Here is a 54796-nt window from a genome sequence, read left to right as displayed (position 1 = left end):
GGTCTACCCGCGGACTCGGGCGGGCAGCCCTCGATCGTCCGCGCAGGGACGCCTCTCTCGCGAGAGGCGGCCCCTCTTGACCTTGCTCCGGGTGGGGTTTACCTAGCTGCCCAGGTCGCCCTGGGCACTGGTGGTCTCTTACACCACCGTTTCACCCTTACCCAGCGCCTGAGCGCTGGGCGGTCTGCTTTCTGTGGCACTGTCCCGCGGGTCACCCCGGGTGGCCGTTAGCCATCACCCTGCCCTGTGGAGCCCGGACGTTCCTCGGGAAGCCCCCTAGGGGGACTCCACGCGGCCGTCCGCCCGGCTCGTCTGCCGTGTCGACCATGGTACCGGTCGGCTGCCGCGCCGTGGACCGGCGGCCGTCGCCAGGACCGAGCCGGCCAGGATGAGCGTGAACGCGGCCAGCACCGTGAGGCTCAGCGGCTCGGACAGGAGCAGGGCGCCCGCGGCGACCGCCACCGCCGGGTTGACGTAGGTGATCACGGTGGCCCGGGTGGGGCCGGCCTCCTTGATCAGTTCCAGGAACGCGACGAAGGCCACCGCGGTGCAGATCACGCCGAGGCCGGCCAGTGCGGCCAGGACCGGGGCGGAGGGGACGGCGGACGGGCGGGTGAGGGCGGCGGCGGGGGCGTAGACCAGGGCGGCCAGGGTCAGGCAGGCGGCCGTGAGGTGGAGGGAGGGGACGTCCTTGAGGCGGCGGGCCGCGATGAGGGGGGCGGTGGCGTAGCCCAGGACCGTGAGCAGGACCTCCCCGAGCGAGCGGGCGTCCCCGCCGGTGAGGTGCGGGAGGGTGAGGACGGTCACGCCGGCGAGGCCCAGGGCCAGGCCGGCCACCCGGCGCACCCCGAGGTGCTCCGTGTCGCCCAGGAGCCGGGCCAGGAGCACGCCGACGATCGGCACCCCCGCGATCAGCAGGCCCGCCGTCGAGCTGGACAGGTGCCGTTCGGCGTCGGTGAGGGTGTACCAGGGTCCCATGATCTCCAGGCACGCGAAGGCCAGCATGGGGCGCCAGTGGGCCCGTATCGCGGCGCCGAAGCCGCCCTGGCGCAGGGCGAACGGGAGCAGCAGGACCGCGCCGAGCGCGCAGCGCGTGAACACCACCACCGGCGGGGACACCGCGTCCACCGCCACCTTGATCATCAGATAGGGGATGCCCCAGACCACTCCCATCAGGGAGAACAGGAACCAGCCGCGTGCAGTCATACGGCGAGTTTCGGCCGCCTCAGATCCGGATGTCTTGAACGCTGTTGCGGTAGGCCGCCGGGGTCACCCCGAGCACCCGGCGGAACCAGCGGGTCAGATGCGCCTGGTCGGCGAAGCCGACGAGGGGGGCCACCTCGGCCGGGCGGAGGCCGGTCTCCAGCAGGGTCCGCGCCTTGGTCACCCGGTGCTGGGCGAGCCAGGCGTACGGCGGTATGCCCATCGTCGTACGGAAGGCGCGCAGGAGCTGGTAGCGGGACAGGCCGAGGTCGGTGGCGAGCAGGGCGAGGGACGGCGGGTCGGTGAGTTCGTCGGCGAGGCGGTCGCGGACCGTGCGGGCGACGGCGGCGGCGCCGGGGATGCGGTCGGCGGCCGGCCGGGCCGCGGAGTGGCGCCGGGCGAGCGCGGTCAGCAGCCAGGGCAGGACCGACTCGGTCTCCAGCGGGTCGGGGCAGGCGCTGAGTTCCGTGTGGGCGGTGCGCAGGGCCGTGGCGAGCGCGGGGTCGTCGATGACGGGTTCGCGGAAGTGCGGCAGGCCGCCGAGGGTGCCGTCGGCGAGCAGGGCCGGGTCGGCGTACAGGGCGCGGTAGGCGTAGCCGTCGGTGGGGTTGCCGGGGCCGCCGGTGTGCATCTCGCCGGGTTCGAGGACGACGATGGTGCCGGGCCCTGTGCTGATGTGGCCGCCCCGGTAGTCGATGATCTCGCTGCCGCCGACGCAGACGCCGATCGTGTACTCGTCGTGGGCGTGGGGGGCGTAGACGTGCCGGCGGAAGCTCGCGGTGAGCAGGTCGAGCGGGGGCCCGCACCGGCCCAGCCGGGCCCGTGTCCAGCGTGCCTGTTCCCCCATCGGACTCCCCTTCGCCGTACCTGCAAGGGTGCAACGCCGCGAGGCCCCCCTTCCATGCCGCGTCCAGGTGGCCTCCACGGCGTACAGCCGACAGCGTCAGCCGTCCAGGCCCGCCCGTTCCAGCGCCCCGAACGCCGTCTCCAGCCGGGTCCGGTGGTCCCGCGCCACCTCGTCCACCGGGTCACCCGCCGCCAGCCGGCGCACGGACGCGAGGAAGACCGTGCGGTACGCGGCCATGGTCAGCGCCGCCGCGAGGGCCGGGTCCGCCGCGCCTGCCGCGCCGAGTGCGGCGGCCAGTGCCCGCTCGACCTCCTCCACGCCCTCGCGGGCCCGGGCGCGCAGGGCCGGGGAGTCGGCGACGATCCGCCAGAAGGCGTCGAAACCCTCGCCCACACCGCCGAGCGGATGCCGCTCTTCGAGGAGCCGCAGCGCGAGGCCGCGCAGGGCGGCGAGCGGGGACTGCCCGGGAGCGCGGTCGCGCACGGCCGCGGCGAAGAGGTCGGCGGCCTGCGGGACGCGGTCGAGGAACAGGTCCTCCTTGCGCGGGAAGTAGTTGAAGACCGTCATCGAGGAGACGCCCGCGGCACGGGCGATCTCGGCGACCGTCACCGCGTCGAAGCCGTGCTCCCGGATCAGGACCGTCGCGATGTCCGAGATGCGCTGCCGGGTCTCGCGCTTCTTGCGCTCCCGCAGGGAGAGTCCCTCGTCTCCGGGGCCTTCCATGGAGTCCATAAGAAAACTATAGCCACCAAAAACTTTTAGTGACTACAGTGAAGCCCATGACGACGACGGACTACGACGTGGTGGTGGCCGGCGCCGGCCCCGTGGGGCTCTTCCTCGCCTGCGAGCTGCGGCTCGGCGGGGCACGGGTGCTGGTCGTGGAGCGACTGACCGAGGTGGACGAGACGATCAAGGCGGGCTCGGTCAACATCCCGAGCGCGGTCGCCTTCTACCGGCGCGGGCTGCTGCCCGAGCTGACGGCGGTGTGGGAGGCGGCGCGGGAACGGATCCGTGCCTTCATGGGCGGCGGCAGGCCCCAGGGCGACTTCAGGACCCCGCCCAAGTTCGCCGGGCACTTCGCCGGGATCATGATGGACCCCGAGCTGTTCGACGACTCCGACCCGGCCTGGGCCGACGTCGGCCCCGCCGCCGAGAGCGGACTCGGCGTGCCCCAGGCCGAGCTGGAGCGGATCCTCGCCCGACGGGCCGACCGGCTGGGGGTGGAGGTGCGGCGGGGCGTGGAGCTGACCGGCTTCGACGCGGACGCCGAAGGGGTCGCCGTACACACCGGCGAGGGCACGGTCCGGGCCGGCTGGCTCGTCGGCTGCGACGGTGGCCGCAGCACCGTCCGCAAGCTCGCCGGGTTCGACTTCCCGGGCACGGATCCGGAGATCACCGGCTATCAGGCGATCGTGGAGCTGACCGGTGGCGAGCGGCTGGGCACGGGCTGGAACACCACCGACGTCGGGACGTACGTCAACGGGCCGTTCCCCGGCCGGATCCTCACCGTGGAGTTCGACGGACCCCCGGCCGACCGGTCGGCACCCGTCACCGCCGGGGAACTGCAGGCCAGTCTGCGCCGGGTGACGGGGGTGCCCGAGGTCACCGTGGACAAGGTGATCAGCGCGACCCGGTTCACCGACAACGCCCGCCAGGCCACCGACTACCGCAGGGGCCGGGTGCTGCTCGCGGGCGACGCGGCCCATGTGCACTCGCCGTTCGGCGGGCAGGGGCTCAACCTCGGCATCGGGGACGCGATGAACCTGGGCTGGAAGCTGGCCGCCGTCGTCCGCGGCACGGCCCCCGAGTCCCTGCTGGACAGCTACACCGCCGAGCGGCACCCGATAGGCGCCTGGGTGCTCGACTGGACCCGCGCCCAGATCGCCGTGATGCGCCCGGACCGGCACGCCCGCGCCCTGCGCCGGGTGGTGACCGACCTGGCGCTGACCACCACGGGCACGACCTACCTCGTCACGCGGATCTCCGGCGTCTGGCAGCGCTACGAGCTGCCCGGCGACCACCCGCTGACCGGCGCCAGCGCCCCCGACCTGGAACTCTCCGACGGCACCCGGCTCGGCGACCGCCTGCACACCGGCCGCGCCCTGCTGCTCGACCTCGCCGACGACGCCGGGCTGCGGGCCCGCGCCGAGGGGTACGGCGACCGGCTGGACGTCGTCACGGCCGCCTGCCCGCACCGGCCAGGCCTCCGGGCGCTGTTCGTACGGCCGGACGGGTTCGTGGCCTGGGCCGCCGACACGGAGGACGCCGAGGGACTGCCTCAGGCCCTGGAACGCTGGCTCGGCCCCGCCGCCCTCGTCCGGGCGGTCACGCCGTGGTGAACAGGATCTTCGTGGTGCCCGGGTCGGCCCGGGCGAGCCGTACCCGCAGGCGCTCGCCGAGCGGCAGGTGATCCCTCGGCGTCCAGGTCGACGGTCGACAGCACGGCCGGCCGGGTCTGGCCGGGCAGCAGGCTCGCGGCGCCCTCGCTGAGCACGGTGGGGTGCAGCGGGACCCGCTCGTCCGGGAAGTCCAGGTCGGTGGAGGTGAGAGCGGCGAGCGCGGCCCGGAGCGGGGCCTCGGGGGCACCGGTGACGCGGATCGTGCGGCGGGGCGTACAGCGAGCGGAGGTCGGGGCGGCACCGGGGGCACGCCGTACCCTGGCGCGGAGGTCTACGTAAGGAGTACGTGTTGCTGGTCCTGCTGCCGCCCTCCGAAGGCAAGGCGAACTCGGGCGAGGGTGCCCCGCTGGGGCTGGAGTCGCTGTCCCTGCCGGGGCTGACCGCCGCGCGGGAGGCCGTGCTGACCGAGCTGGTCGAGCTGTGCGCGGGGGACCCCGAGCAGAACGGGAAGGCGCGCGAGGTGCTCGGGCTGAGCGAGGGGCTGCGCGGGGAGGTCGCCAAGAACGCCGGGCTGCGCACGGCCGGCGCCCGCCCCGCCGGGGAGATCTACACCGGTGTCCTCTACGACTCCCTCGGCCTGGCCACGCTGGACGCGGCGGCCCGGCGGCGCGCGGCGGACTCGCTGCTGGTCTTCTCGGGGCTGTGGGGCGCCGTACGGGTGACGGACCGGATCCCCTCCTACCGCTGCTCGATGGGCGTGAAGCTGCCGGGACTCGGCGCGCTGGCCGGGCACTGGCGGACGCCGATGGCCGAGGTGCTGCCGGCCGTGGCCGCCGGCGGCCTGGTCCTCGACCTGCGCTCCTCGGCCTACGCGGCGGCCTGGCGGCCGAAGGGCGAGGTGGCCGGGCGCACGGCGACGGTACGGGTGCTGCACGCGCCGACCCGGAAGGTCGTCAGCCACTTCAACAAGGCGACGAAGGGCCGGATCGTCCGCAGCCTGCTGACCGCCGGGGCGGCGCCGCAGGACCCCGCCGAGCTGGTGACGGTGCTGCGGGAGCTGGGGTACGTCGTGGAGGCGGAGGCGCCCGGGAAGGCGGGCAAGGCGTGGTCGCTGGACGTGCTGGTGGACGAGATCCACTGAGACCCAAGGGCGTTGCACCATACGCAACGCTCATTGCGTGAGGTGCAGTCGCTGGGCACGATGAGGTCATGACCTCGCCGCTGCCCTCCTCCCCGGCTGCCTCCGTACTGGATCTCGCCCCCGTCGTGCCCGTCGTCGTGCTCGCCGACGCCGCCGACGCCGTACCGCTGGCTCGGGCCCTGGTGGCGGGCGGGCTGCCCGCGATCGAGGTGACCCTGCGGACCCCGGCCGCGCCGGCGGCGATCCGGGCGATCGCAGGCGAGGTGCCGGAGGCCGTGGTCGGCGCGGGCACGGTGATCACTCCGGAGCAGGTGGACGCGGCCACGGCGGCCGGGGCGCGGTTCCTGGTCAGTCCCGGGTGGACGGAGGCACTGCTGGCGGCGATGCGGGGGGCCGGGGTGCCGTTCCTGCCCGGGGTGTCGACCACCTCGGAGGTCGTCGCGCTGCTGGAGCGCGGGGTGCGGGAGATGAAGTTCTTCCCGGCGCAGGCGGCGGGCGGTACGGCCTATCTGAGGTCGCTGGCCGGGCCGTTGCCGCAGGCCCGCTTCTGCCCGACCGGCGGGATCGGCCCGGCGAACGCGCCGGCATATCTGGCCCTGCCCAACGTCGGCTGCGTCGGCGGCAGTTGGATGATCCCGGCGGACGCGGTGGCCGCCGGGGACTGGGGCCGGATCGAGGAACTGGCGCGGGCCGCGGCGGGGCTCAGGGACGCGGGTGGGTTCAGGGACGCAGGTGGGACGTGTCGTTGAAGAGCCGCACGCTCGCGTTGCCGTCCGCGTAGTACGCCACCGCCGACAGGGAGGCCGCCGAGAGCTCCATCCGGAACAGCGACTCGGGCGGGGCGCCGAGGGCGAGCCGGACGAGGGTCTTGATCGGGGTGACGTGCGTGACCAGCAGGACCGTGCGGCCGGCGTGGGCCGCGACCAGCTTCTGGAGGGTGGCCTCCATCCGCGTGGCCGTCTCCGCGAAGCTCTCGCCGCCGCCGGTGGGGTGGGCCTCCGGGTCGGCCAGCCAGGCGTTCAGGTCCTCCGGGTGCCGTTCACGGACCTCGCCGAAGGTCAGGCCCTCCCAGGCGCCGAAGTCCGTCTCCCGCAGGCCCTCTTCGATCGTGACGTCCAGGTTCAGGCGGGCGGCGACGATTCCCGCGGTCTCGCGGGTACGGGCGAGGGGGGAGGCGATGACCGCCTGGATCGTGCCGCGCCTCGCCAGCGCCTCGGCGACGCGGTGCGCCTGCTCGCGGCCGGTCACGGAGAGGGAGGGGTCCGTGCCTCCGCTGCCGGAGAAGCGCTTCTGGGGGGTCAGGGGGGTTTCGCCGTGGCGGAGGAGGACGAGGGTGGCGGGAGCGCCGAGGTCCGGGGCGGCGCTCCAGCCGGGAGTGGAAACCTTCCGCTCCCCGGCAGGATGCGTCTCGCGTACCGCTTCCGCTTCGACGTCGTCCTCGGCCGCGGCGGCCACCGGCTTCACCTGACCGGCGGCCCGGCCCTCCGCCAGCGCCGCGCGGGCCTTCGCCGCGCCCGCCGCCGCGTCCCCGGGCGGGCCCGACGGCTCGGGGAGGGCGGGCAGGGTGTCCAGGGCCGCCCTGGACTCGGACGGGGACCACTGGCGGCCCTTCGCGCCCGCGTCCATCGCCTCGTTGGCCAGGCGGTCGGCGTGTTTGTTCTGCTCCCGCGGGATCCACTCGTAGGTGACCTGGTCCGGCGGGAACACGGAGCGGGCCTCGGTGGCCAGGGGCTTCATCGCGGGGTGTTTGATCTTCCAGCGGCCCGACATCTGCTCGACGACGAGCTTGGAGTCCATGCGGACGTACACCGTCGCGGTGGCGTCGAGGGCGTGGGCGGCGCGCAGGCCGGCCAGGAGACCGCGGTACTCGGCGACGTTGTTCGTGGCGACGCCGATGTACTCGGCCGCCTCCGCCAGCGTCTCCCCCGTCGCCGCGTCACTGACCACGGCCCCGTAGCCCGCGGGCCCGGGGTTGCCCCGTGACCCGCCGTCGGCCTCGACGATGAACTCCCTCACCCCTGAAGCCCCTTACAGACCGGACTCCGCCGTACGCACCAGGATGCGCCGGCAGTTCTCGCAGCGGACCACGGTGTCCGGCGCGGCCTGGCGGATCTCGTTCAGCTCGGTGATGGCCAGCTCCTGCCGGCAGCCCTGGCAGGTGCGGGCGTACAGCTTGGCCGCGCCGATGCCGCCCTGCTGCCCGCGCAGCTTGTCGTAGAGCGCCAGCAGGTCCGCGGGGACGGAGGCGGCGACGACCTCGCGCTCCTTCGTGACCGAGGCGGCCTCGGTGTCGATCTCCTGGAAGGACGCGTCCCGGCGGCCGGTGGCGTCGTCGATCTTCGACTGCACCGAGGCGACCCGCTCGGTCAGCTCGTTCACCCGCTCCTGTGCGGCCTCACGGCGCTCCATGACCTCCAGGACCACGTCCTCCAGGTCGCCCTGCCGCTTGGCGAGGGAGGCGATCTCGTGCTGGAGGTTGGACAGGTCCTTCGGCGAGGTGACCGCGCCGGAGTTCAGGCGCTGCTGGTCGCGGGCGGCGCGCTGGCGCACCTGGTCGACGTCCTGCTCCGCCTTGGTCTGCTCGCGGGCGGTGTCGCTCTCCTCGGTCTGGGCGGCCACGAGCAGGTCGCGGACCTGCGTCAGGTCCTTCGTCAGCGACTCGATCTCGGCGTGCTCGGGCAGGGACTTCCGCTTGTGCGCGAGCTGCTGCAGGCGGACGTCGAGGGCCTGGACGTCGAGGAGTCGGATCTGGTCGGCGGGCGCGGCGTTCAGTTGGGGGCTCCCGTTAGTTAGAGGTGGTGGTGGACGCCGCGTGGGCGGTCCAGGGGTCGGTGACCGTCTTGGAGACGTGGACGCGCAGGTCCCAGCCGTGGCGGTCGGAGATCTCGTCGAGCTGGCTCGCGGCCAGCTCGCACCAGGGCCACTCGGTGGCCCAGTGCGCCGCGTCGAGCAGCGCGAGGGGGCTGTGGGCGACCGCATCGGACGCCGGGTGGTGGCGCAGGTCGGCGGTGAGGAAGGCGTCGACGCCGGCCGCGCGGACCTGGTCGAAGAGGCTGTCGCCGGAGCCGCCGCTGACCGCGACCGTACGGACGACGGCCTCGGGGTCGCCGGCCACCCGGATGCCCTGCGCGGTGGCGGGCAGCCGCTGGGCCGCGCGGGCGGCCAGTTCGCGGACGGTGAGGGGGTGGTCGAGTTCGCAGACGCGGCCGAGGCCCCGGCGGCCCGCCGGGTCGGTGGCGTCCGGCACGAGGGGACGTACGACACGGAGGTCGAGGGCGCCGGCGAGGGCGTCGGAGACTCCCGGGTCGGCGGTGTCGGCGTTGGTGTGGGCGACGTGCAGCGCGATGTCGTTCTTGATCAGCGTGTGCACGACCCGGCCCTTGAAGTGGGTGGCCGCGACCGTGGTCGTCCCGCGCAGGTAGAGCGGGTGGTGGGTGACCACCAGGTCGGCGCCCAGCTTCACGGCCTCGTCGACGATCTCCTGCACGGGGTCGACGGCGAACAGGACCCGGGTGACCTCCTGGTCGGGGTCGCCCACGACCGTGCCGACCGCGTCCCAGGACTCGGCCCGCTCGGCGGGCCACAGGGTCTCCAGCGCGGCGATGACTTCAGACAGACGGGGCACGGGCCAAGGCTACCTGGCTGCTCGGCGGGGCTGTACCGCATGCGTCCGGTCTGACCCCGCTCAGCACAGACGCCCCGGTTTCCTCAGCTGAATCGCTTCTGCGCCACCCGTACGTGTGAAGTGGACATCGGCCGGTCCCACGCCCGCGCGTACGAAAACTAGCTTCGTCGCCGGAGGTGACCGAACGATGACGGCCTGTGCGATCGAACCCCCGGCCACGGACGGGGCCGCCGGCGCGCCGGGAGCGGGGTGCGCGATCACGGCGGACGGCGCGTACGCGGCCCGGCTCGCCCCGGCCGGTGACTCCTGGTTCCCGGAGCGCTGGACCCTGGACGGCCCGGAGCCGTACGCGGTGCCGCTGCCCGGCAACCAGCCGGAGGAGCCCGGCACGGAGGTGCAGCCGATGAGCGACGGGCGGGTGCTGATCCACCGGCTGGTGGCCGAGCGGCACGCCTTCTCGCTGCTCTACCCGACCGGGCCCGGCACCGGCGAGCTGCCGCTGGGCGCGGTGGAGTGCCCCGAGCCCGCCGCCCGGCTCACGCTGCTGCCGCCGGCGCCGGGGGGCGTGCGGGCGTACGCGCTCGCCGTGGGGGCGCGCTCCAGCGTGGTGTGGCTGGTGGCGGGCGGGGCGTTCGGCCCGGAGCGGCTCGCCGAGGTGCCGGGGCGCTGCTCGGGCGGGGTCTGGCTGGACGGTGCCGGGCGGCTGCTGGCGCTCGACCGGGAGCTGGGCGGGCGCACCAAGACGGTCGTGGTGGACCTGGAGCGCGCCGGCGAGGTCTCGCCGCTGCTGCAGATCGCGGACGGCAGCGACGACCGGCTGCTGCTCGCCGACCCGGACAGCGGACTGCTGCTGATCTCCTCCGACGCGCCCTGCCCCGGGCAGGAACGATTGGGCTGGGGGGTGCTCGGCAGCACCCTGCCGGTGCGGTTCCCGGAGTGCCTGCGGGTGCCGGAGTGCGCGGTGACGCCGTTCGCGATCCAGCCGGGGCAGGTGCTGATGCCGGAGAGCTGTGCGGTGGCGCTGCGCTTCGACGGGGCGTTCGGCAGCTGGGTGGGTACCTGGCGTCCGGCCGAACGGCGGGTCCGGCACCTTCCGGCGCCCGAGGGCTGGCTGGCGGGGGCCGGGCTGTGGACGCGGGACGGCGTGCTCCGGCTGCCGTACGCCACCGACGCGACTCCGTGCGGGGTGGCGGCCCTGACGGCGCCGCGGGGTGAGGCCGGGGAGCGGGGGGCCGCGGATACGGCCCTGCGGGACGGCACTGGCGACGGACCACCCGAGGCGGCGCGGAGGGAGCCCGAGGCGTCGCGGAGGGAGCCCGAGGCGTCGCGGAGGGGGGCGGAACCGGACCCTCCGGCACCGGTCGTGGCGCGTCCGGTGCCCTTGCAGCAGGCACCTCTGGGACGTCTTGTAACGAACTAGTGGCGGTTGGCGTGTGCGCCTGGATTCGGCCCGTGGTGCGCCGGTTACACTCGCCCGGCTGTACGAAAGATCATGTTGACGGGGTGAATACGTCCGATGAGCGACACCAGCACTACTGAGCAGCTGTCTGCCGACTCTTACGAGACCGCCGGCCACGGCCGGCACCGGGGCCCGATCGCGGCCCAGGAGAGCGAGACGGCTCCGCACGGCCGGCACCGCAAGCCGGTCCAGGAGACCGCGGAGGCGGCTGCCTGACGGCAGTGAACACAGGGGGCGCTCGTCCGGCGAGCGCCCCCTTTGCCTTGTCTCACCCGCGCTTGAGGCCCAGCACCTCCGCCGCCGCGAAGGTCTCCCCCGGAGGCCGGTCCGCGTAGTGCGGGGTGAGCAGCGCGTCGAGTTCGTCGTAGGTGAAGGCGTCCTGCTTGCTGTCGAACTTCGCCCCCACGCGCGGCCGTTCGATCACGGCCACCATGCCGCCGTGCACGACGAGCAGCTGGCCGTTGACCCGGGCGGCGGCCGGTGCGGCCAGATAGCCGACGAGGGGGGCGACGTGCGCGGGGGCGAGCGGGTCCAGCCCCTCGTCAGGTTGCCCGAATCCCGCGAAGACGTCCTCGGTCATCCGGGTCCGGGCGCGCGGGCAGATGGCGTTGGCCGTGACGCCGTACTTGGCGAGGGCGAGGGCGGTGGAGGTGGTCAGGCCGACGATTCCGCCCTTGGCCGCCGCGTAGTTGGGCTGGCCCGCGGATCCGGCCAGGAACGCCTCCGAGGAGGTGTTCACGATCCGCCCGTACACCGCTCCCCCGGCCGCCTTGGACCGCTCCCGCCAGTGCGCGGCGGCGAAACGGGTGGTGTTGAAGTGGCCTTTGAGGTGGACGCGGATCACCGCGTCCCACTCGTCCTCGGTCATGGAGAAGACCATGCGGTCGCGCAGGATGCCGGCGTTGTTGACGAGGACGTCCAGCTTGCCGAACTCGGCGACGGCCAGGCCGACGAGTTCGCGTGCCTGCCGGAAGTCGGCGACGTCCCCGGTGTGCGCGACCGCCCGGCCGCCTCGCTCGCGTATGTCGGCGGCGACCTCTTCGGCGGGTCCCGCCGACGCCTCGCCCGACCCGTCCCGGCCCGGCTGTCCGTAGTCGTTGACGACGACGGCCGCGCCGAGCCGGGCGAGTTCGAGGGCCTCGGCCCGGCCGAGGCCGCGCCCGGCGCCCGTGACGACGGCGGACAGTCCCTCAAGTGGCAGTGACATCGGTGCCGTCCTCAGATCTCGATGCACGTACGCAGGGCCGTCCCGGTACGCATCTGGTCCAGCGCCTCGTTGATCTCCGCGAGCGGCACCCGGTGGGTGATCAGGCCCGCCAGGTCGACGCGGCCGGCCCGCCACAGGTCGATGGTGCGCTCGTAGGAGCGCAGGACGTCGCCGCCGCCGTACATGGACGGCAGGATGCGCTTCTCGTCGAAGAACAGCTCGAACATGTTGAGCTGGAGGAAGTCGTCCATGGCGCCGGCGCCGACCACGACGAGGGTGCCGCCGCGCCGGGTGCTCTCGTAGGCGGTGCGGGCGGTGGCGGACCGGCCGACGACCTCGAAGACGTAGTCGAAGCCCTCGCCGCCGGTGACCCGCTGCTTGGCGTCGGCCAGCCCGTCCGGGGAGACCGCCTCGGTGGCGCCGAACCTGAGGGCGGACTCGCGGCGGGAGGCGACCGGGTCGACGGCGACGATCTCGGCGGCGCCCTTCAGCCGGGCGCCCTGCACCGCCGAGATGCCGACGCCCCCGCACCCGATGACGGCGACCGACGAACCGGCCGTCACATCGGCGGTGTTGAGGGCGGCGCCGAGACCGGTCGTCACCCCGCAGCCGATCAGGGCGGCGATGTCGAAGGGCACGTCCTCCGGGATGGGCACGGCGCAGCCGGCGTCGACCACCACCTCCTCGGCGAAGGTGCCGGTGCCCGCGAAGCCGAAGAGGTCGCCGCCGGAGCGGCGGAAGTTGGGGGTTCCGGCGTTCATGAACCCGGCCAGGCACAGCTGGGTCTGGCCGCGCTTGCAGGCGGGGCACGCTCCGCAGGCGGGCAGCCAGCACAGGACGACCCGGTCGCCGGGCTTCAAGTGGCGGACGTTCTCGCCGACTTCGAGGATCTCGCCGGCCCCCTCGTGGCCGGGCACGAACGGGGCGGGCTGGGGCAGCACCCCGTTCATCGCGGACAGGTCCGAGTGGCACAGCCCGGTGGCGCGCACCCGGACCCTGACCCTGCCGGGGCCGAAGCCCACCGCCTCGACGTCGTCGAGGACCTCCAGCTTCTCCTGGCCGATCTCGTGCAGTACGGCTGCGCGCATGGTGCGGCTCCCCTCGGGTGCTGGTTTCAGGAGTGCTCTACGACGGTGTCCACGAGGACCGGCGCGTCCTGCCGTTCGAGGGCGCCCACCGCGACCCGCACCCGCCCCTCCTCGCGCCACATGCGGATGCGCAGGGTCTCCCCCGGGTACACGACCCCGGCGAACCGCGTGCGGTAGCCGCGCACCCGGGTCACGTCACCGCCGAGCAGCGTGTCGACGACCGCCTTGAGCGTGCTGCCGTAGGTGCACAGCCCGTGCAGGATGGGCCGGTCGAATCCGGCGCGCTTGGCGAACTCGGGATCGGCGTGCAGCGGGTTCCAGTCGCCGCAGAGGCGGTAGAGCAGGGCCTGGTCCTCGCGGACCGGGCGCAGGACGGTCCGGTCGGGGTCGCCGGTGGGCGGATCCGGGCGGGTGGAGGGGCCGCGGTCGCCGCCGAAGCCGCCCTCCCCGCGTACGTAGATCTGGGCGTCGTTGGTCCACAGCGGGCCCTCGGCGTCGGCGACCTCGGTGCGCATGACCAGGACGGCCGCCTTGCCCTTGTCGTACACGGCGGCGATCCGGCCGGTGGCGGTGGCGGTGCCCCGCACCGGGATCGGGCGGTGGATCCCGAGGCTCTGCCCGCCGTGCAGGACGCGCGCCAGGTCGACGTCGACACCCGGCATGGACAGCCCGCTGATCACTCCGGGCGAGCCGCTGCCCGCGACGGTGGCGAAGCTCGGCAGGACGTGCAGCCGGGACTCCAGTGTGTAGCGCAGCTCGTCGGGGTCGGTGGCGGGCAGGCCGGCCCCGATGCCGAGGTGGTAGAGCTGTACGTCCTTGTGGTCCCAGCTGATCTCGCCGGTCCGGGGTTCGGCCGCGAGGGCCAGCGCTGCGTCGATGGGCATGAGGCTCCTGGGACAGTGGCGGCGGAAGACCCCGGCGCGGACGTCCGCACCGTCGGCCGCACCGGGGTCGCTGCGGGCCGATCCGGAACCGATCCAGGACGGATCTAGAACGCGTTCCAGTCCGGCGCCCCTTGTATAGCCCAGCGCCCCGCACTTGTGAAGGCTCCTGACACTGCGTCAGCCGAGCTGGGTCGTGACATTTGTACTGCCCGAATCCGTACGTGCGTGCCTGCCGGGACCCGGGTCCGGTTTCGTACCGTTCCCTTCGTACGCTGTGCTGCCCCGCCGTGACCGGGCGGGGCCGTTCGAATCGGGGGATCTCAGAGATGACGTGGTGGCAAAGACTTCGGTGCCGGCAGGCGGCCGTGTGGCAGGAGCGGCGGACATGGCGGGCGGAGCTGGACCGCTTCAAGGCCGCGCGGCGATCCGGCACGGATCCCTCCGCCGTGGAGCACCCCGGCCCGCAGCCCACCGGCTTCAGCCTGCTGCCCTGGCTGCTGCTGGGCATGGGCTCCTTCTCCAATCTGATCCAGGGCGAGACCCCGAACCCGTGGATCGGCGGCCTGGGCCTGCTGGCCTTCAACTCCCTGTACGTCCATGTCACCTTCCGCGCCTTCGACCGGCGCAGGCGCGAGGCGACGTCCACGCGGGTGGCGCTGGGCCTGCTCGGCCTGGTGACGACGGGGCTCGCCCTCGGGTACGGCGGCAACTGGCTGATGTTCTTCCCGCTGCTGGGCCTCGCCACCGGCGCCGTCCTGCGCGGGCCGTGGCTGGGCCGGGTCGGGCTGGCCCTCACGCTGTACGCGGGAGGCGTCTCCTGGCTGCGGGGCGGCTGGGACGAGGCGTCGAACATCGCCTACGCCACCTTCATCTCCAGCATGGTGACCGCCGCGATCCTCGGCCTCTCCGAGGCCGTGCGGGAACTGCGGGCCGCCCGTGAGGAGCTGGCCCGGCGCGCGGTGGAGAAGGAGCGGCTGCGGTTCTCCCGCGATCTGCACGATCTGCTCGGGCACACCCTGTCGGTGATCGTGGTGAAGTCGGAGGCGGCCCGCCGGCTGGCCGCGCGGGATCTGGACGCGGCGCTGGGGCAGATCACGGACATCGAGTCGGTGGGCCGGCAGGCGCTCACCGAGATCCGCGAGGCGGTGACCGGCTACCGCGAGGGCAGCCTGGCCACCGAGCTGACCCGGGCCCGGTCGGCGCTGTCCGCGGCGAGCGTGCAGCCGGTGGTCCGGCAGTCCGGGGCGCCGCTCGATCCGCAGTCCGAGGCGCTGCTCGGCTGGGTGGTGCGCGAGGCGGTCACCAACGTGGTCCGGCACAGCCGCGCGAGCCGCTGCGAGATCACCGTGGAGGGGGCCGCCGAGCGGGTGCGGCTGACGGTCACGGACAACGGCACGGGCACCGACGCCGCGGCGGGCGCCCGCGAGGGCGTCGGCGGTACGGGGCTGAAGGGGCTGACCGAGCGCCTCGCGGCGGCGGGCGGCTGTCTCACGGCCGGCCCGGCGCCACGCGGCGGTTTCACGGTCACCGCCGACCTCCCGGCCGGCGGTGACGAGCCGGCGTCCGCGGCTACGGCGCCCAGGGCGATCCGACAGCCCAGCTGACGTCGGCCGTCCAGGACGTGCCGCTGTCGAAGTCGTGGGATCCGCCGTTGCTCGCTATGTACAGGTTGTGGTTGTAGTGGCGCAGGTACCTCGTCGGGTAGTTGTACGAGGCGAACGAGGTGCCGGTGCCGCTCCTGCCGGTCTGCGGGCAGAAGGTGGCGTCGGCCCGGAACTGGCTGGTGCCGTCCATGGGCTGCCGGTAGAGCCGGTAGTCGTAGTGGCGCAGGAAGTCACCCGGGTAGTTCCGCGACTCGAAGGAGACGCAGGAGGCGCTCGCGAGGCCGCGGCGCACGATCCAGGTCGCGTCGCCCTTGTCGAGGGACGGGCTGCCGGACGTCACAGCGGAGATGACGCCCGCGTCGTTCTGGTGGCGGACGTACTCGCCGGTGCAGCAGGAGGTCGTGGCGCGCAGGGAGATCTCCGAGCCGGGGTTCAGCGTGCCGGTGCTGCCGGTCGGGCCGCCGTAGCCGACGGAGACGATGTTCGCCTGGACGGCGTCGTCGGCGGCGTCGGTCGGGATGCCGGAGGTCATCACGCCCTCGAAGAAGGACCCGATGGAGCCGTTGCTGTTGTCGCCGCCGGTGCCGAGGACGATGGCGCCCTCCTGATGCATCGGCGCGTATCCGCCGGCGGTCGGCTCACCCCCGGAATAGGTGGTGGTCAGTCCGCCCGATTGGGCATTTCCGTACTTCAGCGCGAAATGGTTCTGGCCGTTGTTCTTCAGCAGCGCGGTCACGAACGGCAGTGGTCCGGTGCCGGTGTTGGAGGTGTTCTTGCTGTAGCCGGCGTCGGACTGGAACAGCCCGTTCTCCAGGTCGGCCTGCACCCAGGGGCCCTGGCCGTAGCAGGGTGAGAACCAGCACTCGGTGCCGAAGTTGATGGCGTCCATGTGGCCGTTGCCGGTGTCCATGTTGTTCGTCTCGGCGTTGCCGTAGTCGAAGCAGCAGCGGTTGTTGACGTGCGTGCCCGAGGTGACCATGTACATCCCCTCGGCCTGCCCGTTCACGGCCACGCCCGAGGTGGTGTTGTCCCGGTAGCCCATGCCTGCGGAGATCTCCAGGCCGTAGACCTGATGGCCGCCGACGGTCACCGGCAGCGCGTCCGCGGGCGCCCCGACATCGGCGGCCCCGGCCCCGCCCGCCCCCTCGACGGTGAGGTCGTTGTGCCGCGGGGACTGGTCGTAGATCTCGGTGATGATGCAGGTCGTGCCGGAGCAGAAGGAGTCCTGCGCGGCGGCGTCGGCATACCCGCCGGCGGACAGCGGGCGGATGTTCGCGGTGGCCGAGTCCGAGGCCCGCCGCACCTGGTAGAGCGGCCCGTTGTACGACGCGTAGAGCGCGCGGGCCAGGCTGTGCGCGGCGACGCAGGGGGTGCCGGCGGCGCCGTAGATGTCGCAGGGCAGCGAACTCGCGGCGGCGGCCGGGGGCGCGCCGGCGCCGAGCAGCAGCGCGGCGAGGGTGGCGCAGACGGCGAGGACGGAGAGAAGAGTGCGGGGGGTTCTCAGGAGCACGGTGCACCTCGGGTTCGTCGGGGGTGTCCGATATTCCGAACGACGTTCGATCGATATACCGAACCTTTTCACCTGCTGAATTGCCGGGGATTCCGGGAAATGCACGGGCGATTGTTTGGGCGCCATCGGGAACCGTCAACCCCCACGGCACCCGAAAAGAGGGAGTCTTTAATCGACGCCGATCCGGGCACTGAGCGACGGCCGGCGGAAACCCGTCTCTTCCGGCACCAGCCGGACGGAACCGGCGAGCCGTGACCGGCGCTCGCCCGGCGCCCCGCTCCCGTCCCCGCCGTAATCTGGCCCCATGAACGAGATGCCCCGGGATCATCGGCCCGCACCGTGCATCCGGGTGTTGCTCGCCGAGGATCAGGGCATGCTGCGGGGCGCTCTCGCCCTGCTGCTCGGCATGGAGGACGACATCGAGGTCGTGGCCCAGCTGGGCTCGGGGGACGAAATCGTGGACGCCGTGCTCCTCCACCGGCCGGACGTGGCCCTGCTGGACATCGAGCTGCCCGGCATGAGCGGGCTGGACGCGGCGGCCGAGCTGCGGGAGCAGGCGCCCGACTGCCGGGTGCTGATCCTCACCACCTTCGGCCGGCCGGGCTATCTGCGCCGGGCCATGGAAGCCGGTGCGGCCGGCTTCCTCGTCAAGGACGGGCCGGTGGAGGAGCTGGCCGCGGCGATCCGGCGCGTGCTCACCGGGGAGACCGTGGTCGATCCGGTGCTGGCCGCCGCCGCGCTCAGCGCCGGACCGAACCCGCTGACCGCCCGCGAGTGCGAGGTGCTGAAGGCGTCGGTGGACGGGGCCACCGTCGCCGACATCGCCGGCCGGCTGCGGCTGTCCGAGTCCACCGTCCGCAACTACCTCTCCTCCGCGATCGGCAAGACCGGCACCCGCAACCGGGCCGAGGCGGTGCGGGAGGCCCGGCAGCAGGGGTGGCTGTGAGCGGGGCCTCCCGCGCGGCGGGTCACTTCGTCACGGCCACGTCCCTGTAGCCCGTCCCCTCCGGGGCGACGCACACGAACCAGTTCCCTCCCGGGTAGCCGGCCACCGGGCGGATCACGGAGGTGCCGTCGGCGGAGCCCGGCACGGGATCGACCAGCCGGGCCACGGCCGAACTGCCGTCCTTCCAGCGGCAGGTGACCTCCCGGGCGGTCTTCGCCACGTGGCCGACCACCAGCCGGTAGGGGCCCTTGGCGTCGCTCCCCTGAAGGTTGACGGCGGCCGACTGGAGGTCGGTGCCGGCCTGGCGGTCGATCTTCTTGACGGTGTCGAACATGACCTGCTCGCCAGGGTCGTCGTCGCCGTAGGCCCGGACGGAGTAGAACGACGTCTTGCCGATCAGTCCGGCGGCCTTGTCCACCGCCGGACTGAGGCCCTTGCGCAGCATGGCGTGGAACTGCCGGTCCGCCTCCCGCGCGTCACGCGGCGCGCCCCACACCTGGACCCACACGAACCACTCCTTCCCGTGTTCGGTGCCCCGCGCGAGCTCCGTCTGCTGCGGCTCGTACACATGCCGCTCCTCGGGCGACGCCGGCCCGGGCGCCATCGGCGCGGTCCGGTCCGCGTGGCCGCCGGACAGCCCGGCGAACGCCAGTGTCGCTCCCGTCGACCCCGCCAGCACCAGGGCCGTGGCCGCCGCCACCGCCCAGCGCCGGGCCCGGCGCCGCCGGCCGCCGCGCAGCACCGCCTGCACGGGGGCTATACCGATCTCGACCTCGTCCGCCGCGTCCGCGAGGAGGAGGGCGATGTCCGTCTGCGTCATGTCGTGGTTCTCCCGGTCCGCGCTCATCACTTCCGCCCTCCGTGCGTCACCGTCTCGGCAAGTCCCGGTATGGCGCGGAGTTTCGCGAGCCCCTTGGCCGCGTTGCTCTTCACCGTGCCGACCGAGCAGCCCATGGCCTCCGCCGCCTGTGTCTCCGTCAGGTCCTCCCAGTAGCGCAGGACGACCGCCTCCCGCTGCCGCGCGGGCAGCTGCGCGAGCGCCTTCAGCAGGGCGCTGCGGTCGTCGGCCTGGGCGATCCGGTCCCCCGTGTCGGGCACCTCGCGCACCAGGCCGGAGTCGTCCTTCGGCGCCAGGAACTCCCTGAGCCTTCTGCGGTGTTTCCGCGCATGCGCGTTGATCATCACCCGCCGTACGTACGCCTCCGGGTCGTCTGCCGTGCCGACCCGGCGCCAGGCCACATAGACCTGTTCGAGCGTCGACTGGACCAGGTCCTCGGCGGCGTGCTGCTCCCCCGTGAGGAGAAATGCCGTACGCATCAGCCGCGGCCAGCGGCCGACCACGAAGCTCTGGAACTCCTCGTTCCGACTCTGCTTCCCGTCCCCCATGGGCACCTCCTAGATGGTTGAAGGAGTCCATGGGCGGGCCGGATCGTTGCCTCCGCGACGAAAGACGCGGAAATTCCTGCCGCGCCTCTCGTGCCTCGCGCGCCTCGCGTGCCTCTCGCGCTCGGGCGCCCTCCCGCCGTACGCCCTACACCGCCCGCAGCAGCGTCACCACCGCCGCCCCGCCCAGGCCGATGTTGTGCGCGAGGCCCACCCGCGCCCCCGGCACCTGCCGCTCGCCCGCCGCGCCGCGCAGCTGCCACACCAGCTCGGCCGTCTGGGCGAGACCGGTCGCGCCCAGCGGGTGGCCCTTGGAGATCAGCCCGCCGGACGGGTTCACCACCCACCGGCCGCCGTACGTCGTCGCGCCCGACTCGGCCAGCCCGCCCGACTCCCCCGGCGCGCACATGCCGAGCGCCTCGTACGTCAGGAGTTCGTTGACGGAGAAGCAGTCGTGCAGCTCGATCACGTCGACGTCCTCGATGCCGAGCCCGGCCCGCTCGTACGCCTGCCGGGCCGCCGCCCGGGACATCGGCTGCCCGACGACGTCGATGCACGAGCCGGACGCGAAGGACTCCTCGGTGTCGGTGGTCATGGCCTGGGCGGCGATCTCGACCAGGCCGGTCGGGGAGCGCCGCTCGGCGAACCGCTCCGACACCACCACGGCCGCCGCCGCGCCGTCCGAGGTCGGCGAGCACTGGAGCTTGGTGAGGGGGCGGTGCACCATGCGCGCGGCGAGGATGTCGTCCACCTCGTACACGTCCCGGAACTGCGCGTAGGGGTTGTGCGCCGAGTGCCGGTGGTTCTTGGCGGCGACCGCGGCGAGCTGTGCCTCGGTCGTGCCGTACTTCTCCATGTGCTCACGGGCGGCGTCCCCGAAGATCTGCGCGGTCGGCGGGCTCGTCTCGAAGCCGTGCCGGGCGGCCATGACGCCGTAGTGCCGGGCGACCGGGGATGTCGCGAAGTCCCCTCCGTCGGCGCCTCCCCCGAGCGCGCCCTTCTTCATCTTCTCGAAGCCGAGCGCCAGCACGCAGTCGGCCGCGCCGCCCTCGACGAGCTGGCGGGCCAGCATGAGAGCGGTCGCACCGGTCGCGCAGTTGTTGTTGACGTTGTAGACGGGGACTCCGGTCAGGCCGAGTTCGTAGGCGGCGCGCTGGCCGGCGGTGGAGGGCTGGAAGCAGTAGCCGACGGGAACCTGTTCCACATCGGTGTACGCGATCCCGGCGTCCGCGAGTGCGACGCTCCCCGCCTCCCGCGCCATGTCCCAGTACTGCCAGGCACGGGTCTCGGGCTTCTCGAATCGGGTCATCCCGACCCCGGCGACATAGGCCTTCATGGCGCGCAAGACTAGAACGTGTTCCACAAGCACACCAGACGCTGACGGCAGATCAGAAACCCATGGATCGGTCAAGGATTCGTTAGAGGCCCGAAGCAACGGAATAGTTGCCTGCGCATACGAGGTTTACCGGGCACTCATGTCACGCGGGAGGCCTTACTCAATGACCCACACGTCGACCGACCAGCCCGACCGGAGGGCCGGCGCGGCCGTGGTCCCGGTGCTCGCCTTCGCGGGCATCGTGGTCGCGGTGATGCAGACGCTGCTCGTGCCGGTCATCAAGGACCTGCCGCAGCTGCTGGACACCGCCCCGAGCAACGCCACCTGGGTGCTCACCTCGACGCTGCTGTCCGGCGCCGTCGCCACCCCGATCATGGGCCGGCTCGGCGACCTCTACGGCAAGCGCCGCATGCTGATCCTCAGCCTCGCCGTGATGGTGGCCGGCGCCCTGGTCAGCGCGCTCACCAGCCAGCTGCTCGTCATGATCGTCGGCCGTACCCTCCAGGGCTTCGCGATGGGCGCCATCCCGCTCGGTATCGGCCTGATGCGGGACATGCTGCCGCGCGAGAAGCTCGGCTCGGCCATGGCCCTGATGAGTTCCTCGATCGGCGTCGGCGGCGGCCTCGCGCTGCCCGCCGCGGCCCTGGTTGCCCAGCACACCGACTGGCACGCCCTGTTCTACGGCGCCGCCGGCCTCGGCGCGCTCGCCATCCTCCTCACCCTCCTCGCCGTACCGGAGTCCCCGATGCGCGCCGAGGGCACCTTCGACCTGCTCGGCGCGCTCGGCCTGTCCGCCGGGCTGGTCCTCTTCCTGCTGCCGATCACCAAGGGCAGCGACTGGGGCTGGACCTCGGGCACCACGCTCGGCCTGTTCGCCGCGTCGGCGGTCGTGCTCGTCCTGTGGGGCGTGATGGAGCTGCGGGTGAAGGCCCCGCTGGTGGACCTGCGCACCACGGCCCGCCCCGCCGTGCTCTTCACCAACCTCGCCTCGATCATGGTCGGCGTCAGCTTCTACGTCGTCTCGCTCGTCCTGCCGCAGCTGCTCCAGCTGCCGAAGGCCACCGGCTACGGCCTCGGCCAGTCCATGGTCGTCGCGGGCCTGTGCGTGGCCCCGCTGGGCCTGACGATGATGTTCACCGCACCGGTCTACGCCCGCCTGTCCGCCCGCTACGGCCCCAAGGTCACCCTGATCATCGGCCTGCTGATCATCGCGATCGGCTACGGCGGCGGGCTCGGCCTGATGGACGCGGCCTGGCAGACGATCGTCACGTCCGTGATCCTCGGCGCCGGCATCGGCCTCGCCTACTCCTCGCTGCCCGCGCTGATCGTCGGCGCGGTCCCGGCCTCGGAGACCGGCGCGGCCAACGGTCTGAACACCCTGATGCGATCCATCGGTACGTCGGTGTCGAGCGCCGTCATCGGCATGGTGCTGGCCAACACCGCGAACGACGTGGGCGGCGTCGCGATCCCGACCATGCACGGCTTCCGGGTCTCCTTCCTGATCGCCACCGCCGCGGTCGCCGTCGGCCTGCTGCTGGCGATCTTCCTGCCGAAGACCGCCCGCCCGGCTCAGCAGCACACGCAGCTGCGGGCCAGCAGCGAGGAGGACGCGGGCATCGAGCGCGCCGAGGAGGTCCTGCGGGGCTTCCGGGGCCGGGTCCTGGACGCCGAGGGCGCGCCGGTGGCCCGGGCCAAGGTGACGCTGATCGACCGGCGGGGGCGGCAGGCGGGAGCGACGCTCTCCGAGGCGGACGGCAGCTACGCGCTGGCGGTGCCGGGCGAGGGGGCGTACGTCCTGGCCGCGAAGGCCTCCGGGCATGGGCCGCTTGCCTCTTCTGCCACGCATTCCGGTGAGGAGCGGGCTGTCGATCTGGATCTTTCACTGCCGGGGGAGACTGTGAGCGCGTAGAACTCGGCTGGTACTGCCGTCCGGCGGCTGCGGCTTCGTCGTGGCTGGTCGCGCCCACGCGGCGGAGCCGCACATCAACACAGCCCCGCGCCCCTTCGGAACGCACCCCCTGTCGATCAGCGACCGGGGGTGCGGCAGCATGGGCGGCCTGACAGCCGTACGACCGGAAGGCCGCCCATGCCCGCCCCCGCCCCCAAGCCCGAGATCCTGGCCGCGTTCGAGGCCGCCAAGGGGTTCATGCCCGTGGACGAGGGGCTGGCGCTGTACGCGGCCGCGGTGGAGGCCGGGCGGCTGGGGCTCCCTCTCCTGGAGGTCGGCACGTACTGCGGGCGGTCCACGATCCTGCTCGCCGACGCCGCCCGCGCGGCCGGGGTCACCGCGCTCACCGTCGACCACCACCGCGGCAGCGAGGAGCAGCAGCCCGGCTGGGACTACCACGACCCCGACACGGTCGACCCCGAGATCGGCCTGATGGACACACTGCCGACGTTCCGGCGGACGCTGTTCCGGGCGGGTCTGGAGGAGCACGTGGTGGCACTGGTCGGCCGCTCGCCGCAGATCGCCGCGATCTGGAACTCCCCGCTCGGGTTCGTGTTCGTCGACGGCGGCCACACCGACGAGCACGCCGGCGCCGACTACGAGGGCTGGGCTCCGCATGTCGCCGAGGACGGGTTCCTCGTCATCCACGACGTCTTTCCGCACCCCGAGGACGAGTTCACCGGCCAGGCGCCGTACCGGGTCTATCTGCGGGCCCTGGAGTCGGGCGCGTTCACGGAGGTCTCCGTGAGCGGATCGCTGCGGGTACTGCGGCGGACCGGGCCGGGAGTCTGACCCGGGCTCACCGGGCGGTGCTTCCGGGCCCGCCACCCATTGGGCCCTCTCGGCCATGTGTGCGTCGGGTGTGGCCGCTAGGGTGGCAGGCGTGTCGTACGTAGGCCCGGACTTCGAATCCCCGCAGCCGCGCCGGCCCCGGCGCGGCCCGCTGACCGTCGCGCTCGCCGCGCTGGTTCCCGGTGCGCTGCTCGGCTGGCTCGTGTACGAGGCGGTGGGCGGGTCGGGCGGGTCCTCCGGCAGCGCGCGCACCGCTTCGGCCTCCGCCACTTCGCCGAGCACGGCCGCACCCCGGTCGGCTCCCGCCGGCGACGACGGCAAACAGGCCGGCGCCTCCCCGTCGTCCACGCCGACGCCGTCCGCCGCCGACGGTCCCCTGAAGGGCAAGGTCGTCCTGGTCGACCCGGGGCACAACCCCGGCAACTTCCGGCACACGGCCGAGATCAACCGCCAGGTGGACATCGGGACGAACAAGAAGGAGTGCGACACCACCGGCACGTCCACCAACGCGGGCTACACCGAGGCCCAGTTCACGCTGGACGTGGCCCACCGGCTGCGCGCGCTCCTCGAACAGCAGGGCGCCACCGTGAAGCTGACGCACGACGGCGACTCCCCGCCGTGGGGTCCGTGCGTCGACGAGCGGGCGCGGATCGGCAACGAGGCGCACGCGGACGCCGCCATCTCCATTCACGCCGACGGCTCCGCGGAGGGCGACCGCGGCTTCCACGTCATCCTCCCGGCGTCCGTGCACGCCGGCGCCGCAGACACCCGGCCCATCGTCGGCCCCTCCCGCGACCTCGGCGAACGCGTCGCGGGCAAGTTCCTCCGCGTCACGGGCGAACCGCCCTCCAACTACGTGGGGAACGGTACCGGTCTCGTCACACGCACGGATCTGGGCGGTCTCAATCTGTCAACAGTTCCCAAGGTCTTCATCGAGTGCGGCAACATGCGCGATAGCAAGGACGCGGCACTGCTGACCAGCGGCGCCTGGCGGCAGCAGGCGGCGCAAGGGATCTCTGAGGGAATCGTGAGTTTCCTGCGCGAGTCGTGACCGGCGGGCGGAACCGGGCGGACAGCCCGATCTTGCGGACGATAGTGTCTACCGACGACGAGACGACCTACGAAGGACCTGAAGTGAATATCCGCTCCCTCACTAGAGGCGACGGCGTGGTGATCGGAGCAGCGGTGGTGCTGTTCATCGCGTCGTTCCTCGATTTCTACACCTACTCCGGCTTCGGCGCCGAAGTCAGCCGGAACGCGTGGGACAACCTGGGCATGGGCCTGGGTACTTACATGGGCGCGGTGATCGGTGCCGTCCTCATCGTCGTCAACCGCTGCCTGCCGCAGCCCCGCAAGGTGGCCGGGCTCGACCTCGGTGCGACCGGCACCGCGTTCGCGATCCTGGCGACCTGGACGCTGCTGTGGACGCTGATCGACCTGGACGAGGTGGACGCCGGCGCCGGTCTGGTCCTCGGGTTCATCGCCCTCCTCGTCCTGTCCGCCGCTGCCATCGCCACTCCGCTGCTGCCCGCCCTCCAGGCCCCCCTGGTCCCGGCGCCCAAGCCGGTCGCCCCGCAGCCCTACGGTGCCCAGCCGCCCGGTGGTTACGGCTACCCGGGCGCCCAGCCGCAGCCGGGGCAGCCGTACGGCGCCCAGCCGCAGCCGGGGCAGCCGTTCGGGCAGCAGCCGCCGGCCCCTCAGGGTGCCGCCGCCCCGGCGCCGCAGCCGGCCGCAGCCGGGGACTTCTCCCCGTTCTGGTTCGCCGTGCCGGTGGCCCGTCCGCTGTTCGCGGAGGACGGCTCGCAGGCGCCGATCGCCGAACTGGCGCCGGGTACCTGGTACCTGGCCGTCGAGCAGCGCGGTGCCGCGCTGGTCGCGCAGACCCAGGACGGCCGCCGTGGCGTGCTGCAGGACACCTCCGGCATCCAGCGCGGCTGAACGCCGTAGCGCCGTAGCGCACCGGCCCCTCGCCCTTCCGGGCGGGGGGCCGTTGTCGTACAGTCGCCTCCCGGCTGATATCTGACAGAACGTCAGGAGGCAGGCGTATGCGGCTCGGTCTCGCACTCGGCTACTGGGGACGCGGTCCGGACGCCGGTCATGTGCCGCTCGCGCAGGAGGCGGAACGGCTCGGCTACGACTCCGTGTGGACGGCGGAGTCCTGGGGCTCGGACGCCTTCACCACGCTGACCTGGATCGCGGCGCGGACGTCAAGGATCAAACTGGGTACGGCGGTCGCCCAGATGGCGGCCCGCTCGCCGACGGCCACCGCGATGCACGCGCTCACCCTGGACCACCTCTCCGGCGGGCGGGTGCTGCTCGGACTCGGGCTGTCCGGGCCGCAGGTGGTGGAGGGCTGGTACGGCCGCCCGTTCCCGAAGTCACCGCTGACCGCGACCCGGGAGTACGTGGACGCCGTACGGCAGGTGCTGCGCCGCCAGGCGCCGGTGGAGGTCGACGGCCGCTTCCACCCCCTCCCCTACCGCGGACCGGACGGCACGGGCCTCGGCAAGCCGCTGAAGCCGATCACCCACCCCCTGCGCCGGGACCTGCCCGTCCTGCTGGGTGCGGAGGGCCCCAGGAACGTCGCCCAGACGGCCCGGATCGCCGACGGCTGGCTGCCGCTGTACTGGGCGCCGAGCCGGCCCGAGGTGTACGGGGACGTGGTGCGGGAGTTGCCCAAGGGGTTCCTGGTGGCTCCGCTGGCCCGGGTGAAGGTGTGCGACGACGTGGCCGAGGGGCTGCTGCCGGTCAAGGCCATGCTCGGCTTCTACATCGGCGGGATGGGGCACGCGGCCCGCAACTTCCACGCCGACCTGATGGCCCGCATGGGGTACGAGACGGAGGCCCGGCGGATCCAGGAACTGTTCCTCGCCGGGCGGCGGGAGGAGGCCGTGATGGCCGTCCCGGACGCCTTCGCCGACGAGATCTCCCTGGTCGGCCCGCGTGAACGCATCGCCGAGCGGCTGGAGTTGTGGCGTGCGGGCCCGGTGACGGACCTGCTGGCCCTGTCCCCGGACCCGCACACGCTGCGGGTGCTGGCGGAGCTGAACGGCTAGCCCTTGGTCAGCTGGGAGCCCGAGGGCACCTGGTCCTTGACCGGGGCGCCGGCGCTCTGCCCCGCGTCCTTGACGTCGTTGATGACGTCGTCGAAGGAGTTCGCCGCGTTCTCGTCGCCCTTGCGGAGCTTGGACGGCAGGTTCTTCAGGGCGTCGATGCCGGCGCCGAGCGGGGCGAGGGCCTTGGAGAGCGTCGGATCGCCCTGGGCGTTCTTCTGGGCCGCCTTGAGCCGGTTGTAGGCGAAGGCGCCGGCGAGGCCGGCCTTGATCAGAGCCGTTCTGCGGCCCTTGGCGCCCTTCTTGAACTTGCCCGCCTTCCAGGGCTTCACGATCCACTGGTAGGTCGCGCCGGCGGCGAGGCCCGCGTTGGCCACGAACCGGGTCTTGGCGAACTTCTGGCGTTCGGCGGACGTGCTGGGGCTGGGGCTGGGGCTGTCGGCGGCCGGCACGGCTTGCGCCGCCGAGGTGTCCTTCGTACTGCTCTTCTCGCTGCCGCAGGCGGTGGCACCGGCCACCAGAGCGCAGCACAGGGTGAGCGCCACGAAGAGGCGCCGTATCGGCACGGGCACGAGGTCCTCCGGACGTGTCCTCCCCGAGCGGTCTGACTTCCTCCGGAAGCCTCCCCCGGGGCGACGGAACGCACCACTCGGCGGACGCCGTCCGGGTGACGCCCGGGGCTCCTTCCGGGCCCCTTCCGGGTCTTGTCCGGGTTTCGCCGGCCGCCGTGCGGCAATCCGGAAAGTATGTCCCCTCGATATCGCAACGGTGCGAACCAAGCCGGGACGGTCATCGCGATCGTCGCCGACGTCATGGCGCTGATCCTCGGCCTGTGGATCCTGATGTACCTGCTGGACGCGAACCGGGCCAACAGCCTGGTCCAGTTCGTGCACGACACGGCCTCCTGGCTGGCAGGCTGGTCGCACGACCTGTTCACCTTCGACGAGGCATGGGCCCGAGTGGTCGCCGGCTACGGCCTCGCCGCCGTGGTCTACCTGTTCGTCGGCCACGCCATAGCCAACCGGATACACCGGCACTGACCACCCGGATCCGACGCCGACAGGGGCCGGTTACCGGCGAGTTCACAGAGCTTTGTAAGATCCCTCCGACCAACTCAAGCCCAATCATGGGGGATACAGCTCATGACCAAGCGCTTTTCCGCTCTGGCCGTCTCCGCGGCCATCGCCGGAGGCCTCTTCGTCACGTCGGTGCCCGCTCACGCCGCCACCCCGGCCGGCCACGGCGTGGTCTCCAAGGCCGCCGTCACGTGCAACAAGAACCAGATGCGCCAGCAGATAGCCAACCTCAAGGCCAAGGCCGCGCAGCTGAAGCACCTGGGAGAGAACGAGGCGGCCAGGAAGGCGCTCGCCGAGGCGGCCGCCATCCAGCGGAAGCTCGACGCGTGCATCAAGGCCGAGGACGAGGCGGCCAAGCCGTTCCCCGGCTAAGTTCCCGGTTCGCTGTGGCGCCGCCCGTCCCGTCTCACGGGGTGGGCGGCGCCACGCGCTTGTCAGGCGCAGCAGTCCGGGGTCAGGCCCGTCGGCAGGCGCTCGCCGCCGAACACCGCGCACGTGGCCTCGTGGCCGCCCAGTGCGGCCACGGCCAGGAGCAGGGAGCCCGCCGTCCAGGTGGTCAGTTCCCGGGGCCAGATCGCGTCGTCCTCGAAGACGTAGCCCGTCCAGTACAGGCCGCTCTCGGGGTCGCGCAGGTGCTGGATGGACTGGAGGATCTCCAGGGCCCGGTCGGACTCGCCCATCGCCCACAGCGCCAGGGCGAGTTCGCTGGACTCGCCGCCGGTCACCCAGGGGTTGGGGACCACACAGCGCACACCGAGGCCCGGGACGACGAACCGGTCCCAGTCCGCCTCGATGCGGGCCGTGGCCTCCCGCCCGGTCAGGGCGCCGCCGAGGACCGGGTAGTACCAGTCCATCGAGTAGCGGTCCTTGTCGAGGAAGCGCTCGGGATGCCGGCGGATCGCGTGGCGCAGCGACCCGGCCGCCAACTCCCAGTCGGGCTGCGGCTCTTCACGCTGCTCGGCGATCGCGAGCGCGCAGCGCAGGGCGTGGTGGATCGAGGAGCTGCCCGTGAGCAGGGCGTCCGCCGTCCCCGTGCCGTCGTCCTCCCGGCGCCAGCCGATCTGGCCGCCCGGCTGCTGCAGCCGCAGCACCCATTCGACGGCCGCGTAGACGGTCGGCCACATGCGGTCCAGGAACGTGTCGTCACCGGTGGAGAGGTAGTGGTGCCAGACGCCCACGGCTATGTAGGCGACGAAGTTGGACTCGCGGGCGCGGTCGGTGACGTCGTCGTGGGCGCCGTCGGCGTAGGCCGCGTACCAGGAGCCGTCCTCGTTCTGGTGCCGGGCGAGCCAGCTGTACGCCCGCTCGGCGGCCTCGTGTTCGCCGGCCGCGTCCAGGGCCATCGCGGCCTCGGTGTGGTCCCAGGGGTCCAGGTGGTGCCCGCGGAACCACGGGATCGCACCGTCCTCCCGCTGCACGGCGAGGATGCCGGCGACGGTCGCGGCAGCCTGCTCGGCGGTGAGGACCCCGGGCAGGACGAGGTGTTCTGTCCGGGGGGTGGTCACTCGGCGGCCGACCCTTCGGACACGGCGGTCTCCTCGGACAGCCGCGGCAGGTGCGGCTTGGTCGCGTAGACCACGAAGCTCTTGCCGATCAGCGGGTTGAGCGCCTGCTCGGCGAGCCGGGTGGCCAGCGGCTTCTTCATGATGTCCCAGACCAGCAGCTTGTGGTACGCCCGCACCGGCAGCGCCTTGTCGTTGTCGACGCCGAACGCGCACTTCAGCCACCAGTACGGCGAGTGCAGGGCGTGCGCGTGGTGGCTGCCGTACGGCCTCAGGCCCGCCTCGCGGACCTTCCCGACCAGCTCGTCGGCCTTGTAGATGCGGATGTGGCCGCCCTCGACCTCGTGGTAGGCGTCGGACAGCGCCCAGCAGACCTTCTCGGGGCCGTAGCGCGGCACGGTGATCGCGATGCGCCCGCCCGGCTTGAGCACGCGCACCATCTCGGCGAGCACGCCCTTGTCGTCGGGGATGTGCTCCATCACCTCGGAGATGATGACCACGTCGAACGACTCGTCGGGGAAGGGGAGCGCCAGCGCGTCACCCTCCATGGCCGTGGCGGTGGCGCCCTCGGGTGCCTCCCCGGCCTCCTTCATCGCCGCGAACCACTTGGCGACCTCGCGGATCTCCTCGCCGTTCTGGTCCAGGGCCACGACCTGGGCGCCGCGCCGGTAGCACTCGAAGGCGTGCCGGCCGGCCCCGCAGCCGAGGTCCAGGACGCGGTCGCCCGGGGCGAGCGGGAACCGGGAGAAGTCGACGGTCAGCACGTGGCCCTGCTTTCGGAGGAGACGCCTGCAACACTTACCGAGGCCGCGGAGCGGCCGGGAGTCTGGTCCACGGACGGGCTGACGCCTGCCGGGGAGCGGCGCGGGCCCGCCGAGCGGGCGATGGCCTCGCGGTAGTGGGCCACCGTGCCCTCCGCGGCGCGGGCCCAGGTGAAGTTCCGCAGCACCCGCTCCCGGCCCGCCGCTCCGAGCCGTACGCGCAGCTCGCGGTCGCCCAGCAGCCGGTTCAGCCCGGCGGCCAGCGCCCCCGCGTCGCCGGGCGGTACGGCCAGGCAGGTCTCGCCGTCGGGGCCGGCGACCTCGGGGATCGCACCGCCGGTGGTGGCGACCAGCGGGGTGCCGGTGGCCATGGCCTCGGCGGCGGGCAGCGAGAAGCCCTCGTAGAGGGAGGGCACGCAGGCCACCTCGGCGGAGCGGATCAGGTCGACCAGTTCGGCGTCGGAGATGCCCTTGACGAAGTCGACAGCGCCTTCGAGGCCGTACCGCTCGATCGCCTGCGCGACCGGGCCCTCCTGCGGGCGCTTGCCGACGACGACGAGGTGGGCGGCCGGGTGCTCGGTGCGCACCTTGGCGAGCGCCTCCACCAGGAACACCAGCCCCTTGAGCGGCACGTCCGCGCTGGAGGTGGTGACGATCCGGCCCGGCACCTCGGGGACGGCCGGATTCGGCGCGAACAGGTCGGTGTCGGCGCCGATGTGCACGACATGGATCCGGTCGTTCCGGACACCGAGGTGGTCCACGATCTCGTCGCGGGAGCTGCCGGAGACGGTGAGGACCGAGGGCAGGCGGCGGGCGACGCGCTTCTGCATGCGGGTGAAGGCGTACCAGCGGCGCACCGAGTAGCGGCGCTGCCAGGTGTCGGCGGCGTCCAGCTCCAACTGCCGGTCCACGGTGATCGGGTGGTGGATCGTGGTGACCAGAGGAGCGCCGATGTCGCCCAACAGGCCGTATCCGAGGGTCTGGTTGTCGTGGACGACGTCGAACTCGCCGCGCCGGGCGCGCAGATGGTGGCGGGCGCGGAGCGAGAAGGTCAGCGGCTCGGGGAAGCCGCCGGTCCACATGGTCGCGACCTCCAGGGCGTCGACCCAGTCCCGGTACTCGTCGCGTTTCGGGGTGCGGAAGGGGTCGGGCTGGCGGTAGAGGTCGAGGCTGGGCAGCTCGGTGAGGGTGAGCTGGGGGTAGCCCTCGTCGAGGACGGGGTACGGCTGCGATCCGATGACCTCGACGCGGTGGCCGAGGCGGGCCAGCTCGCGCGAGAGATGCCGTACGTAGACACCCTGCCCCCCGCAGAACGGGTTCCCCTTGTAGGTGAGGAGCGCGATGTCGAGCGGTCGCCCGCCGTCGGCCGCGGGGTCCTCCTGGGCACCCGCTTCCCGGGCCTCAGCGGTCACTCCGTGCCCCCTTCTGCCTGCGCTGTCCCGCGAGACTACGACGGGACGCTAATCTAGAACAAGTTTCAGACTTGATCGTTCAAGAGGCTCTGAATCTACCGGCAGGTAGGGGCGCTGTGAGCAGTGGATCAGGTGATTCGCGCCACGGCGCGCGACCCTGTCATCCTGTCTGATCACGAGCCCTACAGACACCCTCACCGACTGTCACGGAACGGGACCCATGCCTGCGGAATCCAAGCGGGAAGCCAGTACGGTCCGGCCCACCTCGTCCCCGCTCACCGAGCGGCAGGAGGCCCGCCGGCGCAGGATCCTGCACGCGAGCGCCCAGCTGGCCAGCCGGGGCGGGTTCGACGCCGTGCAGATGCGCGAGGTGGCGGAGTCCTCCCAGGTCGCACTGGGCACCCTCTACCGCTACTTCCCCTCCAAGGTGCACCTGCTGGTCGCCACCATGCAGGACCAGCTGGAGCACATGCACGGCACCCTGCGCAAGAAGCCTCCGGCGGGCGACACCGCCGCGGAACGCGTCGCGGAGACCCTGATGCGCGCCTTCCGGGCGCTGCAGCGGGAACCCCATCTGGCCGACGCGATGGTCCGCGCGCTCACCTTCGCCGACCGCAGCGTCTCGCCCGAGGTCGACCAGGTCTCCCGCCAGACGACGGTGATCATCCTGGACGCGATGGGCTCGGAGAACCCCACCGCCGAGCAGCTCTCCGCGGTCCGGGTCATCGAGCACACCTGGCACTCGGCGCTGATCACCTGGCTGTCGGGCCGGGCCTCCATCGCCCAGGTGAAGATCGACATCGAGACGGTGTGCCGCCTGATCGACCTGACGGAGCCGGCCGAGCACGCGTGACCCCCCGGGCCGGGCGGCCGAAGTCGTACCGGGATGCGAAAAACCTACGAGACGGGTTCCCTTCGCCGGCATTGCCCGGATCAGGTAATGGGGGTCGCCGTCGAGCCTGACTGCTGCTCTTCGGCCTCTCAGCCCTACCGTCGCTGTCGGCCCGGGCGGATGCTTCTGCATCCCGCCTGAGTCGGCTACTCCGGTCGGACTCCCTCACTCGCCTCGTAGGCACTTCCAGGATAGGACGGGAAGGCCTGACGGAACCCGCCATTTCGCACCATTTGCGAACAAGTCGGCCCCATCGGCCTCGCTTCCTCCCCTCAGCCGGGGAGGCCGGCCTCGACCGTCGCCAGCCCGTCCCAGCCCCGCCCCTCCGGCGCCCGGCCGGCCCACTCGTCCAGCAGCCGGCGGGCCTCCTCCTCCGGGGCCGCCAGGAAGACCCGCTGGGTGCCCGCGTGGACCTGGCGCTCCCGCTCGTGCGTGCCCTCGCTGCAGCAGGCGCACAGCAGCTCGAAGCTGCTCGCGGGCTCGGCGCCGTAGTCGTGCCCGGAGACCAGGTCGACCAGGTCGTCGACGTCGGCGGCCTCGCCCGCGTGCACCGTCACCGCGAGCGTCGGCAGGTCGGAGGACTCGAAGAGGAGGAGCTCGTCGAAGACCGGGTACTCGCGGCCGTCGACGACCCGTCGGCCCCTCGGTTCGCCGTCGTGCACGACGATCTCGCCGAAGCGGCGCCCGGCGCTCCCCGGTACGTTCATGACCCGGCCGCGGGTGGGGCAGAGCCGGTCGATCCAGACGACCTCCCGCTCGCCGCCCGTGTCCAGGCGTACGCAGGCGGCACCGAAGCGCCCGTTGATCTCGCCGTCCCCGTCCGGCACCGGGATGCCGAAGCCCTCCCAGGCCCGCCGGGCGGTGGCCCAGTCGCGCTGGATGGTGGCCGCGATGCCCAGGTTCCAGTACGCCGGATCGCCCTCGCCGCGCGGGGCGCGGGCGGCGGCCTCGCGGCCCAGCTCGTACGCCTTCGCCCAGTTGCGCAGGAACTTGTGGGCGAGGGCGGCGTCGTACCACCACACCGGGCTCTTCGGCGCCTCCGGATGGTGCGCGAGCACGCGCTCCAGGAGTCCGGCCGCAACCGGCCAGTCCTCGGCGTCCCAGGCCGCGTAGGCCTCCTCGATCAGCCGCTCGGCCTCGGACTCGTGCACGCCGCTCCCCACCCGGTCTCTTCTCGGAACCGCAGGAGCGTACCCCGTGGTCAGGCGCCGACCGCCTTGCGGGTGCCGTACTTCGTGCCGGTGTAGACGATCTTCTTGAACAGCACGGCGGTGCGTCCCTTGATGTGGCTGTCGCGGAGGGTGTCGTCGCGCTGGGTGAACTGGGCCACCGCGTCCTTGCCGCCGAGGCTGACACACCGGGCCACGTAGTGCAGCGCGTACGGCTCCGGCGCACGGCCCTCGGCCAGCCGGGCCAGGGCGTCGACCGCGGCACCGGCCTGAGGGGCGGCGGTCTGGCAGCCGAAACGGGCGCCGGGTACGGCCGCGCAGTCGCCGATGGCGAAGATCCGCGGGTCGCTGACGCTGCGCAGGAACTCGTCCACGACGACCCGGCCCCCCGCGTCGACCTCCAGGCCGCTGCGCGCCGCCAGTTCGGGCACGCCCGCCACGATCGCCCACAGCGTCAGGTCGGAGGGCACCTCCCGGCCCGAGCGCAGCCGCACCGCGCCCACGGCCGCTTCCGCGACACCGTCCTCGACGACGTCGACCCCCAGCCGGTCCAGCGCTGCGAGGACCCGCTGCCGCGCCCTGCCGGACAGGCAGTCGGCGACCGCCGCCGCGACGAGCCGCACCCGCAGGTCGGGCCTGGCCCCGGCCACCTCGGTCGCCGTCTCGATCCCGGTGGCCCCGCCGCCGACCACCGTGACGGTGCTCCCCGCCGCAAGCGCGGCGAGCGCCGCCCGCGCCCGCACCGCCCCCTCCCAGGTGCCCACCGGCACCGTGCCCGGCAGCGGCCGCACCGTGCTGCCCACGGCGAGGAAGAGATGGTCGAAACCGATGCTCTCCCCGTCATCCAGGATGACGGCGCCGTCACCGATCCTCTCCACGGTCCCGGTCCGCGACACGATCCCGGCCCGCAGCATCGACGTCAGCGGCGTGGCCGCCACGGCGGTCCCGGCGACCTGCTGGTGCAACCGGATCCGCTCCACGAACTCGGGCCGCTCGTTGACCACGGTGACCTCGGCACCCTTCACCCGCTTGGCCACCCGGTTCGCCGCGAACGCCCCCGCGTAACCGGCACCCACCACAACAACCTTCATCTCGGCCTCCCGTCGGATCGGCTGGTCGACTCTGAGACGAGCGAGGCCTGTCTTCCCGTGACACGGCGGTTGTGTGAAGCACGCCACAGGGGGCCGTGGCAGGTCACCTTCGCCTACTCCTCCGGCGGGAACACCGCCTCCCCGCTGCCCAACAGGGTGATCACGATGGCCTCCACCGGGCAGCTCTCGGCCGCCTCCAGGATCTGCTCGGCGGCGTCGGTGTCGGGGGCGACGGGGTGGGACTGGCGGGCGGGGTCGAGGCGGAAGTCGTCCGGGGCGTGGTGGAGGCACTGGGCCGAGCCGATGCACACCGACCGGTCGACCTCGACGTGCCAGCGGTCGCCCATGGGCTACGCCCCCGCCGGGAGGTGGATCATCTTGTGCTCCAGGTACGCGCCGTAGCCCTCCGGGCCGAACTCCCGCCCCAGGCCGGAGTCCTTGTAGCCGCCGAACGGGCCGAGCATGTCCAGGCTGAAGGTGTTGACGGAGTAGGTGCCGGTGCGCACCCGCCGGGCGATGTCGATGCCGTGCTCGACGTCCGCCGTCCACACGCTGCCGGAGAGGCCGTAGTCGGAGTCGTTGGCGATCTTCACGGCCTCGGACTCGTCGCCGTACGGCAGCAGGCAGATGACCGGGCCGAAGATCTCCTCGCGGGCGATGCGCATGGAGTTGTCGACGTCGCCGAAGAGGGTCGGTTCGACGTACCAGCCACGCTCCAGGCCCGCCGGACGGCCGCCGCCGGTGAGGACCTTGGCGCCCTCCTCCTGGCCGATGCGGATGTAGTCGAGGTTGCGGCGCTGCTGCCGCTCGGCGACCAGGGGGCCGACCTGGGTCGCGGGGTCCAGCGGGTCGCCGACCTTGAGGGCGCTCGCCGCCTGTGCGAAGGCGTCGGCGAACTCGTCGTAGCGGGCGCGGGGGACGAGGATGCGGGTCTGGGCGACGCAGGCCTGGCCGTTGTTCATCCAGGCCGCTGGGACGATCCCCGACACGGCCGTCTGGACGTCCGCGTCCGGCAGCACGACCGCCGCCGACTTGCCGCCCAGCTCCAGCGTGACCCGGGTGAGATTGCGGGCCGCCACCTCCATCACCCGCTTGCCGGCCGCGACCGAGCCGGTGAAGGAGACCTTGTCGACGCCCGGGTGTCCGACCAGGTACTCGCTGACCTCGCGGTCGGCGGGGAGGATGGACAGCACGCCCTCGGGGAGCCCGGCCTGGCGGGCGATCTCGCCCAGCAGATAGGCGTCCAGCGGGGATTCCGGGGACGGCTTGAGTACGACCGTGCAGCCGGTCAGCAGCGCGGGCGCGAGCTTGGCGGCGGCGACGAACTGCGGGACGTTCCACGGGACGACGGCGGCCACCACACCGACCGGTTCGCGCCGGACCAGGATCGGCCCGAGGACCCCGTCCCGCCGTTCCTCGTGGACGAACTCCCGGGCGACCCGGATCGCCGCGTCCCACACCATCATCGCGCCGAGCGCCTGGGCGAGGACGCTCCAGGAGTACGGGGAGCCGTTCTCCGAGGAGATCACCCGGGCGATCTCCTCGTGCCGGGCGGCGATGCCGTCCTTGATGCGGCCGACGACCTCGATCCGCTCCTCCAGCGTCGCGCGCGGCCAGGGCCCTTCGTCGAACGCGCGGCGCGCGACGGCCACGGCCCGGTCGACGTCCGCCCGGGAGGCGTGCGGCACGCGGCCGATGACCTCCTCGGTGTGCGGCGAGATCACCTCGATGACGTCCCGGCCCAACGGGTCGGTCAACTCCCCGCCGATGAACAGCTGTCCGTGTTCCACGAGTTCGGTCATGACCGACTGCCTCCCGCCGTACCGCACAGTTTCTGACGCTGCCTCAGAACTGATACCAGTTCTAGTTATAGTGGGCAATGGCCGCAGGGCGGAGGGGGCGTGGATCAGATGGCGGAGACGTTCGATCACGGCGGGGGCGTACGGTCGGTCCAGGTGCCCATTCCGGACAACCCTCTGGGCCACACGCTGGTGTACGTCGTGGACACCGACCGGGGGCCGGTGCTGGTCGACACCGGCTGGGACGATCCCGCGTCCTGGGAGACCCTCGTCGCCGGGCTCGCGGCCTGCGGTACGTCGGTCGCGGAGGTGTACGGCGTGGTCGTCACGCACCACCACCCGGACCACCACGGGCTGTCGGCGCGGGTGCGTGAGGCCTCCGGCGCCTGGGTGGCGCTGCACGCGGCGGACGCGGCGATCGTGCGCCGGGCGCGGGAGACCCGGCCGGAGCGGTGGTTCTCGTACATGGCGGCCAAGCTGGCGGCGGCGGGCGCGCCCGAGGAGCACGTGGCGCCGTTGCGCAGGCCACGCGAGCGGACCCTGCCCGGTCTCTCCCCCGCTCTGCCGGACCGGGAGATCGTCCCCGGCGAACTCCTCGACCTGCCGGGCCGCCGGCTGCGCGCGATCTGGACCCCCGGGCACACGCCCGGCCATGTCTGCCTGCACCTGGAGGAGGAGCACCCGGCGCGGCTGCCCGGCCACGGCCGCCTGTTCAGCGGCGACCATCTGCTGCCCGGGATCACCCCGCACATCGGGCTGTACGAGGACCCGGACGACGCGACCGTCACCGATCCCCTCGGCGACTACCTCGACTCCCTGGAGCGGATCGGGCGGCTCACCCCCGCCGAGATCCTCCCGGCCCATCAGCACGCCTTCACCGACGCGCCGGCACGCGTACGGGCGCTGCTCGACCACCACGAGAGCCGCCTGTCCGGCCTCCTCTCCCTCCTCGCCGAGCCCCTCACCCCCTGGCGGCTCGCCGAGCGCATGGAGTGGAACCGCCCCTGGCCCGACATCCCCTACGGCTCCCGCACCATCGCGGTCTCGGAGGCCGAGTCCCACCTGCGCCGCCTGGTGAAGCTGGGCCGCGCGGAACCGGTGCCGGGGAGCGATCCGGTGGCGTACGTGGCGGTGTGAGATCGGTTGCCGCACGGGGCCCGCGAGCTGTTCACCGAGGACGGCCGCCGGCTGATCACCTCCCGCACCCTGCACCTCGCCTTCGCCGGGCCCACTCCCCAGGTGCCGCGGGTCAGTTGGCGCCCACCGCTTCCGTGGCGGCCGGTTCCCGGCGGAACCTCTCGATGGCCGCCGCGTGGAAGCGCAGCGCGTCCGCGACGGACTCCAGTTCGCTGTCGGGGACGCAGGCGGGGTACCCGGCCGGCAGCGGGCGGGGGCGGTCGTCGGGTGCGTGCAGCGCGTCGGCCGCGACGAAGATGTCCACCGCCGCCGCGATGCCCCGGGCGACGGACTCCGGGTAGCCCGCCGCCGTCACCGCCTGCCGTACCCGGTCGCGCCGGGACGCGCACAGGTACGGGGCCAGCTTGAGGAGGCCGTCGTTGATGGCGGCCCGGCGCAGTTCCAGCCGGAGGGCGGCACCGCTGACCTTGCCGGTCGCGGGCGCCGCCGGCGCGGTGACGGTCACCATGGTCTGCCACAGCGGCTTCAGCCGCCGGTGGGTGCGCACCAGCCGCCGGCGCTCCTGTGCCCACGGCCCGGCCTGCCCGGCGAGGAAGCCGATGGCCACCAGCACCGCCTCGGCGATGGCGAACGGCGGGGCGACGTACGTGGACAGCCTGTCCCAGTTCCGGCCGCTCCAGCGGGCGCCGACCGCGGCGAGCTTGGCGATGTCGAAGAGGAGCCCGAGGGCGTACGCCTCCTGGAGGAAGATCACCGCCCGGCGCAGCCACTTGTCCTCGACCTCGCGGAACCAGGCCCACAGCATGCCGGCCGCGACCAGCGCGGACACCAGGTGCGCGACGAGGTAGAGCAGCACGAACTCGCGCATCCAGGGCGTGTCGGCGTAGTACGTGTCGAGGTCGCGGGTGCGCTCCAGGTGGTGGTCGCCGAGCAGGAACGTCGTCCACAGGCCGACGATGATGACGGAGTACGCCACCCAGACCAGGCGGGTGCGCCGGCGGCGCACCGCGGACGGCGGCTCACGCCAGGTGATGATGAGCCACAGGCAGGCGCCGCAGTAGACGGTCAGCAGGGAGTACACCCACAGGCCCGCGAAGTTGGGGATGCCGACGAGGGTGTTGATGCGGTGCAGGTTGGCCGGTGGCAGCGAGGCGAAGGTGATCGCGCCGATGCCGAGCAGCAGGGCGGTGGCCCGCAGGATCGGGTCCTGCCAGGCGCGCCGCAGCAGCGGCAGTTTGATCACGAAGGCGACGGCCAGCAGGACGGCCGGGACGGCGTAGGCGGCGAGGGAGCCGGCGATGTCCCAGCGCATCAGGGCCCGCCGATGTTGCCCAGCGAGGACGACAGCCGGTCGGTGAGGGTGTCCTGGGTCATCCGGCCGGCCGCACCGGGCCCGACGACCTTGGAGAACTTCGCCGCGAGCCGCAGCCCGCACTCCTCGGCCTCCCACTCGGCCGCGGCGGCCGCCCCGGCGGGCGAGCGGGTGGCCATGGCGACCACCTGGTCCCAGGGGACGTCGTCGTCGGCGCGGCACAGCAGCCGGCGGGCGGCGGCGGGCAGCCCGCCCGGGTAGTGCACGTCCAGGGTGCCGTAGTGGATGTGGCCGATCTCGTGGCCGGCGATGACGAACTTGTGCGGGTCCGGGGCCCGGTCCTCGACCACGACGATGTACTCGTCGTCCCGCGCGAGGGTGACCCCGGAGACGTCCAGGCCCGGCGGGAAGACGACGAACTTCAGCCGGACCGGGCGGTCCAGCCGCGGGCTGAGCGTGGCGCACAGAGCGTGCAGGAACGTCTCCGGGGTGGTCGGCGGGGTGAGGGTCCGCACGGTGTCGCGCACGAGCCGGTCGAGGAAGCGCTTCGGCGACCGAGAGGGCCTCGGCGGCTTCGCGGGCGCCGCCAACCGCGGATCCGTCAGGTCGGCGGACTGTTCAGGCACGCCCGGTGTCCCCCGCCCGCTCCGAGGCGATGATCATCTCGGCCAGGTCGGCCAGGGTGGCGAGCTGCCGGGCGTTCATCTGCGGAGCCCGGGCGGCCAGTCGTATCAGCCCGCTCTCGCGCAGCCGCAGCAGCGGGTCCGCCTCGGCCTCCAGGCTCTGCAGCACCGGCTGCAGAGCCTCGTGCAGCGCCTCCGGTTCGTCGGCGGTGAAGAAGCCCGCGGGCAGGCCGAAGAACCGGCGCAGCCGGTCGGCGTGCTCCAGGCTCGGCATGCCGCTCTTGCGCCACACGCTCAGCCACTGCCGGCTGGTGCCGGCGATCCTTGCGAGCTCGTCCAGCGAGTACCGCTTGCCGTCCGCGCGGCGCCGGGTCTCGCGGATGAAGTCCAGTCGCTGGCGGACCCGTTGGGCCAGGCCGGTCTCGGTGGCCCGGCCGCCGGAGAGCAGTTCGACGACGTCACCGACGGGGATGCCGGTGCGGTAGGAGAGTCCGGCCACGTCGAGGGCCTCCGGCAGGCGGCCGGGCCGGCCGGTCAGCTCGCCGAGCCGGTCCAGGACATCGGCCAGCGAGGCGTAGGCGTCACTCACCGAGATCCCCCCTGGGCGTGTCGTCCGTTCGGCGGCTGGGCTGACGGCGAGGCTACCGGTTCGCCCGTTCGGCGACCAGACGTGACAAGGCTCCCTGCCTAATTGCGCAGCTATCGTTGACAGTTGATGGCGCCGTGGGTGAGGATCACTACACGGAGAGCAAGATTCCGACCCGCCCCGGGTGCCGCCGATGGGGGAGCGGCACCCGGGGTGTTTCTCGTCCTCCTTCACCCCGAGGAAGGTCCAGGGATCCATGGCGCAGCCCGTCGTCCTGCTCGGGGCCGGCCGCCGGGAGACCTGCGGCGAGTTCCCGCTGGCGCGGATCGCCGCGGTCGGCCCGGTGGTCCTGGTCGACCCGGACCCGCCGGCCTGGGCGTGTCCGTACCTGTCCGGTCATCTCGCGGCGGACCCGGCCCGGGAGACCCAGACGGCGGACGCCGTGCTGCGGTACGCGGCAGGGCGTCCGGTCGGGGGCGTGCTGACCTGGTCCGGGGAGCACCTGGTCACCGCCGCGCGGATCGCGGGCCGGCTGGGGTTACCGGGCCTGCCGGACGAGACGGCCGCGGCCTGCGCCGACCCCGTCGCGTTACCGGCGCTGCTGCGACGGCACAGCGTGCCGACGGCCGAGCCCCAGAACCCCGAGGACGGGGAGGGGCCGCTGGTGTCCGCCGAGACCGTCGTCCTGGACGACGAGGTCCGCATCGTCGCGCTGACCCGTACGACGCCGGGTCCGCCGCCCGCCCGCCGCCCGCTGCGGCACGGCGTCCACGCCCACGACGGGCTGCTGCACAACCGGTTCCTGCGCCAGTGCGTCGAGCGGACGGTCCGCGCCCTCGGCCTCACCCACACGGTCGCTCAGGTCACGCTGCGGCTGACCGCCCGCGGCCCCCGCGTGCTGGGCGTGGCCCCGCATCTGCCCGGCGACCTGATCCCGCTGCTGGTGGAGCGGGCCACCGGTGTCGACCTCGCCCTGGTCGCCGTCGCCCTGGCCACCGGCGGGCACCCGGAGCTGACCCCCACCCGGCAGCGGGCCGCCGCCGTCCAGTTCGCCTACCCCGCCGTGACCGGCCGCCTGACCCAGCTGCACCTGGACCCCGCCGTCGAACACGAGCCGTCCGCCGAGCGCATGGTCCTCACCCGGCAGGCCGGCGACCCGGTGACGGCGGCCCCGCACGCGGACGACACCGACCGCCTCGCCCACTGGGTGGCGACGGGCGAGGACGCCGCCCAGTGCGAGGAGACCCTGCGCCGCATGGCCCGCCACCTCACCGCGACAGTGGCCCCGACGGCGGACCTGTACGCGGCCTAGGACCAACAGCGGCCCGGAGCTAGGGGAAGACCAGCGGCCCGGAACTAGGAGAAGACCAGCCCCCGGACCAGCTTCTCGGCCGCCGGCAGCAGGGCGACCTCCCGCCGGCTCATGGTCGGGTTGGCGGACCGGCGCCGCAGGGCCTCGGCCAGCCCCGCCTCCGTCACCCCGGAAGGGTCGGCGAGCAGGGCGGTGAGCAGCTCCCGGGCCGGTCCGGCGAACGCCTCGCCGCCGACGGCGACCTGAGCGAGGATCACCGCCGACATGCCCCAGTCCAGGCCCGGGTGCCCGTCCTCCGTGTTGGACCAGTCGATGACCCGCGGCCCGTCCGCGGTCAGCATCACATTGTCCCGATGAAGGTCCAGATGCAGGACGCGCGCCTCGGGACGGGCCGCGTTCCGCCCCGGTACGGCGTGCAGTTCGCGCAGCAGCCGGGCCAGCAGCGCGCCGGCCTCCGCCGTCCCGGTCCGGCCGGCCGCGAGGGCGCCCAGCAGCGTCGGGCCGGACAGCCGCTCCAGGACCAGATCGGTGCGCGAGCCGGAGGGCCGTACCCGGGGCACCGGATACCCGTGCCGCCCCACGTACGCCATCACGTCCGCCTCGGCCGCCGCGTCCCCCCAGCCGTCCCGGTCCCGGCGCAGCACCCACGCGTCGTCGATCTCGTACACGTCGGCCGAGCGGCCCGAGCCGAGCAGTCTCCCCGTCCCCGTCATGCCGGTGACCCTAGTCACCACGCCCGTGTGCCCACAGCCACCCCCCGGCCCGCGCGGGGCGGCCGGTAAAGTGACGGGGTCGTCATCACACCCGTACGGGGTAAAGCCGGTGCAATTCCGGCGCTGACCCGCAACCGTGAGCCGCCGGACAGCGGTGAGCCGGACTGCCCCGCACGGGACGTTGACCGGCTCACGTGCGCAGGCAGCCCGCCCCGCACGGCACCGTCGAGGTCTACGGAGCCGAGCCGCCCGGGGTGTCACCCGTGCGCTGCCCGGCTCCCCGCAGGAGAGGCAGTCGCCGACCATGAACGTACGCCGCAGTGCCGCGGCTCTCGCCGCCGTAGGCGTGCTGGCCGCCGCCGCGCCCGCCACGGCCGCCGACGCGTCCCCGTCCCCGAAGGTGACGGTCCCGTCCGGGCTGTACGGCAAGGGGGACCCGACGTACGACGGCGTGTGGCGGCAGTCGCTGACCCTGCTCGCCCAGCGGACGCTCGGCTACCGGCCGGCCGCCGAGGCCGTGGACTGGCTGACCGGCCAGCAGTGCGCGAACGGCGCCTTCGCCGCCTTCCGCACCACCCCCGCCAAGGCCTGCGACGACCGGCTCAAGACCGACACCAACAGCACGGCCGCCGCGGCCCAGGCGCTGGCCGCGACCGGCGGACGCGGCGGTGCCGTCGGCAAGGCCGTGGACTGGCTGAAGTCCGTGCAGAACAAGGACGGCGGCTGGAGCTACTACCCGGGCGGCGCCAGCGACGCCAACTCCACCTCCGTCGTCATCGGCGCGCTGGCCGCGGCCGGCGCCGACCCGGCCGACGTCCGCACGTCCGGCAAGTCCCCCTACGACGCGCTGTCCGCCCTCGCCCTGCCCTGCGCCCAGGACGGCGGCGGCGCCCTCGCCTACCAGCCGGACAAGAAGGGCAAGCTGCTCGCCAACGCGGACGCGACGGCGGCCGGTGTGCTGGGCGCGCTCGGCAAGGGGTTCGTGGCGGAGTCCGGCAAGGCCCCGGCGAACGACGCCTGCGCCAAGGCCGGCCACCCCACCCGCACCCAGGTCGCCGACAACGCCGGCGCCTACCTGGCGGCGGCCGTGGCGCACTCCGGCCACCTGCAGTCCACGCTGCCCGGCGCCAAGGCCCAGCCCGACTTCGGCAACACCGCCGACGCCGTCGTCGCGCTCGCCGCGGACGGCCGCACCGAGCCGGCGAAGAAGGCGTACGCCTGGCTGGAGAAGAACGCCGGCCCGTGGGCGAAGCAGAGCGGCCCGGCCGCGTACGCCCAGCTCATCCTCGCCGCGCACGCGATCGGGGAGCAGCCGGGCGACTTCGGCGGCACCAGCCTGGTCCGTGCCCTCAACGCGCAGGGCCCCGCCCCGCAGATGGATGCCGCTACGCACAAGCCGGCGCCGAAGGAGAAGGAGGAGGACTCCCGGACCGGCGTCTGGTGGATCGTCGGCGTCGGGCTCGTCGCCGGCATCGGCATCGGCTTCCTGCTCAGCGGCCGGAAGAAGCGCCAGCTGTGACCGCCGTCCGCCGTGCCCTGCCGGTGCTGGTCGCCGCGCTGCTGCTGCTCGGCTCCGCCGGGCAGGCCGGTGCCACCGGGTACCGCTACTGGTCCTTCTGGGAGCGCACGGGCCACTACTGGACGTACGCCACCCAGGGTCCGTCGACCGTCCGTCCCGACGACGGCGCGGTCCAGGGCTTCCGGTTCGCGGTGAGCGCGGACTCGGCGGACGCGAGCCGGCCGCGGGGTACGGCGGACTTCGCCGCGATCTGCGCGGGTACGCCCGCGAAGTCCGGCATGAAGCGGGTGGCGCTGGTCCTCGACTTCGGCACCCGTACGGACGCGCCGTCCGGCGAGAAGCCGCCGGCGGGCCGTACCGCGTGCGCGCAGGTGTCGTCCGACGCCACCGCCGCGGAGGCGCTGGCCGCGGTGGCCAAGCCGCTCCGGTACGACACCAACGCCCTGCTGTGCGCCATCGCCGGGTATCCGGTGAAGGGGTGCGGGGAGCAGGTCTCGGCCGAGGGGAGGAGCGGCACGGACAGCGGTTCGGACAGCGGTACCGATGGCGGCCCCTCCCTGGGGCTGCCGATCGGTGCGGGAGTGGTCGCCCTGCTGGCGGGCGCGGCGGTGTGGCAGGCACGTCGGCGGCGCGATGAGTCGGGGTGAGTGCGGGCCGTCCTGCGCGTGCGGATGCGCCGTGGCCGGTCGCGCAACTCCCCGCGCCTCCGGGGAGTTGCCGTCCCGTCGGCTTCATGGCGCCACGGTGCATCCCGGTGCCTGGTGGCTCTGGGCGCTCGGGCTCGGGACGGCCGCCACCCGCACCACCAACCCGCTCCTCCTCGCCCTCCTCATAGCCGCCTCCGGCTATGTCGTGGCGACGCACCGCTCCCCCGCCCCCTGGGCCCGCTCCTACACCGCGTTCGTCAGACTCGCCCTCGCCGTCCTCCTCATCCGCGTCCTCTTCGCGGTGGCGCTCGGCTCCCCCATCCCGGGCACGCACACCCTCCTCACCCTTCCCGAAGTCCCGCTCCCGCACTGGGCGCAGGGCATCCGGCTGGGCGGCGAGGTCACCGCCGAGGCGGTCCTCTTCGCCGCCTACGACGGCCTGAAGCTCGCCACCCTCCTCATCTGCGTCGGCGCCGCGAACGCCCTGGCGAGCCCCACCCGCCTGCTCAAGTCCCTGCCCGGCGCGCTGTACGAGACCGGTGTGGCCGTGGTCGTCGCCCTCACCTTCGCCCCCCATCTGATCGCCGACGTCCAGCGCCTGCGCGCCGCCCGCCGCCTGCGCGGCCGCCCCGACCGGGGCGTCCGGGGCCTGCTCCAGGTCGGACTCCCGGTCCTGGAGGGCGCTCTGGAACGCTCGGTCTCCCTCGCCGCCGCGATGGAGGCCCGCGGCTACGGCCGTACCGCCGAGGTCCCCGCCCCCGTCCGCCGTACGACCGCCGCCCTCACCCTCGGCGGCCTGCTCGGCGTGTGCGCGGGAACGTACGGGCTGCTGACCGCCGCGGGCGGCACGTACGGGCTCCCCCTCCTGGGCGCCGGAGTCGTCGCCGCGCTCGCCGGGCTGCGGCTGGGCGGCCGGCGTTCCCTGCGCACCCGGTACCGCCCGGACCCGTGGGACGCCCGGGCCTGGCTGGTCGCCGGCTCCGGCGCCGCCGTCGCCGCGCTGCTCACGCTCGCCTCGGTCCGCGATCCGAACGCCCTGCACCCCGGGGTCGTGCCCCTCGTCGCCCCCACGCTCCCGCTGTGGCCGGCCGCGGCCGTCCTCCTCGCCCTCCTGCCCGCCTTCGCCGTACCCAGGGAGCCGTCGTCGTGATCCGCTTCGAGGACGTCCGCGTGACGTACGACGGTGCCGCCGAACCCACCGTCTCCGGCGTGGACTTCGAGGTGCCCGAGGGAGAACTGGTGCTGCTCGCCGGTCCGTCCGGTGTCGGCAAGTCCACCGTGCTGGGCGCGGTCAGCGGACTGGTCCCGCACTTCACCGGCGGCACCCTGCGCGGACGCGTGACGGTGGCCGGCCGTGACACCCGTACCCATCAGCCGCGTGACCTCGCCGACGTGGTCGGCACGGTGGGCCAGGATCCGCTCGCCCACTTCGTCACGGACACCGTGGAGGACGAACTCGCCTACGGCATGGAGTCGCTGGGGCTCGCCCCGGCGGTCATGCGGCGCCGGGTGGAGGAGACCCTGGACCTGCTGGGCCTGGCCGACCTGCGCGACCGCCCGATCGCCACGCTCTCCGGCGGGCAGCGGCAGCGGGTCGCCATCGGCTCGGTCCTCACCCCGCACCCGCGGGTGCTGGTCCTGGACGAGCCGACATCGGCCCTGGACCCGGCCGCCGCGGAGGAGGTCCTGGCCGTGCTGCAGCGCCTGGTGCACGACCTGGGGACGACGATCCTGATGGCGGAGCACCGCCTGGAGCGCGTGATCCAGTACGCCGACCGGGTGGCCCTGCTCCCCGCCCCGGGCGAGCCGCCGATCGTGGGCCCCCCGGCCGAGGTGATGTCCGTCTCCCCGGTCTACCCCCCGGTGGTCGCCCTCGGCCGCCTGGCCGGCTGGAGCCCCCTCCCCCTGACGGTACGGGACGCCCGCCGCCGCGCCGCCGACCTACGTGACCGCCTGGCCGACCGTCCCGCCGCAGCTGCGGGCAGTCGTGCTTCTGGGGCGGCACGGGCGGGCGATGGGGGTCCCCCCGCGCGAGCGCAGTCGAGCGTGGGGGAAGCACCGGGCGAGCGCGGGCAGGCGACCCCACCCCCGGCCCGCACCGGTTCCGCGCGCCGCTCCCTCTTCCGGCGCCGCTCCCCCGTCCCCGCCCCGGCACCCGCATCACCGCACATCGCCGAGACCCGCTCCCTCTCCCTCCGCCGAGACCGCGTCCACGCCCTCCGCCGGGTCGACCTGACCGTCACCCCCGGCGAGACGATCGCCCTCATGGGCCGCAACGGCGCCGGCAAGTCCACCCTCCTCGGTTCCCTCGTCGGCCTGGTGGCGCCGTCGGCCGGATCCGTCCGGGTCGGCGGACTGGTCCCCCACCTCACCCCGCCGCAGGACCTCGTACGCCAGGTCGGCCTGGTCCCGCAGGACCCCCGCGACCTGCTGTACGCGGACACGGTCGCCGCCGAGTGCGCGGCGGCCGACCGGGACGCGGGCGCCGCCGCCGGCACCTGCCGGGCCCTGGTGTCCGAGCTGCTGCCGGGCGTCGCGGACGCCACGCACCCCCGGGACCTGTCGGAGGGCCAGCGGCTGGCGCTCGCGCTGGCCGTGGTGCTGACCGCCCGCCCTCCCCTGCTCCTGCTGGACGAGCCGACCCGCGGCCTGGACTACGCGGCCAAGGCCCGCCTGGTCGCCGTACTGCGCGGCCTGGCGGCCGAGGGGCACGCGATCGTGCTGGCCACGCATGACGTGGAGCTGGCCGCCGAGCTGGCCCACCGGGTGGTGCTGCTCGCCGAGGGCGAGGTGATCGCCGACGGCCCGATGGCCGAGACCGTGGTGTCGTCCCCCTCCTACGCGCCGCAGGTGACGAAGATCCTGGCCCCGCAACAGTGGCTGACGGTGTCCGAGGTGCGGGAGGCGCTGGCGTGAACCGCGCACCCCGTACCCACGCCATCCGCCTCGGCCCCCGCTCCCTCGCCGCCCTGGTCCTGGCCGGCGCCGTCGGCGTGGCCGCCTTCGGCTGGCCGTTCCTCGCCCCTCCCGACTCGCAGCTGACCGCCCACGCCCAGGACGCGCCGTGGCTCTTCGGGGGCCTGCTCCTGCTGCTCGTGGCGGTCGTGGCCGCGACGATCTCCGAGTCGGATCTCGGGCCGAAGGCCGTGGCCATGCTGGGCGTGCTGGCCGCGACGGGCGCCGCGCTGCGGCCGATCGGCGCGGGCACGGCGGGGATCGAGCCGATGTTCTTCCTGATGGTGCTCAGCGGCAGGGTCCTCGGCCCCGGGTTCGGGTTCGCGCTGGGCTCGGTGACGATGTTCGCGTCCGCGCTGCTCACGGGCGGGGTCGGGCCGTGGCTGCCGTTCCAGATGCTGTCGATGGGCTGGTTCACCATGGGCGCCGGGCTGCTGCCGGGGCCCGTCCGGCTCCGCGGTCGTGCCGAACTCGGCATGCTCGCCGGCTACGGCTTCCTCGCCGCCTTCGCCTACGGCACCGTCATGAATCTGGCCGGCTGGCCCTTCCTGGACGCGGCGGCCTCGAACATCTCCTTCGACGGCCATGCCCCGATCGCCGTGAACCTGGCCCATTTCGCCGCGTACTGCCTGGCCACCTCGCTCGGCTGGGACCTGGGGCGGGCCGTCTGCACGGTCGTCCTCACCCTCGCCCTCGGCCCGGCGGTGCTGCGGGCGCTGCGCCGGGCCACCCGGCGGGCCGCTTTCGAGACCGCGGTCACATTCGACGGTCCCGCACGGTGAGGTGCCGCTTGCGCGGTGTGAGCGAGACGGTGAAGCACCCCACATGACGCACGTCACCTACGATCCACGACCGTAGTTCCATTTGTCCGTTTCGCCCTGCCGTGCACCCCTTCTGACCTGCGCATTGAGACCCACGCCACAAAGGCGATATTCCACCTCGATCCGGCCACAACTAGTAAAGGGGGTCATTGCGGACGGGTTCCGGGCCTGCTTGTCTTGAGGACGTCGCCAGGCGCCACGAGCCCACCCGGGCCGCGGCGCCGACGCATACGGCCACAGCGTGTGGTCCATCCATGCGGGCGATCCCCTGTCCCCGACGCAAGAGGTTCTCCGTGTCCGTCTCCTTCATCCGCCGCATCGCTTCCCCGAAGAAGGCCCTCACCACCGCCGCCGTGGCCGCCGCCACCGCCGGCCTGGCTCTGACCGCGGCGCCCGCCCAGGCCGCCACCACGTCGGCCTCCTCCGCTCAGTCGATCGCGCACAAGATGATCCCGGACGCCGCGCAGTTCACCGCCTTCAGCAAGATCGTCGAGCACGAGAGCGGCTGGAACCCCGCCGCCACCAACAGCTCCTCCGGCGCCTACGGCCTGGTCCAGGCCCTGCCGGGTTCGAAGATGGCCGCCGCCGGCTCCGACTGGAAGACCAACCCGGCCACCCAGATCAAGTGGGGCCTGGACTACATGAACTCCCGCTACGGCAGCCCGGTCAAGGCCTGGAACTTCTGGCAGGCCAACGGCTGGTACTGAGCCGCCCCCACTGACGGATCCGTCCGCCACTAGGCCGCGTCCCCGCTGAACCAGCGCGCGATCCCGGCCAGCGCGGCCCGGTCCGACCCGAAGTGGTCGACGGGCCCCACCTCCAGCACCCGCACCCTCGCCCCACCCCCGGCGAGGGTGCGCGCGCATGTCCGGGCGTTGCCGATCGGCACGTCGGTGTCGTTCCGGCCCGCGTACAGCCGTACCGGCACCTCCGGCTTCCAGTCGCACGCGTGCCCGTTGGCGCGCAGGGCCTCCAGCAGTCCGCCGGCCGGCTCGCGCAGCTGCCGGTAGAAACGGTCGGTGAGCAGCCGCCGGACGTCCGGCGCGAGCTGCCGCACGATGTCCTCGTCCTTGTGCCGCCCGTCGAAGAGCCGCTCGACCCGCCCGGCGTACGGCTGCCGGAACACCTCGGCGGGGTCCTTGTAGATCGGGTGCAGGCGGTTCTGGGCGACGAGGAAGTAGGAGAGGTAGAAGACGCCGCTCACGTCGTTGACCCGGCCGTCGGTCAGGGCCGGCTCCTCGGTGCCCTGGAGGTCGTAGGGGCCGGCCACCGGTGCGACGGCCTTCAGCCGGAATCCGGGCGCGTCCCCGTTCTGCACGGCCCGGGCCAGGGCCATCGCCACCTGCCCGCCCTGGGAGAAACCGGTCACATACAGGTCCCGGGTGAGTGAGCGGCCGATCAGGCCGGCCGCCGTGCGGGCCGCGTGCAGCATGTCCACGGAGGCGGTCACCGCCGAGCGGGTGTCCATATAGGGGTGCCGTCCGGGGCCCTCGCCCAGCCCCAGGTAGTCGGGCGCGGCCACCGCACGGCCGGTGGCCGCGAACAGGTACGACTGCGTGCGCGCGTCCTCCGCCACGGAGGGCGCGTAGGACCGGTTCGCCATGGTGCCGTGCGTGTCGGAGACCAGCCGCAGCCGGTGCCCGCCGCCGGACGGGACGGTGAGCAGGCCGGTGGCGGTGGTGGGCCGCCCGTGCGGGTCCACCGTGCGGTACGTCACCCGGTAGGCGAGGACGCCGTAGCGCAGCGGGGCGGTGCCGATGTGCCGCGCGCGCAGCGCCCCGGCGACCTCGGCCCGGCTGTGCGCGGCGACCGGTACGACGGACACGACCTCCCCGCGGTCGCCGTGCCGCTGCTCCCCGTCGTCGAGCGGGCTCCCCGGCACCACCCCGGCGACACCGACGAGCGCCAGCGCGCCCAGGGTGACGGCCGGGCCCGTGCGGATGGGCCGACCGGGCTGCTTTGCCACCGTCTTACGCGTGTCCTGTGTCATGACCCGAAAGCTACGGACGCAGGCTGCGCCGGGACATCCGAGAGTCCCCCGGACCCGGGTGGACTTCTTTCGCGCGGCAGGTGGACTTCTTTCCACCTCCGGCCCTTCGGAGGAACGATGACGACGCCGACGCCACCGGTAGCGGACCCGGAGACGCGCGGGCTGCGGCTGGTGGCCGTGCTGCTGATGCTGACCGTGGTCAGCGGCCTGATCGACGCCGTCGCCTATCTGGGCCTGGGCCGGGTCTTCACGGCCAACATGACCGGCAACGTGGTGGTCCTCGGATTCGCCGCGGCCGGCGCCCCCGGCTTCTCCGTGCCCCACACGGCGACGTCCCTGGTCTGCTTCCTGCTGGGCGCGGTGGCCGGCGGCCGGCTGGCGGCCCGCCACCGCGCGGGGTCCCGCCGCGGGTGGGCCCGGCTGACCCTGACGGCGGAGGCGGTGCTGCTCGGGGTGTCGGCGGTGGTGGCCTTCGTCTGGCCGGACACCAGCGACACCCGGTACGCCCTGATCGCCCTGACGGCCTTCGCGATGGGCCTGCGCAACGCGACGGTCCGCAAACTGGGCGTGCCCGACCTCACCACCACGGTCCTCACGATGACCCTGACCGCCCTGGCCTCCGACTCCCGCCTCGGCGACGGCACGGGCCGGCACGCCGGGCGCCGCACGGCCTCGGCCCTGGCGATGGCGGGCGGCGCCTGCCTCGGCGCGTGGCTGGTCCTCCGCCACGGCCTGGGCATCCCCCTGCTGATCGCGGCACTGGCGTCCGGGGTGCTGGCGGTGCTGGCCTCCGGGAGGGAGTGACTCAGCCGGCCGTCACCCGGAGTTCCTTCACCCCGTTGATCCACGCCGAGCGCAGACGGCGGGGGTCGTCCGACAGGCGCAGGTCCGGCATCGCGTCGGCGACGGCGTTGAAGATCAGGTCGATCTCCAGGACGGCCAGGGACTTGCCGAGGCAGTAGTGGGGGCCGCCGCCTCCGAAGCCCAGGTGGGGGTTCGGGTCGCGGGTGATGTCGAAGGCGTCGGGGTCGGTGAAGACCTCGGGGTCGTGGTTGGCGGACGCGTAGAACAGGCCCACCCGGTCACCCTGCCTGATCTGTACGCCGCCCAGCTCCGTGTCCTGCGTCGCCGTGCGCTGGAAGGCGTTCACCGGGGTCGCCCAGCGGACGATCTCCTCGGCCGTGGTCGAGGGACGCTCGCGGCGGAAGAGGTCCCACTGGCCGGGATGGGTGAGGAACGCGTGCATGCCGTGGGTGATGGCGTTGCGCGTGGTCTCGTTGCCGGCCACCGCCAGCATCAGCACGAAGAAGCCGAACTCGTCGGAGTTCAGATTGCCCTCGTCCTCCGCCGCGACCAGGGTCGTCACGATGTCCCGGGCCGGACACTGCTTGCGCTCGGCGGCCATGTTCATGGCGTACGCGATGATCTCGGCGGCCGACTGCGCGCCCACCTCCTCCGTGATCGCGTACTCGGGGTCGTCGTAGGCGATCATCTTGTTGGACCAGTCGAAGATCTTGGACCGGTCCTCCTGCGGCACGCCGATCAGCTCGGCGATGGCCTGCAACGGCAGCTCGCAGGCGACCTCGGTGACGAAGTCGAAGGCCCCGGAACGGGCGCGAGCTGCGGCGACGATCGCCGTGGCCCGTTCCCGCAGCCGCTCCTCCAGCGCACGGATGGAGCGTGGCGTGAACCCACGCTGCACTATCTGGCGCACCCGCGTATGTTCCGGAGGATCCATGTTGAGCAGGATCAGCCGCTGCGCGTCGATCGCCTCGCGTTCGATGTGCTCGTTGAAGCGGATGATCGCTGTGTTCAGGGAGGAGGAGAAGAGCTCCGGGTGCGTGGAGACATACCGGACGTCGGCGTGCCTGGTCACGGCCCAGTACCCGGTGTCGGCGAAGCCGGCGACGCCGTGCGGCTGCGGGATCCAGCGGACCGGCTCGGTACGGCGCAGCTCGGCGAACTCCGGGAGGGGCACACGGTGGTGCAGCAGGTCGGGGTCGGTGAGGTCGAACCCGTCGGGCAGCGCTGGACAGGGCATCGGCGTCTCCAGCCATCTGACGGTCCATCAGCGGGTGCCGTGAAGGTAGTAACGGGTTCTACAAGTGGCAAGAGGTACGGCGCCGCCAATCCGTGCGGAAGTCGTGCAGATCGCTCCTCCGGCACCTGCAAGACCCTTGCGGTGATGGACGTCACGTCAGCAGACTGCTGAGCAGAACTAGAACGCGTACTAGTTCTGGAGGAGAGCCCTCTCGGAGAGGACCCGCACCCATGGCCGCCGAACCCGTGATCGTCGAAGCCGTCCGCACCCCCATCGGCAAGCGCGGCGGCGCGCTCGCCAACCTCCACCCCGCCTACCTCCTGGGCGAGACCTACCGTGAACTCCTCGGCCGCACCGGCATCCCCGCCGACGCGGTCGAGCAGATCGTCGGCGGCACGGTGACACACGCCGGCGAGCAGTCCATGAACCCCGCGCGCACGGCCTGGCTGACCATGGGCCTCCCCTACGAGACGGCCGCCACGACCGTCGACTGCCAGTGCGGCTCCTCCCAGCAGGCCTCGCACATGGTGGCCAACATGGTCGCGGCCGGCGTGATCGACGTCGGCATCAGCTGCGGCGTCGAGGCGATGAGCCGGGTCCCGCTGGGGTCGGGCTCGAAGCACGGCCCCGGGAAACCGTTCCCCGACGAGTGGAACGTCGACCTCCCCAACCAGTTCGAGGCGGCCGAACGGATCGCGCGCCACCGGGGCCTGACCCGCGAGAACGTGGACGCGCTGGGGTTGCTGTCGCAGGAGCGGGCGGCCCTCGCCTGGGCGGAGGAACGTTTCAAGCGGGAGACGTTCGCCGTCCAGGTCCCCACCACCGAGGAGGAGCAGTACGCCGGTCAGGGCATGTGGCGCCTGGTCGACAAGGACGAGGGCCTACGGGACACCTCCCTGGACGCGCTGGCGGGCCTCAAGCCGGTGATGCCGACAGCGGTGCACACGGCCGGCAACTCCTCCCAGATCTCCGACGGCGCGGCGGCGATCATGTGGGCGTCGAAGCGGATGGCACGCGCCCTGAAACTGAAGCCCCGGGCACGCATCGTCGCCCAGGCCCTGGTGGGCGCCGACCCCCACTTCCACCTGGACGGCCCCATCGACGCCACGCGCGCGGTACTGGGCAAGGCGGGCATGTCCCTGAAGGACATCGACCTCGTGGAGATCAACGAGGCGTTCGCATCCGTGGTGTTGAGCTGGGCCCAGGTCTTCGAGCAGAACCTGGACAAGGTCAACGTCAACGGCGGTGCGATTGCCCTGGGCCACCCGGTCGGCGCGACGGGCGCCCGCCTGATCACCACCGCCCTGCACGAACTGGAGCGCGCGGACAAGGAGTTCGCACTCGTCACGATGTGCGCGGGCGGCGGACTGGCCACCGGGACGATCATTCAGCGGCTGTAGCCGCAGCCGTCCAGGTGATGAAGGTGGAGAAGGCGGCGGGGGCGACGGTGAGGATCGGCCCCGCCGGCTTTTTGGAGTCGCGGATGGCTAGGGTGGCGCAGGGGGATTCGGCGATCTCTACGCATTGGCCGCCTTGATCACCGCTGTATGAGGACTTTCGCCAGGCGAGTGGGCCGAGGGGAGCGCATTCGACGCAATCGCCGCCCTGGTCACCGCTGTAGCTCGACTTGCGCCACTTGCTCTCCATAGCGGTCCTCCATCACCCGTCGGATCAGCTCCGCCGAGTCCTTGATCGAGAGCGCGGCGGCTCGAAGATGATCGTAACGGAGCGAGCAGTCCTTGACGGTGTCCGGGTTCGCGCTCGGGTGCCCGCTGCTGTAGCCCTCCGTGTAGACGATGGCCGGGTCACTGGCGAAGCGGTAGACGTTGAACGAGCCTTGGAGTCCCGCGTGTTCACCGGCCGAGTACGGCAGGATCTGTACGTTGATCCAGGGGTCGTCCTCGAACGTCAAGAGGTGGGACAGTTGCTCGCGCATGACCTCCTGGCCGCCGATCTCCTGCTTCAGCGCTGCCTCACTGAGGACCATCCAGAAGACCGGCGGGTCCCCCTTCTTGAAGATGCGCTGGCGGGCGAGTCGAGCAGCCGCACGGTCCCCGAGCTTGTCCTGGTTGAGCACTCCAAGCACGGCGCGTACATAGGACGGGGACTGAAGCAGGCCGTGGATCACGTGCGTCTGAAACGTGCAGATCTCCACCGCCCGCGACTCCAGCTCGGCCACCTGCTGGAACCAGGCCGGAAGTTGACTTCGCATCACCAGCGGGACGAGCCGGGTCAGTAACCCGCCCGTCCCGAGCGCCGCATCCACACGCTCGCTGAACTCCAGCGTGGGCAACTTACGCGCCGTCTCCACTTGGCCGATGAGCGACCCGGTGTAATTGACGATTTCCCCGAGCTGTCGCTGTGTCAGGCCGGCCTCTTCTCGAAGGCGGCGCAACTCGAAGCCGTAGTAGTCGAGCGGCGAGGCACCGGGGTCGAGGGTGTTGATGTTCACCACGGCAAGTCCCCTCTAGGACACGTTGTGTTCAGTCCGTAGCCCAGCGTAGTGATGCGACGTCAGCCTCGTCCTGTGAACCTCAACTTTCCCCGCACTCCCCAGTACCGCATGCAGCTCACCGCTGGGGAGCACTCGGTACGGCACATCCGCCGTATCGTCCGCTCGCTGCTGGACGAGTGGCAGTTGCCGGAACTGACCTTCGCAGTGGAGCTGGGTGTGAGCGAGCTGGTCACCAATGTCGTACGGCATGTACCCGACCGGCGCTGCACGCTGGTCGTGGCACGGCAGACGGCGGCTGTACGGGCTGAAGTGACCGACGGTTTCGCTGGACTGCCCCGCATGGAACCGGGCGTGGATCAGGAAGCGGAAGGTGGGAGGGGTCTGGCCCTGCTCGATGCCGTGGTCGACAAGTGGGGTGTCTCAGCGGCGGGCGCTGGAAAGACGGTGTGGTTCGAGTGCGGGTTCCAGGGTGTTGCCGCGAGGCCGACTGAAAGGTGACCGTGGGGCCGCCCGCTTCTTTGGCCAGTGTCGGGCTGGAGCGAGGTGAGTCAAGGGCGCTACGCGTCGCCTTCGGCGATGGCCCTCCGGGCCACCCTGGAGGCGATGGTGACCGGCCTG

The 54796-nt window shown here is 72.9% G+C and carries 55 protein-coding genes, 1 other RNA gene, 2 pseudogenes and 2 riboswitches (1 of these 60 cut by a window edge); of the genes and pseudogenes, 26 read left to right on the top strand and 32 right to left on the bottom strand.

Annotated features, from left to right (window positions below; genetic code table 11):
• From rnpB to ABZ937_RS37490, 4 genes and pseudogenes are all read right to left on the bottom strand, one after another.
• Nucleotides 1–311: RNase P RNA component class A (gene rnpB, locus ABZ937_RS37505), an RNA gene on the bottom strand; it reaches 102 nt to the left of the window's first position.
• A gap of 115 nt (nucleotides 312–426) precedes the next feature.
• Nucleotides 427–1143: pseudogene (locus ABZ937_RS37500) on the bottom strand (DMT family transporter); the annotation flags it as partial.
• An 82-nt stretch (nucleotides 1144–1225) separates the two neighbouring features.
• On the bottom strand, nucleotides 1226–2050 hold the full coding sequence (locus ABZ937_RS37495; RefSeq protein ID WP_361698894.1) for an AraC family transcriptional regulator: 825 nt from the start codon (nucleotides 2048–2050) through the stop codon (nucleotides 1226–1228).
• Between the two features lie 96 nt (nucleotides 2051–2146).
• Nucleotides 2147–2782, bottom strand: a complete 636-nt coding sequence (locus ABZ937_RS37490) for a helix-turn-helix domain-containing protein (protein WP_361698892.1) — start codon at nucleotides 2780–2782, stop codon at nucleotides 2147–2149.
• A gap of 47 nt (nucleotides 2783–2829) precedes the next feature.
• Between ABZ937_RS37490 and ABZ937_RS37485 the strand changes: the two genes are divergently transcribed.
• On the top strand, nucleotides 2830–4389 hold the full coding sequence (locus ABZ937_RS37485; RefSeq protein ID WP_361698890.1) for an FAD-dependent monooxygenase: 1560 nt from the start codon (nucleotides 2830–2832) through the stop codon (nucleotides 4387–4389).
• On the opposite strand, the gene ABZ937_RS37480 is transcribed toward ABZ937_RS37485, so the two are convergent.
• Together ABZ937_RS37480 and ABZ937_RS37475 are read right to left on the bottom strand one after the other, a co-directional pair.
• The gene (locus ABZ937_RS37480) at nucleotides 4376–4438 is read right to left on the bottom strand and encodes a hypothetical protein (RefSeq protein WP_361698952.1); all 63 of its coding nucleotides are present in this window, start codon (nucleotides 4436–4438) and stop codon (nucleotides 4376–4378) included. The genes ABZ937_RS37485 and ABZ937_RS37480 overlap by 14 nt on opposite strands.
• 22 nt (nucleotides 4439–4460) lie before the next feature.
• Nucleotides 4461–4649: pseudogene (locus tag ABZ937_RS37475) on the bottom strand (hypothetical protein); the annotation flags it as partial.
• Nucleotides 4650–4738: 89 nt separating this feature from the next.
• Between ABZ937_RS37475 and yaaA the strand changes: the two are divergent.
• Complete coding sequence (yaaA, locus tag ABZ937_RS37470; RefSeq protein ID WP_361698888.1) at nucleotides 4739–5530, top strand: peroxide stress protein YaaA; 792 nt, start codon at nucleotides 4739–4741, stop codon at nucleotides 5528–5530.
• A 68-nt stretch (nucleotides 5531–5598) separates the two neighbouring features.
• Entirely contained in the window at nucleotides 5599–6279 is a 681-nt protein-coding gene (gene eda, locus ABZ937_RS37465) for a bifunctional 4-hydroxy-2-oxoglutarate aldolase/2-dehydro-3-deoxy-phosphogluconate aldolase (RefSeq protein ID WP_361698886.1), read from the top strand.
• Here eda and ABZ937_RS37460 read toward each other — a convergent pair.
• From ABZ937_RS37460 to ABZ937_RS37450, 3 genes are read right to left on the bottom strand one after another with little or no spacing between them, the layout of a single operon-like run.
• Complete coding sequence (locus ABZ937_RS37460; protein ID WP_361698884.1) at nucleotides 6251–7546, bottom strand: bifunctional RNase H/acid phosphatase; 1296 nt, start codon at nucleotides 7544–7546, stop codon at nucleotides 6251–6253. The two genes, eda and ABZ937_RS37460, sit on opposite strands and share 29 nt — an antisense overlap.
• A gap of 12 nt (nucleotides 7547–7558) precedes the next feature.
• A complete protein-coding gene (locus ABZ937_RS37455) occupies nucleotides 7559–8302 on the bottom strand; it encodes a C4-type zinc ribbon domain-containing protein (protein ID WP_361698950.1) in 744 nt (247 codons plus the stop codon).
• A gap of 13 nt (nucleotides 8303–8315) precedes the next feature.
• Entirely contained in the window at nucleotides 8316–9155 is an 840-nt protein-coding gene (locus ABZ937_RS37450) for a Nif3-like dinuclear metal center hexameric protein (protein ID WP_361698882.1), read from the bottom strand.
• A gap of 187 nt (nucleotides 9156–9342) precedes the next feature.
• Between ABZ937_RS37450 and ABZ937_RS37445 the strand changes: the two genes are divergently transcribed.
• Both ABZ937_RS37445 and ABZ937_RS37440 read left to right on the top strand, forming a co-directional pair.
• Nucleotides 9343–10575: a hypothetical protein gene (locus ABZ937_RS37445; protein ID WP_361698880.1), complete on the top strand. Its 1233-nt coding sequence runs from the start codon at nucleotides 9343–9345 to the stop codon at nucleotides 10573–10575.
• 96 nt (nucleotides 10576–10671) lie between these two features.
• The gene (locus ABZ937_RS37440; protein ID WP_361698878.1) at nucleotides 10672–10830 is read left to right on the top strand and encodes a hypothetical protein; all 159 of its coding nucleotides are present in this window, start codon (nucleotides 10672–10674) and stop codon (nucleotides 10828–10830) included.
• A 52-nt stretch (nucleotides 10831–10882) separates the two neighbouring features.
• Here ABZ937_RS37440 and ABZ937_RS37435 read toward each other — a convergent pair whose 3' ends face one another.
• The 3 genes from ABZ937_RS37435 to ABZ937_RS37425 are packed head-to-tail and all read right to left on the bottom strand — an operon-like array spanning nucleotide 10883 to nucleotide 13793.
• The gene (locus tag ABZ937_RS37435) at nucleotides 10883–11821 is read right to left on the bottom strand and encodes a 3-oxoacyl-ACP reductase (protein ID WP_361698876.1); all 939 of its coding nucleotides are present in this window, start codon (nucleotides 11819–11821) and stop codon (nucleotides 10883–10885) included.
• Between the two features lie 11 nt (nucleotides 11822–11832).
• Entirely contained in the window at nucleotides 11833–12909 is a 1077-nt protein-coding gene (locus ABZ937_RS37430; RefSeq protein WP_361698874.1) for a Zn-dependent alcohol dehydrogenase, read from the bottom strand.
• A 26-nt stretch (nucleotides 12910–12935) separates the two neighbouring features.
• Entirely contained in the window at nucleotides 12936–13793 is an 858-nt protein-coding gene (locus tag ABZ937_RS37425; protein ID WP_361698872.1) for a MaoC/PaaZ C-terminal domain-containing protein, read from the bottom strand.
• 326 nt (nucleotides 13794–14119) lie between these two features.
• Here ABZ937_RS37425 and ABZ937_RS37420 point away from each other — a divergent pair, with 326 nt between their 5' ends.
• Nucleotides 14120–15397, top strand: a complete 1278-nt coding sequence (locus ABZ937_RS37420; RefSeq protein ID WP_361698870.1) for a sensor histidine kinase — start codon at nucleotides 14120–14122, stop codon at nucleotides 15395–15397.
• On the opposite strand, the gene ABZ937_RS37415 is transcribed toward ABZ937_RS37420, so the two are convergent.
• The gene (locus tag ABZ937_RS37415) at nucleotides 15363–16907 is read right to left on the bottom strand and encodes an alpha-L-arabinofuranosidase B (protein WP_361698868.1); all 1545 of its coding nucleotides are present in this window, start codon (nucleotides 16905–16907) and stop codon (nucleotides 15363–15365) included. The genes ABZ937_RS37420 and ABZ937_RS37415 overlap by 35 nt on opposite strands.
• Before the next feature lie 304 nt (nucleotides 16908–17211).
• On the opposite strand from ABZ937_RS37415, the gene ABZ937_RS37410 reads away from it, so the two are divergent.
• On the top strand, nucleotides 17212–17853 hold the full coding sequence (locus ABZ937_RS37410; protein WP_361698867.1) for a response regulator transcription factor: 642 nt from the start codon (nucleotides 17212–17214) through the stop codon (nucleotides 17851–17853).
• Between the two features lie 22 nt (nucleotides 17854–17875).
• On the opposite strand, the gene ABZ937_RS37405 is transcribed toward ABZ937_RS37410, so the two are convergent.
• The 3 genes from ABZ937_RS37405 to ABZ937_RS37395 form a co-directional block, all read right to left on the bottom strand.
• Nucleotides 17876–18700, bottom strand: a complete 825-nt coding sequence (locus tag ABZ937_RS37405) for a hypothetical protein (protein WP_361698865.1) — start codon at nucleotides 18698–18700, stop codon at nucleotides 17876–17878.
• A complete protein-coding gene (locus tag ABZ937_RS37400) occupies nucleotides 18700–19239 on the bottom strand; it encodes a SigE family RNA polymerase sigma factor (protein WP_361698863.1) in 540 nt (179 codons plus the stop codon). Before ABZ937_RS37400 ends, ABZ937_RS37405 begins: the two co-directional genes overlap by 1 nt.
• A 145-nt stretch (nucleotides 19240–19384) precedes the next feature.
• Complete coding sequence (locus tag ABZ937_RS37395; protein ID WP_361698948.1) at nucleotides 19385–20572, bottom strand: lipid-transfer protein; 1188 nt, start codon at nucleotides 20570–20572, stop codon at nucleotides 19385–19387.
• A gap of 163 nt (nucleotides 20573–20735) precedes the next feature.
• On the opposite strand from ABZ937_RS37395, the gene ABZ937_RS37390 reads away from it, so the two are divergent.
• From ABZ937_RS37390 to ABZ937_RS37370, 5 genes are all read left to right on the top strand, one after another.
• Nucleotides 20736–22481: an MFS transporter gene (locus ABZ937_RS37390; protein WP_361698861.1), complete on the top strand. Its 1746-nt coding sequence runs from the start codon at nucleotides 20736–20738 to the stop codon at nucleotides 22479–22481.
• Between the two features lie 177 nt (nucleotides 22482–22658).
• Nucleotides 22659–23312, top strand: coding sequence for a class I SAM-dependent methyltransferase (locus ABZ937_RS37385; protein ID WP_361698859.1), 654 nt, complete (start codon nucleotides 22659–22661; stop codon nucleotides 23310–23312).
• 91 nt (nucleotides 23313–23403) lie between these two features.
• Nucleotides 23404–24363, top strand: a complete 960-nt coding sequence (locus tag ABZ937_RS37380) for an N-acetylmuramoyl-L-alanine amidase (RefSeq protein WP_361698857.1) — start codon at nucleotides 23404–23406, stop codon at nucleotides 24361–24363.
• Between the two features lie 116 nt (nucleotides 24364–24479).
• Nucleotides 24480–25250 carry a hypothetical protein gene (locus tag ABZ937_RS37375; RefSeq protein WP_361698855.1) on the top strand — a complete coding sequence of 257 codons (771 nt, stop codon included), beginning with the start codon at nucleotides 24480–24482 and terminating at the stop codon, nucleotides 25248–25250.
• Nucleotides 25251–25357: 107 nt separating this feature from the next.
• Nucleotides 25358–26368 carry an LLM class F420-dependent oxidoreductase gene (locus tag ABZ937_RS37370; RefSeq protein ID WP_361698853.1) on the top strand — a complete coding sequence of 337 codons (1011 nt, stop codon included), beginning with the start codon at nucleotides 25358–25360 and terminating at the stop codon, nucleotides 26366–26368.
• Here the strand turns inward: ABZ937_RS37370 and ABZ937_RS37365 are convergent.
• Entirely contained in the window at nucleotides 26365–26937 is a 573-nt protein-coding gene (locus ABZ937_RS37365; protein ID WP_361698851.1) for a hypothetical protein, read from the bottom strand. The two genes, ABZ937_RS37370 and ABZ937_RS37365, sit on opposite strands and share 4 nt — an antisense overlap.
• A 174-nt stretch (nucleotides 26938–27111) precedes the next feature.
• Here ABZ937_RS37365 and ABZ937_RS37360 point away from each other — a divergent pair, with 174 nt between their 5' ends.
• Nucleotides 27112–27405: a hypothetical protein gene (locus ABZ937_RS37360; RefSeq protein ID WP_361698849.1), complete on the top strand. Its 294-nt coding sequence runs from the start codon at nucleotides 27112–27114 to the stop codon at nucleotides 27403–27405.
• Nucleotides 27406–27507: 102 nt separating this feature from the next.
• Nucleotides 27508–27813 (top strand): hypothetical protein, encoded by a 306-nt coding sequence (locus ABZ937_RS37355; protein WP_361698847.1) that lies wholly within the window; start codon nucleotides 27508–27510, stop codon nucleotides 27811–27813.
• Nucleotides 27814–27875: 62 nt separating this feature from the next.
• Here the strand turns inward: ABZ937_RS37355 and ABZ937_RS37350 are convergent, their stop codons facing one another.
• From ABZ937_RS37350 to ABZ937_RS37340, 3 genes are read right to left on the bottom strand one after another with little or no spacing between them, the layout of a single operon-like run.
• Nucleotides 27876–28946, bottom strand: coding sequence for a prenyltransferase/squalene oxidase repeat-containing protein (locus tag ABZ937_RS37350; RefSeq protein WP_361698845.1), 1071 nt, complete (start codon nucleotides 28944–28946; stop codon nucleotides 27876–27878).
• Nucleotides 28943–29707, bottom strand: a complete 765-nt coding sequence (locus ABZ937_RS37345; RefSeq protein WP_361698843.1) for a class I SAM-dependent methyltransferase — start codon at nucleotides 29705–29707, stop codon at nucleotides 28943–28945. The genes ABZ937_RS37350 and ABZ937_RS37345 overlap by 4 nt, the downstream gene beginning before the upstream one ends.
• Nucleotides 29701–31116, bottom strand: coding sequence for a glycosyltransferase family 4 protein (locus ABZ937_RS37340; protein ID WP_361698841.1), 1416 nt, complete (start codon nucleotides 31114–31116; stop codon nucleotides 29701–29703). The genes ABZ937_RS37345 and ABZ937_RS37340 overlap by 7 nt, the downstream gene beginning before the upstream one ends.
• A gap of 220 nt (nucleotides 31117–31336) precedes the next feature.
• Here ABZ937_RS37340 and ABZ937_RS37335 point away from each other — a divergent pair, with 220 nt between their 5' ends.
• Complete coding sequence (locus tag ABZ937_RS37335; protein WP_361698839.1) at nucleotides 31337–31969, top strand: TetR family transcriptional regulator; 633 nt, start codon at nucleotides 31337–31339, stop codon at nucleotides 31967–31969.
• A gap of 40 nt (nucleotides 31970–32009) precedes the next feature.
• Nucleotides 32010–32185: riboswitch (TPP riboswitch) on the bottom strand.
• A gap of 95 nt (nucleotides 32186–32280) precedes the next feature.
• On the opposite strand, the gene ABZ937_RS37330 is transcribed toward ABZ937_RS37335, so the two are convergent.
• From ABZ937_RS37330 to ABZ937_RS37315, 4 genes are all read right to left on the bottom strand, one after another.
• Nucleotides 32281–33159, bottom strand: coding sequence for a tetratricopeptide repeat protein (locus tag ABZ937_RS37330; RefSeq protein ID WP_361698837.1), 879 nt, complete (start codon nucleotides 33157–33159; stop codon nucleotides 32281–32283).
• Between the two features lie 50 nt (nucleotides 33160–33209).
• Complete coding sequence (locus ABZ937_RS37325) at nucleotides 33210–34268, bottom strand: FAD-dependent oxidoreductase (RefSeq protein ID WP_361698835.1); 1059 nt, start codon at nucleotides 34266–34268, stop codon at nucleotides 33210–33212.
• 113 nt (nucleotides 34269–34381) lie between these two features.
• Entirely contained in the window at nucleotides 34382–34615 is a 234-nt protein-coding gene (locus ABZ937_RS37320) for a ferredoxin (RefSeq protein ID WP_361698833.1), read from the bottom strand.
• A gap of 3 nt (nucleotides 34616–34618) precedes the next feature.
• A complete protein-coding gene (locus ABZ937_RS37315) occupies nucleotides 34619–36070 on the bottom strand; it encodes an aldehyde dehydrogenase (RefSeq protein ID WP_361698831.1) in 1452 nt (483 codons plus the stop codon).
• 108 nt (nucleotides 36071–36178) lie between these two features.
• Between ABZ937_RS37315 and ABZ937_RS37310 the strand changes: the two genes are divergently transcribed.
• Nucleotides 36179–37204: an MBL fold metallo-hydrolase gene (locus ABZ937_RS37310; protein WP_361698946.1), complete on the top strand. Its 1026-nt coding sequence runs from the start codon at nucleotides 36179–36181 to the stop codon at nucleotides 37202–37204.
• Between the two features lie 112 nt (nucleotides 37205–37316).
• Here the strand turns inward: ABZ937_RS37310 and ABZ937_RS37305 are convergent, their stop codons facing one another.
• The 3 genes from ABZ937_RS37305 to ABZ937_RS37295 are packed head-to-tail and all read right to left on the bottom strand — an operon-like array spanning nucleotide 37317 to nucleotide 39728.
• Nucleotides 37317–38516, bottom strand: a complete 1200-nt coding sequence (locus ABZ937_RS37305; RefSeq protein WP_361698829.1) for an MAB_1171c family putative transporter — start codon at nucleotides 38514–38516, stop codon at nucleotides 37317–37319.
• Complete coding sequence (locus tag ABZ937_RS37300) at nucleotides 38516–39142, bottom strand: hypothetical protein (RefSeq protein WP_361698827.1); 627 nt, start codon at nucleotides 39140–39142, stop codon at nucleotides 38516–38518. The genes ABZ937_RS37305 and ABZ937_RS37300 overlap by 1 nt, the downstream gene beginning before the upstream one ends.
• Nucleotides 39135–39728, bottom strand: coding sequence for an XRE family transcriptional regulator (locus ABZ937_RS37295; RefSeq protein WP_361698825.1), 594 nt, complete (start codon nucleotides 39726–39728; stop codon nucleotides 39135–39137). Before ABZ937_RS37295 ends, ABZ937_RS37300 begins: the two co-directional genes overlap by 8 nt.
• A 253-nt stretch (nucleotides 39729–39981) precedes the next feature.
• On the opposite strand from ABZ937_RS37295, the gene ABZ937_RS37290 reads away from it, so the two are divergent.
• Nucleotides 39982–41037 (top strand): hypothetical protein, encoded by a 1056-nt coding sequence (locus ABZ937_RS37290; RefSeq protein ID WP_361698823.1) that lies wholly within the window; start codon nucleotides 39982–39984, stop codon nucleotides 41035–41037.
• A gap of 44 nt (nucleotides 41038–41081) precedes the next feature.
• Here the strand turns inward: ABZ937_RS37290 and ABZ937_RS37285 are convergent, their stop codons facing one another.
• Entirely contained in the window at nucleotides 41082–41750 is a 669-nt protein-coding gene (locus tag ABZ937_RS37285; RefSeq protein WP_361698821.1) for a phosphotransferase, read from the bottom strand.
• A 59-nt stretch (nucleotides 41751–41809) separates the two neighbouring features.
• Nucleotides 41810–41937: riboswitch (cobalamin riboswitch) on the top strand.
• Nucleotides 41938–42054: 117 nt separating this feature from the next.
• On the opposite strand from ABZ937_RS37285, the gene ABZ937_RS37280 reads away from it, so the two are divergent.
• The 6 genes from ABZ937_RS37280 (at nucleotide 42055) to ABZ937_RS37255 (ending at nucleotide 48399) form a co-directional block, all read left to right on the top strand.
• The gene (locus ABZ937_RS37280) at nucleotides 42055–43269 is read left to right on the top strand and encodes a prenyltransferase/squalene oxidase repeat-containing protein (protein WP_361698819.1); all 1215 of its coding nucleotides are present in this window, start codon (nucleotides 42055–42057) and stop codon (nucleotides 43267–43269) included.
• Entirely contained in the window at nucleotides 43266–43916 is a 651-nt protein-coding gene (locus tag ABZ937_RS37275) for an SCO2322 family protein (protein ID WP_361698817.1), read from the top strand. Before ABZ937_RS37280 ends, ABZ937_RS37275 begins: the two co-directional genes overlap by 4 nt.
• Before the next feature lie 67 nt (nucleotides 43917–43983).
• Entirely contained in the window at nucleotides 43984–45066 is a 1083-nt protein-coding gene (locus ABZ937_RS37270) for an energy-coupling factor transporter transmembrane component T (RefSeq protein WP_361698944.1), read from the top strand.
• Complete coding sequence (locus ABZ937_RS37265; protein WP_361698815.1) at nucleotides 45063–46832, top strand: ATP-binding cassette domain-containing protein; 1770 nt, start codon at nucleotides 45063–45065, stop codon at nucleotides 46830–46832. The genes ABZ937_RS37270 and ABZ937_RS37265 overlap by 4 nt, the downstream gene beginning before the upstream one ends.
• Nucleotides 46829–47653 (top strand): ECF transporter S component, encoded by an 825-nt coding sequence (locus ABZ937_RS37260; protein WP_361698813.1) that lies wholly within the window; start codon nucleotides 46829–46831, stop codon nucleotides 47651–47653. The genes ABZ937_RS37265 and ABZ937_RS37260 overlap by 4 nt, the downstream gene beginning before the upstream one ends.
• A 332-nt stretch (nucleotides 47654–47985) precedes the next feature.
• Nucleotides 47986–48399: a transglycosylase SLT domain-containing protein gene (locus ABZ937_RS37255; RefSeq protein WP_361698811.1), complete on the top strand. Its 414-nt coding sequence runs from the start codon at nucleotides 47986–47988 to the stop codon at nucleotides 48397–48399.
• A 29-nt stretch (nucleotides 48400–48428) separates the two neighbouring features.
• Here ABZ937_RS37255 and ABZ937_RS37250 read toward each other — a convergent pair whose 3' ends face one another.
• A complete protein-coding gene (locus tag ABZ937_RS37250; protein WP_361698809.1) occupies nucleotides 48429–49682 on the bottom strand; it encodes an alpha/beta hydrolase in 1254 nt (417 codons plus the stop codon).
• 117 nt (nucleotides 49683–49799) lie between these two features.
• On the opposite strand from ABZ937_RS37250, the gene ABZ937_RS37245 reads away from it, so the two are divergent.
• Nucleotides 49800–50486, top strand: coding sequence for a YoaK family protein (locus ABZ937_RS37245; protein WP_361698807.1), 687 nt, complete (start codon nucleotides 49800–49802; stop codon nucleotides 50484–50486).
• A gap of 1 nt (nucleotide 50487) precedes the next feature.
• On the opposite strand, the gene ABZ937_RS37240 is transcribed toward ABZ937_RS37245, so the two are convergent.
• A complete protein-coding gene (locus ABZ937_RS37240) occupies nucleotides 50488–51723 on the bottom strand; it encodes a cytochrome P450 (RefSeq protein ID WP_361698805.1) in 1236 nt (411 codons plus the stop codon).
• A 230-nt stretch (nucleotides 51724–51953) separates the two neighbouring features.
• Between ABZ937_RS37240 and ABZ937_RS37235 the strand changes: the two genes are divergently transcribed.
• A complete protein-coding gene (locus ABZ937_RS37235; protein WP_361698803.1) occupies nucleotides 51954–53123 on the top strand; it encodes a steroid 3-ketoacyl-CoA thiolase in 1170 nt (389 codons plus the stop codon).
• Here the strand turns inward: ABZ937_RS37235 and ABZ937_RS37230 are convergent.
• Together ABZ937_RS37230 and ABZ937_RS37225 are read right to left on the bottom strand one after the other, a co-directional pair.
• Nucleotides 53107–53370, bottom strand: coding sequence for a DUF397 domain-containing protein (locus tag ABZ937_RS37230; protein ID WP_361698801.1), 264 nt, complete (start codon nucleotides 53368–53370; stop codon nucleotides 53107–53109). The two genes, ABZ937_RS37235 and ABZ937_RS37230, sit on opposite strands and share 17 nt — an antisense overlap.
• Entirely contained in the window at nucleotides 53333–54178 is an 846-nt protein-coding gene (locus ABZ937_RS37225; RefSeq protein WP_361698799.1) for a helix-turn-helix transcriptional regulator, read from the bottom strand. The genes ABZ937_RS37230 and ABZ937_RS37225 overlap by 38 nt, the downstream gene beginning before the upstream one ends.
• 108 nt (nucleotides 54179–54286) lie before the next feature.
• Here ABZ937_RS37225 and ABZ937_RS37220 point away from each other — a divergent pair, with 108 nt between their 5' ends.
• Nucleotides 54287–54676, top strand: a complete 390-nt coding sequence (locus ABZ937_RS37220; protein WP_361698942.1) for an ATP-binding protein — start codon at nucleotides 54287–54289, stop codon at nucleotides 54674–54676.
• Nucleotides 54677–54796 lie beyond the last annotated feature (120 nt).

Origin of the sequence: Streptomyces sp. NPDC046727, assembly GCF_040645635.1 — a bacterium.
In the GTDB taxonomy this organism is placed as follows: domain Bacteria; phylum Actinomycetota; class Actinomycetes; order Streptomycetales; family Streptomycetaceae; genus Streptomyces.
The sequence above is the reverse complement of the archived record's forward strand: the minus strand, read 5'-3'. Positions and strand labels throughout refer to the sequence as shown.

Bases quoted from the DNA above. Each gene is read 5' to 3' on its own strand.
- ABZ937_RS37385 (WP_361698859.1), top strand. From the start codon at position 22,659: ATGCCCGCCCCCGCCCCCAAGCCCGAGATCCTGGCCGCGTTCGAGGCC.
- ABZ937_RS37280 (WP_361698819.1), top strand. From the start codon at position 42,055: ATGAACGTACGCCGCAGTGCCGCGGCTCTCGCCGCCGTAGGCGTGCTG.
- ABZ937_RS37400 (WP_361698863.1), bottom strand. From the start codon at position 19,239: ATGGGGGACGGGAAGCAGAGTCGGAACGAGGAGTTCCAGAGCTTCGTG.
- ABZ937_RS37230 (WP_361698801.1), bottom strand. From the start codon at position 53,370: ATGGAGAGCAAGTGGCGCAAGTCGAGCTACAGCGGTGACCAGGGCGGC.
- ABZ937_RS37430 (WP_361698874.1), bottom strand. From the start codon at position 12,909: ATGCGCGCAGCCGTACTGCACGAGATCGGCCAGGAGAAGCTGGAGGTC.
- ABZ937_RS37490 (WP_361698892.1), bottom strand. From the start codon at position 2,782: ATGGACTCCATGGAAGGCCCCGGAGACGAGGGACTCTCCCTGCGGGAG.
- ABZ937_RS37250 (WP_361698809.1), bottom strand. From the start codon at position 49,682: ATGACACAGGACACGCGTAAGACGGTGGCAAAGCAGCCCGGTCGGCCC.
- ABZ937_RS37440 (WP_361698878.1), top strand. From the start codon at position 10,672: ATGAGCGACACCAGCACTACTGAGCAGCTGTCTGCCGACTCTTACGAG.
- ABZ937_RS37310 (WP_361698946.1), top strand. From the start codon at position 36,179: ATGGCGGAGACGTTCGATCACGGCGGGGGCGTACGGTCGGTCCAGGTG.
- ABZ937_RS37305 (WP_361698829.1), bottom strand. From the start codon at position 38,516: ATGCGCTGGGACATCGCCGGCTCCCTCGCCGCCTACGCCGTCCCGGCC.
- ABZ937_RS37335 (WP_361698839.1), top strand. From the start codon at position 31,337: ATGCCTGCGGAATCCAAGCGGGAAGCCAGTACGGTCCGGCCCACCTCG.
- ABZ937_RS37235 (WP_361698803.1), top strand. From the start codon at position 51,954: ATGGCCGCCGAACCCGTGATCGTCGAAGCCGTCCGCACCCCCATCGGC.
- ABZ937_RS37420 (WP_361698870.1), top strand. From the start codon at position 14,120: ATGACGTGGTGGCAAAGACTTCGGTGCCGGCAGGCGGCCGTGTGGCAG.
- ABZ937_RS37370 (WP_361698853.1), top strand. From the start codon at position 25,358: ATGCGGCTCGGTCTCGCACTCGGCTACTGGGGACGCGGTCCGGACGCC.
- ABZ937_RS37390 (WP_361698861.1), top strand. From the start codon at position 20,736: ATGACCCACACGTCGACCGACCAGCCCGACCGGAGGGCCGGCGCGGCC.
- ABZ937_RS37405 (WP_361698865.1), bottom strand. From the start codon at position 18,700: ATGAGCGCGGACCGGGAGAACCACGACATGACGCAGACGGACATCGCC.
- eda (WP_361698886.1), top strand. From the start codon at position 5,599: ATGACCTCGCCGCTGCCCTCCTCCCCGGCTGCCTCCGTACTGGATCTC.
- ABZ937_RS37290 (WP_361698823.1), top strand. From the start codon at position 39,982: ATGGCGCAGCCCGTCGTCCTGCTCGGGGCCGGCCGCCGGGAGACCTGC.
- ABZ937_RS37325 (WP_361698835.1), bottom strand. From the start codon at position 34,268: ATGAAGGTTGTTGTGGTGGGTGCCGGTTACGCGGGGGCGTTCGCGGCG.
- ABZ937_RS37410 (WP_361698867.1), top strand. From the start codon at position 17,212: ATGAACGAGATGCCCCGGGATCATCGGCCCGCACCGTGCATCCGGGTG.
- ABZ937_RS37220 (WP_361698942.1), top strand. From the start codon at position 54,287: ATGCAGCTCACCGCTGGGGAGCACTCGGTACGGCACATCCGCCGTATC.
- ABZ937_RS37240 (WP_361698805.1), bottom strand. From the start codon at position 51,723: ATGCCCTGTCCAGCGCTGCCCGACGGGTTCGACCTCACCGACCCCGAC.
- ABZ937_RS37425 (WP_361698872.1), bottom strand. From the start codon at position 13,793: ATGCCCATCGACGCAGCGCTGGCCCTCGCGGCCGAACCCCGGACCGGC.
- ABZ937_RS37435 (WP_361698876.1), bottom strand. From the start codon at position 11,821: ATGTCACTGCCACTTGAGGGACTGTCCGCCGTCGTCACGGGCGCCGGG.
- ABZ937_RS37445 (WP_361698880.1), top strand. From the start codon at position 9,343: ATGACGGCCTGTGCGATCGAACCCCCGGCCACGGACGGGGCCGCCGGC.
- ABZ937_RS37495 (WP_361698894.1), bottom strand. From the start codon at position 2,050: ATGGGGGAACAGGCACGCTGGACACGGGCCCGGCTGGGCCGGTGCGGG.
- ABZ937_RS37320 (WP_361698833.1), bottom strand. From the start codon at position 34,615: ATGGGCGACCGCTGGCACGTCGAGGTCGACCGGTCGGTGTGCATCGGC.
- ABZ937_RS37485 (WP_361698890.1), top strand. From the start codon at position 2,830: ATGACGACGACGGACTACGACGTGGTGGTGGCCGGCGCCGGCCCCGTG.
- ABZ937_RS37395 (WP_361698948.1), bottom strand. From the start codon at position 20,572: ATGAAGGCCTATGTCGCCGGGGTCGGGATGACCCGATTCGAGAAGCCC.
- ABZ937_RS37285 (WP_361698821.1), bottom strand. From the start codon at position 41,750: ATGACGGGGACGGGGAGACTGCTCGGCTCGGGCCGCTCGGCCGACGTG.
- ABZ937_RS37355 (WP_361698847.1), top strand. From the start codon at position 27,508: ATGACCAAGCGCTTTTCCGCTCTGGCCGTCTCCGCGGCCATCGCCGGA.
- ABZ937_RS37360 (WP_361698849.1), top strand. From the start codon at position 27,112: ATGTCCCCTCGATATCGCAACGGTGCGAACCAAGCCGGGACGGTCATC.
- ABZ937_RS37245 (WP_361698807.1), top strand. From the start codon at position 49,800: ATGACGACGCCGACGCCACCGGTAGCGGACCCGGAGACGCGCGGGCTG.
- ABZ937_RS37315 (WP_361698831.1), bottom strand. From the start codon at position 36,070: ATGACCGAACTCGTGGAACACGGACAGCTGTTCATCGGCGGGGAGTTG.